Annotated in this window: 56 protein-coding genes and 2 pseudogenes; 46 read left to right on the forward strand and 12 right to left on the reverse strand. The window is 31.3% G+C overall.

The window, feature by feature from the left end:
• The 10 genes and pseudogenes from IDG63_RS10470 to IDG63_RS10500 all read left to right on the forward strand — a co-directional run.
• On the forward strand, positions 1-197 hold a 197-nt coding region (locus tag IDG63_RS10470), incomplete at its 5' end, for a hypothetical protein (RefSeq protein WP_147698042.1).
• A gap of 84 nt (positions 198-281) precedes the next feature.
• Positions 282-476: pseudogene (locus IDG63_RS14730) on the forward strand (minor capsid protein); the annotation flags it as partial.
• Between the two features lie 195 nt (positions 477-671).
• A complete protein-coding gene (locus tag IDG63_RS14735) occupies positions 672-1,106 on the forward strand; it encodes a hypothetical protein (RefSeq protein WP_000910096.1) in 435 nt (144 codons plus the stop codon).
• Between the two features lie 5 nt (positions 1,107-1,111).
• Positions 1,112-1,234, forward strand: a complete 123-nt coding sequence (locus IDG63_RS14915; RefSeq protein WP_000273438.1) for a hypothetical protein — start codon at positions 1,112-1,114, stop codon at positions 1,232-1,234.
• 64 nt (positions 1,235-1,298) lie between these two features.
• Positions 1,299-1,427, forward strand: coding sequence for a hypothetical protein (locus tag IDG63_RS10480; RefSeq protein ID WP_031835011.1), 129 nt, complete (start codon positions 1,299-1,301; stop codon positions 1,425-1,427).
• The gene (locus IDG63_RS10485) at positions 1,394-1,606 is read left to right on the forward strand and encodes a hypothetical protein (RefSeq protein ID WP_001566611.1); all 213 of its coding nucleotides are present in this window, start codon (positions 1,394-1,396) and stop codon (positions 1,604-1,606) included. Before IDG63_RS10480 ends, IDG63_RS10485 begins: the two co-directional genes overlap by 34 nt.
• A gap of 119 nt (positions 1,607-1,725) precedes the next feature.
• Positions 1,726-1,995, forward strand: coding sequence for a hypothetical protein (locus tag IDG63_RS10490; RefSeq protein WP_001641468.1), 270 nt, complete (start codon positions 1,726-1,728; stop codon positions 1,993-1,995).
• Between the two features lie 12 nt (positions 1,996-2,007).
• Complete coding sequence (locus IDG63_RS14920; protein ID WP_000027399.1) at positions 2,008-2,130, forward strand: hypothetical protein; 123 nt, start codon at positions 2,008-2,010, stop codon at positions 2,128-2,130.
• A 70-nt stretch (positions 2,131-2,200) separates the two neighbouring features.
• Positions 2,201-2,848, forward strand: a pseudogene (locus tag IDG63_RS10495) (minor capsid protein); the annotation flags it as partial.
• A 10-nt stretch (positions 2,849-2,858) separates the two neighbouring features.
• The gene (locus tag IDG63_RS10500) at positions 2,859-3,053 is read left to right on the forward strand and encodes a hypothetical protein (protein WP_001217295.1); all 195 of its coding nucleotides are present in this window, start codon (positions 2,859-2,861) and stop codon (positions 3,051-3,053) included.
• Between the two features lie 560 nt (positions 3,054-3,613).
• On the opposite strand, the gene IDG63_RS10505 is transcribed toward IDG63_RS10500, so the two are convergent.
• Complete coding sequence (locus tag IDG63_RS10505; RefSeq protein ID WP_000622698.1) at positions 3,614-4,639, reverse strand: threonine aldolase family protein; 1,026 nt, start codon at positions 4,637-4,639, stop codon at positions 3,614-3,616.
• A 269-nt stretch (positions 4,640-4,908) separates the two neighbouring features.
• Here IDG63_RS10505 and IDG63_RS10510 point away from each other — a divergent pair, with 269 nt between their 5' ends.
• From IDG63_RS10510 to IDG63_RS10535, 6 genes are all read left to right on the forward strand, one after another.
• Positions 4,909-5,106: a hypothetical protein gene (locus tag IDG63_RS10510; protein ID WP_000435068.1), complete on the forward strand. Its 198-nt coding sequence runs from the start codon at positions 4,909-4,911 to the stop codon at positions 5,104-5,106.
• 56 nt (positions 5,107-5,162) lie between these two features.
• Positions 5,163-6,644: a cardiolipin synthase gene (gene cls, locus IDG63_RS10515; RefSeq protein WP_001270821.1), complete on the forward strand. Its 1,482-nt coding sequence runs from the start codon at positions 5,163-5,165 to the stop codon at positions 6,642-6,644.
• A 174-nt stretch (positions 6,645-6,818) separates the two neighbouring features.
• Positions 6,819-7,727: an ABC transporter ATP-binding protein gene (locus IDG63_RS10520; RefSeq protein ID WP_000593436.1), complete on the forward strand. Its 909-nt coding sequence runs from the start codon at positions 6,819-6,821 to the stop codon at positions 7,725-7,727.
• A complete protein-coding gene (locus IDG63_RS10525) occupies positions 7,696-8,427 on the forward strand; it encodes an ABC transporter permease (protein ID WP_000603969.1) in 732 nt (243 codons plus the stop codon). Before IDG63_RS10520 ends, IDG63_RS10525 begins: the two co-directional genes overlap by 32 nt.
• 3 nt (positions 8,428-8,430) lie before the next feature.
• Positions 8,431-9,522, forward strand: a complete 1,092-nt coding sequence (locus IDG63_RS10530) for a sensor histidine kinase (RefSeq protein ID WP_086095894.1) — start codon at positions 8,431-8,433, stop codon at positions 9,520-9,522.
• Positions 9,519-10,121, forward strand: a complete 603-nt coding sequence (locus IDG63_RS10535) for a response regulator (RefSeq protein ID WP_000202390.1) — start codon at positions 9,519-9,521, stop codon at positions 10,119-10,121. The genes IDG63_RS10530 and IDG63_RS10535 overlap by 4 nt, the downstream gene beginning before the upstream one ends.
• A 112-nt stretch (positions 10,122-10,233) precedes the next feature.
• On the opposite strand, the gene IDG63_RS10540 is transcribed toward IDG63_RS10535, so the two are convergent.
• Positions 10,234-10,422 carry a hypothetical protein gene (locus tag IDG63_RS10540; RefSeq protein ID WP_001027143.1) on the reverse strand — a complete coding sequence of 63 codons (189 nt, stop codon included), beginning with the start codon at positions 10,420-10,422 and terminating at the stop codon, positions 10,234-10,236.
• A 138-nt stretch (positions 10,423-10,560) separates the two neighbouring features.
• On the opposite strand from IDG63_RS10540, the gene nucI reads away from it, so the two are divergent.
• Positions 10,561-11,094: a thermonuclease NucI gene (gene nucI / locus IDG63_RS10545; protein WP_000841351.1), complete on the forward strand. Its 534-nt coding sequence runs from the start codon at positions 10,561-10,563 to the stop codon at positions 11,092-11,094.
• A gap of 142 nt (positions 11,095-11,236) precedes the next feature.
• Here the strand turns inward: nucI and IDG63_RS10550 are convergent, their stop codons facing one another.
• The gene (locus IDG63_RS10550) at positions 11,237-12,091 is read right to left on the reverse strand and encodes a hypothetical protein (RefSeq protein WP_000011823.1); all 855 of its coding nucleotides are present in this window, start codon (positions 12,089-12,091) and stop codon (positions 11,237-11,239) included.
• Positions 12,092-12,421: 330 nt separating this feature from the next.
• Here IDG63_RS10550 and IDG63_RS10555 point away from each other — a divergent pair, with 330 nt between their 5' ends.
• The gene (locus IDG63_RS10555; protein ID WP_001803470.1) at positions 12,422-12,997 is read left to right on the forward strand and encodes a hypothetical protein; all 576 of its coding nucleotides are present in this window, start codon (positions 12,422-12,424) and stop codon (positions 12,995-12,997) included.
• Between the two features lie 53 nt (positions 12,998-13,050).
• On the opposite strand, the gene IDG63_RS10560 is transcribed toward IDG63_RS10555, so the two are convergent.
• Entirely contained in the window at positions 13,051-14,433 is a 1,383-nt protein-coding gene (locus IDG63_RS10560) for an aspartate kinase (protein ID WP_000868645.1), read from the reverse strand.
• A 190-nt stretch (positions 14,434-14,623) separates the two neighbouring features.
• On the opposite strand from IDG63_RS10560, the gene IDG63_RS10565 reads away from it, so the two are divergent.
• The 4 genes from IDG63_RS10565 to IDG63_RS10580 are packed head-to-tail and all read left to right on the forward strand — an operon-like array spanning position 14,624 to position 18,748.
• Positions 14,624-15,904 (forward strand): homoserine dehydrogenase, encoded by a 1,281-nt coding sequence (locus IDG63_RS10565; RefSeq protein WP_000735864.1) that lies wholly within the window; start codon positions 14,624-14,626, stop codon positions 15,902-15,904.
• 5 nt (positions 15,905-15,909) lie between these two features.
• Entirely contained in the window at positions 15,910-16,971 is a 1,062-nt protein-coding gene (thrC, locus tag IDG63_RS10570) for a threonine synthase (RefSeq protein ID WP_001255460.1), read from the forward strand.
• A 1-nt stretch (position 16,972) separates the two neighbouring features.
• Positions 16,973-17,887: a homoserine kinase gene (thrB, locus tag IDG63_RS10575; RefSeq protein ID WP_000073181.1), complete on the forward strand. Its 915-nt coding sequence runs from the start codon at positions 16,973-16,975 to the stop codon at positions 17,885-17,887.
• 57 nt (positions 17,888-17,944) lie between these two features.
• Positions 17,945-18,748 carry a Cof-type HAD-IIB family hydrolase gene (locus IDG63_RS10580; RefSeq protein WP_000186310.1) on the forward strand — a complete coding sequence of 268 codons (804 nt, stop codon included), beginning with the start codon at positions 17,945-17,947 and terminating at the stop codon, positions 18,746-18,748.
• A 292-nt stretch (positions 18,749-19,040) separates the two neighbouring features.
• On the opposite strand, the gene IDG63_RS10585 is transcribed toward IDG63_RS10580, so the two are convergent.
• From IDG63_RS10585 to IDG63_RS10595, 3 genes are all read right to left on the reverse strand, one after another.
• Positions 19,041-19,355, reverse strand: coding sequence for a hypothetical protein (locus tag IDG63_RS10585; protein ID WP_000580201.1), 315 nt, complete (start codon positions 19,353-19,355; stop codon positions 19,041-19,043).
• Positions 19,330-19,434 carry a hypothetical protein gene (locus tag IDG63_RS10590; RefSeq protein ID WP_001791424.1) on the reverse strand — a complete coding sequence of 35 codons (105 nt, stop codon included), beginning with the start codon at positions 19,432-19,434 and terminating at the stop codon, positions 19,330-19,332. The genes IDG63_RS10585 and IDG63_RS10590 overlap by 26 nt, the downstream gene beginning before the upstream one ends.
• 138 nt (positions 19,435-19,572) lie before the next feature.
• Positions 19,573-21,027 (reverse strand): amino acid permease, encoded by a 1,455-nt coding sequence (locus IDG63_RS10595; RefSeq protein ID WP_000389958.1) that lies wholly within the window; start codon positions 21,025-21,027, stop codon positions 19,573-19,575.
• Positions 21,028-21,230: 203 nt separating this feature from the next.
• On the opposite strand from IDG63_RS10595, the gene IDG63_RS10600 reads away from it, so the two are divergent.
• The 5 genes from IDG63_RS10600 (at position 21,231) to IDG63_RS10620 (ending at position 25,883) form a co-directional block, all read left to right on the forward strand.
• Positions 21,231-22,748: a catalase gene (locus IDG63_RS10600; protein WP_000082539.1), complete on the forward strand. Its 1,518-nt coding sequence runs from the start codon at positions 21,231-21,233 to the stop codon at positions 22,746-22,748.
• Positions 22,749-22,838: 90 nt separating this feature from the next.
• Entirely contained in the window at positions 22,839-22,988 is a 150-nt protein-coding gene (gene rpmG / locus IDG63_RS10605; RefSeq protein WP_001265708.1) for a 50S ribosomal protein L33, read from the forward strand.
• Positions 22,989-23,441: 453 nt separating this feature from the next.
• On the forward strand, positions 23,442-23,711 hold the full coding sequence (rpsN, locus tag IDG63_RS10610) for a 30S ribosomal protein S14 (protein ID WP_001085655.1): 270 nt from the start codon (positions 23,442-23,444) through the stop codon (positions 23,709-23,711).
• Between the two features lie 156 nt (positions 23,712-23,867).
• The gene (gene guaC, locus IDG63_RS10615; protein ID WP_000688122.1) at positions 23,868-24,845 is read left to right on the forward strand and encodes a GMP reductase; all 978 of its coding nucleotides are present in this window, start codon (positions 23,868-23,870) and stop codon (positions 24,843-24,845) included.
• 21 nt (positions 24,846-24,866) lie between these two features.
• Positions 24,867-25,883: a CAP domain-containing protein gene (locus IDG63_RS10620; RefSeq protein ID WP_168989892.1), complete on the forward strand. Its 1,017-nt coding sequence runs from the start codon at positions 24,867-24,869 to the stop codon at positions 25,881-25,883.
• 379 nt (positions 25,884-26,262) lie between these two features.
• Here the strand turns inward: IDG63_RS10620 and lexA are convergent, their stop codons facing one another.
• The gene (gene lexA, locus IDG63_RS10625; RefSeq protein WP_001208760.1) at positions 26,263-26,886 is read right to left on the reverse strand and encodes a transcriptional repressor LexA; all 624 of its coding nucleotides are present in this window, start codon (positions 26,884-26,886) and stop codon (positions 26,263-26,265) included.
• A gap of 142 nt (positions 26,887-27,028) precedes the next feature.
• Between lexA and sosA the strand changes: the two genes are divergently transcribed.
• From sosA to sbcC, 8 genes are all read left to right on the forward strand, one after another.
• Positions 27,029-27,262, forward strand: a complete 234-nt coding sequence (gene sosA, locus IDG63_RS10630) for a DNA damage-induced cell division inhibitor SosA (protein ID WP_000499647.1) — start codon at positions 27,029-27,031, stop codon at positions 27,260-27,262.
• Between the two features lie 135 nt (positions 27,263-27,397).
• On the forward strand, positions 27,398-27,637 hold the full coding sequence (locus tag IDG63_RS10635) for a DUF896 domain-containing protein (RefSeq protein ID WP_000071351.1): 240 nt from the start codon (positions 27,398-27,400) through the stop codon (positions 27,635-27,637).
• A gap of 120 nt (positions 27,638-27,757) precedes the next feature.
• The gene (gene tkt, locus IDG63_RS10640; protein WP_000481443.1) at positions 27,758-29,746 is read left to right on the forward strand and encodes a transketolase; all 1,989 of its coding nucleotides are present in this window, start codon (positions 27,758-27,760) and stop codon (positions 29,744-29,746) included.
• Between the two features lie 277 nt (positions 29,747-30,023).
• Positions 30,024-30,266: a YneF family protein gene (locus IDG63_RS10645; protein WP_000246909.1), complete on the forward strand. Its 243-nt coding sequence runs from the start codon at positions 30,024-30,026 to the stop codon at positions 30,264-30,266.
• Positions 30,253-30,351: a hypothetical protein gene (locus tag IDG63_RS10650; RefSeq protein ID WP_001789897.1), complete on the forward strand. Its 99-nt coding sequence runs from the start codon at positions 30,253-30,255 to the stop codon at positions 30,349-30,351. Before IDG63_RS10645 ends, IDG63_RS10650 begins: the two co-directional genes overlap by 14 nt.
• Before the next feature lie 93 nt (positions 30,352-30,444).
• Positions 30,445-30,912, forward strand: a complete 468-nt coding sequence (locus tag IDG63_RS10655; RefSeq protein WP_000966142.1) for a CcdC family protein — start codon at positions 30,445-30,447, stop codon at positions 30,910-30,912.
• Between the two features lie 123 nt (positions 30,913-31,035).
• Positions 31,036-32,157: an exonuclease subunit SbcD gene (gene sbcD, locus IDG63_RS10660; RefSeq protein ID WP_206176435.1), complete on the forward strand. Its 1,122-nt coding sequence runs from the start codon at positions 31,036-31,038 to the stop codon at positions 32,155-32,157.
• A 3-nt stretch (positions 32,158-32,160) separates the two neighbouring features.
• Complete coding sequence (gene sbcC, locus IDG63_RS10665; protein ID WP_000803157.1) at positions 32,161-35,190, forward strand: exonuclease subunit SbcC; 3,030 nt, start codon at positions 32,161-32,163, stop codon at positions 35,188-35,190.
• Positions 35,191-35,260: 70 nt separating this feature from the next.
• Here sbcC and mscL read toward each other — a convergent pair whose 3' ends face one another.
• Entirely contained in the window at positions 35,261-35,623 is a 363-nt protein-coding gene (mscL, locus tag IDG63_RS10670) for a large conductance mechanosensitive channel protein MscL (RefSeq protein ID WP_000910489.1), read from the reverse strand.
• A 203-nt stretch (positions 35,624-35,826) separates the two neighbouring features.
• Between mscL and IDG63_RS10675 the strand changes: the two genes are divergently transcribed.
• The 3 genes from IDG63_RS10675 (at position 35,827) to menI (ending at position 41,718) form a co-directional block, all read left to right on the forward strand.
• Positions 35,827-37,473, forward strand: coding sequence for a BCCT family transporter (locus tag IDG63_RS10675; protein ID WP_001088978.1), 1,647 nt, complete (start codon positions 35,827-35,829; stop codon positions 37,471-37,473).
• 892 nt (positions 37,474-38,365) lie between these two features.
• Positions 38,366-41,071: an aconitate hydratase AcnA gene (gene acnA / locus IDG63_RS10680; RefSeq protein ID WP_000729744.1), complete on the forward strand. Its 2,706-nt coding sequence runs from the start codon at positions 38,366-38,368 to the stop codon at positions 41,069-41,071.
• A gap of 179 nt (positions 41,072-41,250) precedes the next feature.
• Positions 41,251-41,718, forward strand: coding sequence for a 1,4-dihydroxy-2-naphthoyl-CoA hydrolase MenI (menI, locus tag IDG63_RS10685; RefSeq protein ID WP_000640487.1), 468 nt, complete (start codon positions 41,251-41,253; stop codon positions 41,716-41,718).
• A gap of 206 nt (positions 41,719-41,924) precedes the next feature.
• On the opposite strand, the gene IDG63_RS10690 is transcribed toward menI, so the two are convergent.
• Positions 41,925-42,221, reverse strand: coding sequence for a HesB/YadR/YfhF family protein (locus tag IDG63_RS10690; protein WP_001165377.1), 297 nt, complete (start codon positions 42,219-42,221; stop codon positions 41,925-41,927).
• Between the two features lie 376 nt (positions 42,222-42,597).
• The gene (plsY, locus tag IDG63_RS10695) at positions 42,598-43,206 is read right to left on the reverse strand and encodes a glycerol-3-phosphate 1-O-acyltransferase PlsY (protein WP_000972779.1); all 609 of its coding nucleotides are present in this window, start codon (positions 43,204-43,206) and stop codon (positions 42,598-42,600) included.
• A gap of 205 nt (positions 43,207-43,411) precedes the next feature.
• Between plsY and parE the strand changes: the two genes are divergently transcribed.
• The 7 genes from parE (at position 43,412) to mprF (ending at position 55,212) form a co-directional block, all read left to right on the forward strand.
• A complete protein-coding gene (parE, locus tag IDG63_RS10700) occupies positions 43,412-45,403 on the forward strand; it encodes a DNA topoisomerase IV subunit B (RefSeq protein ID WP_001641474.1) in 1,992 nt (663 codons plus the stop codon).
• Positions 45,403-47,805: a DNA topoisomerase IV subunit A gene (gene parC, locus IDG63_RS10705; protein WP_001289581.1), complete on the forward strand. Its 2,403-nt coding sequence runs from the start codon at positions 45,403-45,405 to the stop codon at positions 47,803-47,805. The genes parE and parC overlap by 1 nt, the downstream gene beginning before the upstream one ends.
• Positions 47,806-48,054: 249 nt before the next feature.
• A complete protein-coding gene (gene alsT, locus IDG63_RS10710) occupies positions 48,055-49,515 on the forward strand; it encodes a glutamine transporter AlsT (protein WP_000651162.1) in 1,461 nt (486 codons plus the stop codon).
• A gap of 499 nt (positions 49,516-50,014) precedes the next feature.
• Positions 50,015-50,866: a glucose PTS transporter transcription antiterminator GlcT gene (gene glcT, locus IDG63_RS10715; protein ID WP_000505015.1), complete on the forward strand. Its 852-nt coding sequence runs from the start codon at positions 50,015-50,017 to the stop codon at positions 50,864-50,866.
• Positions 50,841-51,008, forward strand: coding sequence for a hypothetical protein (locus tag IDG63_RS10720; RefSeq protein WP_001788758.1), 168 nt, complete (start codon positions 50,841-50,843; stop codon positions 51,006-51,008). Before glcT ends, IDG63_RS10720 begins: the two co-directional genes overlap by 26 nt.
• Positions 51,001-52,209 carry a cell elongation protein CozEb gene (gene cozEb, locus IDG63_RS10725; protein ID WP_001004752.1) on the forward strand — a complete coding sequence of 403 codons (1,209 nt, stop codon included), beginning with the start codon at positions 51,001-51,003 and terminating at the stop codon, positions 52,207-52,209. The genes IDG63_RS10720 and cozEb overlap by 8 nt, the downstream gene beginning before the upstream one ends.
• A gap of 480 nt (positions 52,210-52,689) precedes the next feature.
• Positions 52,690-55,212 carry a bifunctional lysylphosphatidylglycerol flippase/synthetase MprF gene (gene mprF, locus IDG63_RS10730; protein ID WP_001071136.1) on the forward strand — a complete coding sequence of 841 codons (2,523 nt, stop codon included), beginning with the start codon at positions 52,690-52,692 and terminating at the stop codon, positions 55,210-55,212.
• A gap of 202 nt (positions 55,213-55,414) precedes the next feature.
• Here mprF and msrA read toward each other — a convergent pair whose 3' ends face one another.
• Positions 55,415-55,924 carry a peptide-methionine (S)-S-oxide reductase MsrA gene (gene msrA / locus IDG63_RS10735; RefSeq protein ID WP_001024830.1) on the reverse strand — a complete coding sequence of 170 codons (510 nt, stop codon included), beginning with the start codon at positions 55,922-55,924 and terminating at the stop codon, positions 55,415-55,417.
• Between the two features lie 136 nt (positions 55,925-56,060).
• Between msrA and IDG63_RS10740 the strand changes: the two genes are divergently transcribed.
• Positions 56,061-57,044 (forward strand): LCP family protein, encoded by a 984-nt coding sequence (locus tag IDG63_RS10740; protein ID WP_206176438.1) that lies wholly within the window; start codon positions 56,061-56,063, stop codon positions 57,042-57,044.
• Positions 57,045-57,179 lie beyond the last annotated feature (135 nt).

The following is a 57,179-nucleotide window of genomic DNA, read 5'->3' on the forward strand; positions in this document are numbered from 1 at the left end:
TACCTGAAGATGATATAAGTAACGGTAAAGGTTCAGTAACTTTTAATAAAAAAGATGCAGAGGTTATAGATTTCTCATTATCTGAAATAGAAAATGAAGAATATTTTATGTTATATCGTAATAAGTCTTTTTCTGTAGTAAGAGACTTTATCGAGAAGCAAGAATTTCCCGAAAATTATAAAATAGCATGGTATTAATGCATCCTTTCTAGACAGATAAAGAGAAAGTGGTGCTATTTTTATATGCTTTTTTAACTATTTACTGAAATAGCAGAATCATAAAAGTTAACATATTTAAAAGAACTTGGTGAAGATGGCGAATATAAATATGTTGCCAAAATAGATAGTAAAACATCTAAATTATGTCATTCACTCAACGGCAAAGTATTTAAAGTTAAAGATATGATACCAGGTGTGAATGCGCCACCTATGCATCCTTGGTGTAGAAGTACCACAGTGCCACATGTTGGCAATTGGTGAGACAAGTTCTTTAAAGAGCGTGAAGGTAAATATCAAGTAGAAGATGACACAACCAAAGATGAATTACAACAAGCTAAAGTATTAGGAAAGAAAATATATATTACTGATCAAGCAATTGATAAAGTCAGATATGTTGATATTCCAACACATACCAAAGAAGAAAATCAATTTATACAAGAACAACATAAAGCCTTGCTTAAAGATGCCAAAGAAAACAATGATAGCAATGAAGTAGCTTATTTATTAAAAGATGGTAAAGTTACAAAAGTATATGGTGATCAAGATAGTGTATCTTTTGCACCAGGGGAAAAAGCAACAGAATTGTTATTTAACAGTAAACCGAATTCAATTGTTATGTTACATAACCATCCTGGGCAGTCTAGTTTTTCTCTTACAGACTTGTATTTATTTATATTTAATAATTCTATTAAAACACTGACAATTGTTACAAATAAAGGTCAAACAAAGTACTTAACTAAGACAAAAGAATATTGCAAATCAACTTGTATTGATTGTATTAAAAAATATAATAAAAATAAGAATATAAAAAAATTCAATCATAAGGATATTGATATGATTCTAAAGAGATTATATAATAGTGGTAACATAATATATAAAGTTAGGTGATTAAAATGTATTTTGCACAGTTAGATGGTGAAATAACTAATAAACAGTCACAAGAATTATTGGATAAAGAATACAAGAAAGCAATAGAATTAGAAAATAAGAATAAAGAACAAAAATTAGAAAAATAGCATCCTTTCTACACAGATAAAGAGAAAGTGGTGCTATTTTTATACACTTTTTTAACCTTCCAATGTGAAGGTTATTTTTTATTGTCCAAAACGTGCTGATGACATTTTAAAAGCAAGTATGGAATATCAGTCGACAGACTATAAACGGAGGTATGTCTCATGGAGAAAAATGAAAGTAATATTACTGACGTAACTCAGAACGAAGAGCAACTAGACAACAGTGATGAACAATCACAACAGAATGAGAAAACATTTTCTCAAGAAGAAGTATCACAATTGATTAAAGAGCGTATAGCTAGAGAACGCAAAAAATCAGATGAACGTATTAAAGATGCGGTTCAAGAAGCTGAGAAGTTAGCTAAAATGAAGTAGCTTATTTATTAAAAGGTGCTAAAGTTACAAAAGTATATGGCGATCAAGATAGTGTATCTTTTGTGCCAGGGTAACAAGCAACCGAATTATTATTTAACAGTAAACCGAATTCAATTGTTATGTTACATAACCATCCTGGACAATCAGGATTTTCATTGAATGGTTTAAAGATGTTTATTGGAAATAAATCTATCCAAACAACGACTATTGTTACTAACTATAGTGTAGTAAAACATATAAGTAAAACTTCATTATATAATCAGTCTCAAGTTTATAAAATTATGAAAGATATAAAACAATCTATAACTATGAGAAATAATGAAGCGATAGTTGATAATATTCTAAAGCAACTTTATAATAAAACATATATAAAACGAAAGGACAAATAGGAGTAATACATTATGTCAATTCAACAATTAGATGGTTACATTTCTATAGAAGATTTTTTTAAGCATATGGATGAATTATCGAAGAAAGAAGAATTAGAAAAAGAAATTAATCAATCAAAGTCTAAATATCAATAGCATCCTTTCTACACAGATAAAGAGAAGGTGGTGCTATTTTTATACGCTTTTTTAACTATTTACTGAAAATGCAGAATCACAAAAGTTAACATATTTAAAAGAACTTGGTGAAGATGGCGAATATAAATATGTTGCCAAAATAGATAGTAAAACATCTAAATTATGTCATTCACTCAACGGAAAAATATTTAAAGTTAAAGATATGATACCAGGTGTGAATGCGCCACCTATGCATCCTTAGTGTAGAAGTACCACAGTGCCACATGTTGGCAGTTGGCGAGACAAGTTCTTTAAAGAGCGTGAAGGTAAATATCAGGTAGAAGTAAAAGAAGCTAAATTACAAGAAAAAGCTAAAAACCAGATGAAAGAAATGATTGAAAGTTGTAAAATGAAAATAGAAATAAATTGTGAAAAACAAAATGGACATATGTTAGGTCATCATCTATATAATGAAAATAAAAAAAGAGCCATTTTAAATAATAAGAAATTGCCTAGCTATACAATACTTTCTATAGATTTATTGAATGAATTGTTAAGAGAAAAAATGTCAACAGGCAATCTAATATTAAGTGATGAGCTATTTGATATGAAAGAGATTATTAATTTTAATCAAATTATTGGAAAAGTACATATCGATAATGTGTATATTGAAACCAGAAAAGGAAAAGTGCATTATTCGAAGACAGGTGCTCATATAGTACCTTATATTGATAAGTAGGTGAAAAGTATTGAGAATTGAAGATGCATATCGTAAAGATGTTATTATCACGCTTTTGAATAATGAAGAATACGAAGGGTTTGTAACTGACTATGAAAATGAATTTGAGAGTGAAACAGGAAATCTTGTTGTAGATATACAGACTGATTTTGCTGTTTATTCGTTTGATGAAACTGAGATAAAAAGTATTAGATTATTAAAATAATTTCTAAATAGCATCCTTTCTACACAGATAAAGATAAAGTGATGCCATTTTTTGCGCTTTTATAACAACTAAGGATACAAGACACATACCTTCAACAAAATCTTCATCTAAACCTATCGATTTCCTAAGTTCAATTTTAAACACAAAGTTTATTTGTAAAGATGCACACCTATAAAAATCTTAATCATCGAAATGTCACAAACATCTCCATATTAAAAACTTAAATAGTGCATTCCATTTAAACTAAACATCGATATTCCTACCAAAATAGATTTAGTAATTCAAATGATATTACATCACTTTCATAAAATAACTACAACCATCATAATACTTTTCAAATCTCGTCAAATTAAAGTAAATACAGCACAAATTAACATTTTTAAATATATAAAATAAAACAAGATACTCAATAATCTGTAGTATCTTGTTTTGGAATGATGTAATTTTATAACATCAACGGCTTCAAATGAGTAGTTTCATATATAAATCAATAAACACAACTACTCAACTGAACTGGCTTAATTAATAAATGATTTGCCAGACGAAATATAACAGCATTATTAGATTAATTCTAATAGTTTATTTAAATTTTCTTCGGTTGTCGCCCAGCTGGTTGCGAATCTAACAACACGATGTTGATCATCGTATTTTTCCCAAACAGCAAATTTAACTTTTTGTTCTAACTCTGCTATTTTCTCGTTACTTAAAATAAAAAATTGTTGATTGGTTGGAGAATCAAAGTAAAGACGATAGCCTTTATTTATAAACCCGTCTTTCATCTTATTTGCCATTTCGATAGCATGTCTGCTTATATTAAAATATAAATTATCCGTAAATAATTCTAAAAATTGTATGCCTGTTAACCGTCCTTTTGCTAAAAGTGCACCGTGATGTTTGATTCGAGTGGTAAATTGTTTCGGTTCATTATTCTTCGTAAAAACAATTGCTTCTCCGCATAATGCACCTATCTTCGTACCACCTATATAAAATACATCACAATATTTAGCGATGTCTTTAATAGTCATATCTGATTGATCACTCATCAATCCATACCCTAATCGTGCACCATCCATAAATAATGGAAGCTGATATTGCTTACATACTTTGCATAACTCTTCCAATTCTGATTTAGAGTATAATGTGCCATATTCTGTAGGATGAGAAATATATACCATTCCTGGGAATACCATATGGTCCTTTTTAAAATCACTTTTAAATGTCTCCATGTAAGTTTCAACATCTGAAGCACTAACTTTTCCTTCCTTAGAGGGTATAGTAATTACTTTATGTCCACTATATTCAATTGCACCGCCCTCATGCACAGCAACATGACCAGTGTCTGCTGAAATAACCCCTTCGTAACTTTCTAACATTGAATTAATAACAACCTGATTGGTTTGCGTTCCACCTACTAAAAAACGGATAGTAGCATTTGGACAATCAATTGTATCTTTAATCTTTTCAATTGCCTGAGCTGTGAATTGATCAAAGCCATATCCCGAAGCTTGTACAAGATTTGTATCTACTAATCGTTTTAATACTTTTTCATGAGCACCTTCTAAATAATCATTTTCAAATGAGATCACTACATTTCCCCCTAAAACTAATATCAGCATTTTAATAAGATAAACTAATTTCAAAACTAGTTCGATATTTAAAATGTATTGTGAATTGTTAAAGTTTGTATCGCATTATCGCGAAGTTGAATAAATATATTATACATCAAACAATACATTAAGAAAATTAATTAATTTTTAATCATAGCGACTTTTCATGCTGGAACACATATATTAATGATTGAATTTTACTGTTAAAAGTTCTATGATTTAGGAAATAGAGAAAAGAGGGGATTTAAATGGAACAAATTAAACTTAAAACTTTTACAGCTGAGACTTTAGAGTTATTAGAAAAAAACATTAATGCTTTTTTAAGTTCTGAAGAAGCTACAAATTTAAAATTAGTAAATATTACTATTAAAGAAATAGAAGAAAGAACATTCCCAAATAATGAAGAAGAATTCAATGCAATTTTAACTTTATCTGTGAATAAATAATATGATGTGAAAGGTGCAAAATGTTTTTTGTGCCTTTCTTTATAGGAGAAAAGACTATGCGATATACATTTTCAAATGATTTAGGAACACTTTTTACCATTATTTTAGCCATTGGATTCATCATTAATTTAGTATTGGCTTTTATTATTATCTTTTTAGAAAGAAATAGACGTACAGCGAGTTCAACTTGGGCATGGCTATTTGTACTTTTTGTCTTACCATTGATTGGTTTTATTCTTTACTTGTTTTTTGGTAGAACCGTTTCGGCACGTAAATTGAATAAAAACAATGGTAACGTGTTAACGGATTTCGATGGACTTTTAAAACAACAAATAGAAAGCTTTGATAAAGGTAATTATGGTACTGATAACAAACAAGTTCAAAAACATCATGATTTAGTACGTATGCTTTTGATGGATCAAGATGGTTTTTTAACTGAAAATAATAAAGTTGATCATTTCATTGATGGAAATGATTTATATGATCAAGTTTTACAAGATATTAAAAATGCTAAAGAATACATCCATTTAGAGTATTATACATTCGCTCTAGATGGCTTGGGCCAAAGAATTTTAAAAGCGTTAGAAGAGAAATTGAAACAAGGTCTAGAAGTGAAAATTTTATATGATGACGTTGGTTCAAAGAAAGTTAAGATGGCTAATTTTGATCATTTTAAATCGTTAGGTGGAGAAGTTGAAGCATTTTTTGCTTCTAAATTACCGTTATTGAATTTCAGAATGAATAACAGAAATCATAGAAAAATCATCGTAATCGATGGTCAACTAGGTTATGTCGGAGGATTTAACATTGGTGATGAATATCTAGGATTAGGTAAACTAGGGTATTGGAGAGATACGCATTTACGTATACAAGGGGATGCGGTTGATGCACTGCAGTTGCGATTTATTTTAGACTGGAATTCGCAAGCGCACCGTCCACAGTTTGAATATGATGTTAAGTATTTCCCTAAAAAGAACGGACCATTGGGCAATTCACCAATTCAAATAGCTGCAAGTGGTCCGGCTAGTGACTGGCATCAAATTGAATATGGTTATACAAAAATGATTATGAGCGCTAAGAAGTCGGTATATTTGCAATCGCCTTATTTCATTCCGGATAACTCATATATAAATGCCATTAAAATTGCAGCTAAATCAGGGGTAGATGTTCATCTAATGATTCCATGTAAGCCAGATCATCCTTTAGTTTATTGGGCGACATATTCAAATGCTTCAGATTTACTATCTAGTGGCGTAAAAATTTACACGTATGAAAATGGATTTATACATTCTAAAATGTGTTTAATAGATGATGAAATGGTTTCAGTCGGAACTGCTAATATGGACTTTAGAAGTTTTGAATTGAATTTCGAAGTCAATGCTTTTGTATATGATGAAAAGCTTGCTAAAGATTTAAGGGTGGCTTATGAACATGATATTACAAAATCAAAACAACTAACCAAAGAATCATATGCCAATAGACCGCTGTCTGTTAAGTTTAAAGAATCGTTAGCTAAATTAGTTTCGCCAATTTTATAATTTATTTGTAAGGAGTCTCGATTATAGAGGCTCTTTTTATTTTGCCCAAAATTAAAATAACGATAAATATATTATGTGAACCTAATAATGACATTTGTCATTTCAAATCTATGACAAAGTGTTCTATTTTAAATCTAATAAATTTACTAATATTAAATTAAGGAAAAAATAGAGGTGATTAAATTGATTCAAATATCTAATATCAACAAGTCATTTAATAAAAGATGTGTTCTAAAAAATATTTCGTTCGATATTGAACAAGGTAAATGTATCGCTTTAATTGGAAAAAATGGTGCTGGAAAGTCAACGTTAATTGATATATTAATTGGTAATGTTAATGCTAATTCTGGTGAGATATTTGATAAAGACAAGTTATTACAAAGTGAAAATCGCAGTATAATGTTCCAAAAAACGATGTTTCCAGATCAATTAAAAGTTATTGAGATTATCAACTTATATCAATCATTTTACGAAAATCCATTACCATTGGAAGAAATAATAGAACTGACGAAATTTGATTCTAGTCAACTGAACCAATTTGTAAATAAACTTTCTGGTGGTCAACAACGATTACTCGATTTTGTATTATCTTTAATCGGACAACCACAATTGATCTTATTAGATGAACCAACATCGACTATGGATATAGAAATTAGAGAATATTTTTGGTCAATTATTGAAAATTTAAAAGAAGATAATCGAACGATACTCTATACATCGCACTATATTGAAGAAGTCGAACGTATGTCAGACAAAATTATTCTCATTGAAAATGGAGAAATAATACTTAATGATTCAACGTCACATATTAGAACCAATCAGCAATCTCAGATTACGTTATCCGATGAATATATAAGAAAGTTAAAACTAGATAAAGATGATTTAGTTATTCAAAAAAATCATAATGGCACTATCAAAATTATTACTTCAAATGTAAATGATACGATTTTATATCTTCAACAACTTCATATTAATTTGGATGATATTGAAATACAAAAAGTCTCAATTGTTGATTCATACTTCAACAATAAAAAGCAAAGGGGATCTAATTATGATACTAAGTTACTTGAAAATCGAATTTAAAGTTATAATGCGTAAAAAAACAACATTAATATTATCTATTTTATTTCCTGTTATATTCTATATATTATTTACTTCGATATTGGAATTGCCGGAAGATGTTAAACCTAAATTTTATAAAGAGTATATGTATAGTATGACGGTTTATAGTTTGTTAAGTTTTAGTTTACTAACTTTTCCATTAGATATTATTAATGAAAAACAAAATGAATGGCGCCAAAGATTAATGGTAACACCATTTACTTTTACTAGTTATTATATTTCAAAAGTAGTGAAAACTATGCTGCAATTTGCAATAGCGATATTAGTTATTTTTATGGTTGGACATTTTTATAAAGGTGTTGCAATGAGTGCAGTTCAATGGTTAGAGTCAGGAATATTTTTATGGTTAGGTGCGTCTCTATTAATAACTTTTGGCATATTATTTTCTTTGTTAAATGATATTCAAAAAACAAGTGCTTTAGCTAATATCGTAACAATTGGTTTAGCAGTATTAGGTGGATTGTGGTTTCCGATAAACACATTTCCAAATTGGCTTCAACATGTTGCTCATGTTTTACCGAGCTATCATTTGCGTAAACTAGGTGTAGATATTGCTTCAAATCATCATATCAATTTAATATCATTTGCTATAATACTCTTGTATGCTTTAGGGAGTATATTAGCAGTATATTGTATTAGTCATTTTAAAAGGGCGGAATAAAATATGAAATTTTTAAAAGATACTTCAATTGCTGAAATATCGTCTATACTTTATCTGATTTTTCCTATTGCCGGTATATTTTTTAATGAAGTATATGGTCCCAAATGGTTGTATATTATATCAGTCATTGTCTTTTCGTTGTCGTATCTTATATTAGTTATAGTAAATAATAGACTTAATACATTAATGTTTTACATTTTGTTGATTATTCATTATTTTATTATTTGTTATTTTGTTTTCAGTGTACATCCAATGCTAAGTTTGTTTTTCTTTTATAGTGCTTTTGCCGTTCCATTTACTTTTAAAAATAATGTTAAAAAAACGGCAACTAATCTTTTCATACTAACAATGATTATATGTACAATAATAACGTACTTATTGTATAACAACTATTTTGTTGCAATGATGGTTTATTATGTCGTTATATCGTTAATAATGCTAGATAATTTTAAAAAAATGAAAAACCGTGAATATCAAAAAGAAATAGCAGAAAAAAATAGACATATTAATACATTAATTGCTGAACAAGAGCGAAATAGAATTGGTCAAGACTTACATGATACGTTAGGGCATGTGTTTGCAAGTTTATCATTAAAATCAGAATTAGCTTATAAACTAATAGATGCTGATGTAGAAAAAGTAAAAGCTGAATTATTAGCAATTAATAAATTATCTCGTGAATCATTGAACAAAGTTCGAGAAATTATTGATGATGTAAAATTACCATCATTTATTGAAGAGATTGATAGTATACGTAAAGTTTTAAAAGATGCTGATATTGATTTTACATTTGAAAATAAAGAATTAGCGCAAGTATTAAGTCCTACTAAACAATCTATGTTAGTTATGATTACGCGTGAAGCGATAAATAATGTTATTAAACATGCAAATGCTTCAAAAGTTCATGGTAAATTAAAAACTGTAAACAATCATAAATTACTGCTTATGATTGAAGATGATGGCAAAGGTATCGATAGTGATTGTGAGGTGAAAAGTATTTCACAGCGTGTACAACATTTAAATGGAACTTTAGCAGTCGACTCAACAAATGGAACTAAAATAATCATTGAAATCTCAACAGGAGGAATAGCATGACATCTTTAATTATTGCAGAAGATCAAAATATGTTACGACAGGCAATGGTTCAATTAATTAAACTACATGGTGATTTTGAAATTTTAGCAGATACTGATAATGGTCTCGATGCAATGAAACTTATTGAAGAATATAATCCTAACGTTGTTATTTTAGATATAGAAATGCCAGGCATGACTGGACTTGAAGTTTTAGCGGAAATTAGAAAAAAGCATTTGAATATTAAAGTGATTATTGTAACAACTTTTAAAAGACCGGGATACTTTGAAAAAGCAGTTGTGAATGATGTGGATGCATATGTTTTAAAAGAACGTTCTATAGAAGAATTGGTGGAAACCATTAATAAAGTAAATAACGGAGAGAAAGAATATAGCGCCACATTGATGACTTCATTTTTTGTAGATAAAAACCCATTAACGCCCAAAGAACAAATTGTATTAAGGGAAATTGGCAATGGTTTAAGTAGTAAAGAAATAAGTGAAAAATTATTTTTGACAGATGGAACAGTTAGAAATTATACATCTGTTATAATTGATAAATTATTTGCAGATAATCGTTTTGATGCTTGGAAAAAGGCAAATGAAAAAGGCTGGATCTAAATACAAACAAAAAAGTATTGAGTGTTTTGATTTAAGAGACTTGGAAAGTGAGTCAATAATCAAAATCTTACTCAATACTTTTATTTTGGTACTCGCAATTTAGATTTGTTAACTAATTTTTTCGCTTATTATAAAACGAAACAATCAAGTAAACGATAAAGCCTACAAAGATACCCAATAAAATAGATAGTACTGCCGTCACTATTAATGGTAATTTGAAAAATATTTGTAGGAAAATACCAATGATAATTGCGATAATTACTGCAATTAATGTGACTGTATTTTCATTTGAAATGTTCATTTATTTTCACTCCTTAACAATAACATTATATCATGCTATAGCTTTCCAAAATATTGAAATATGTAGATATGGCTATTGACGATATTTCTTAACTTTTATATGATTAATCGGAATGAAAAAAGAGAAGTAGGTGGCAATATGAAGTCAAATAAATCGCTTGCTATGATTGTGGTAGCCATCATTATTGTAGGTGTATTAGCATTTCAATTTATGAATCATACGGGTCCTTTCAAAAAGGGGACGAATCATGAAACTGTACAAGATTTAAATGGTAAAGATAAAGTACATGTTCAAAGAGTTGTGGATGGTGATACATTTATTGCAAATCAAAATGGTAAAGAAATTAAAGTTAGGCTTATAGGGGTTGATACGCCAGAAACGGTGAAACCGAATACGCCTGTACAACCATTTGGCAAAGAAGCATCAAATTATAGTAAGAAGACATTAACAAATCAAGATGTTTATTTAGAATATGATAAAGAAAAACAAGATCGCTATGGTAGAACATTGGCGTATGTATGGATAAGTAAAGATCGTATGTACAATAAGGAATTAGTGGAAAAGGGACTTGCTAGAGAGAAGTATTTTTCACCAAATGGCAAATATAGAAATGTATTTATAGAAGCACAAAATAAAGCTAAACAACAGAAATTAAATATTTGGAGTAAATAATTAAATAGGTGATTATATATATTAAAGTAAAATATACTTGAAGCATCGATTTATTATTACCATAAATTTATATATAGAAATAATTTAAAGGCATAATAACCATAGTGCGTATCGAGCGTAATGGATTATTATGCCTTTGATTTTACTTGAATATAGCTGTGATTTGATCAACCTGTTCTTTATTTAAAGGGTGTTTAGATAGCTCTATGGCTTCGCTAATAATACGTCGTAACGAAGATTTTGTTGAAACTGTATCAACATATTTATCTCTTTCTTCAGAACCTTGAATGATATTAACTGTACCATCACTAAAGTAAATAACACCGGTACTTTGGACTTTAAAGTTAAAGTTTTGTTCAATATGATCCTTTAATGCTTTCGCATTATTTGCTGCTAATTGATACGGATCATAATCATAAAAATCATAAATAACACGATTTGGTTGAACTGTTTCTGTAAAAGTATAGATAGACTTTCTTGATGAATTAAACTGATCATGATATTGCTGGCTAATGTAATGACCGACAACTTTTTCAATATTACTATTGCTTATTTCTGTATCATGCTCATCAGGTACATCAAAGTGATAAAATGTTTTTTCACCCCAGCTTTTTACATCAACGTTTATTAAACCGATATCTGAAACAATGATAAAATCAAATGAACGTGCATACTCGAAAAACGGATGTTTAGTAGCTAAATTGCTTGTAACGATAATATCGTAATATTTTAATTTACCATTTTCGAGATAGCTATCTAAAATCTTGCGTAATTCTCTTTTAGCATTTTTGTATGCATGGTGGCCAACATCATTATTAGAACTCAGCATTTGACTTCTTAATTCAGCATTTTCTGCACTTAATGCTTTGTTCTTTTTAATAAGTTGCTTTCTTGCATAAACTTCGGTATCTATTTTACTATTACTATACCTTTGATTTAAAACTAATATACCAATTAATGCTACAATGATAATGATAAGTACAACATAAAAAGACATTTTTTCACCAATCCTTTTTGACTTCTTTAACTTTGTATACAATAATAATTAATAAAGATTAATTGTTATTCAATTTCCCACATTTTTATTAGTTGATTTTAGTTCATCATTGTTATAATCAAATTATAAACTGACAGATATTGATGTTCAATGAATATGACGTGAAAGATTCGTGAATTCAAGTTTATGTCGAATTTATGTTATAACGGTCATTTAAATGACAGAATTAGGTCACTCATAGTATTTTGAAGATTGAATTCATTAATTTTAAAATGTATAATGATATTTGTGAAAGCGCTTGCTTAGGAGGTGTATTTGAGAGTGAATGAAATGAATGCTAAAGAACAATTAGTGGACAATTTAATGAAAACATCATCGCAATTATTTAAATTTCACGGTGAAGTTGCCATGCAGCTTTTCTTAAATGATGAATTAAAATTACCTTCTATTGTTGAAATATGCGTGGAACGTAAGCGTTTAAGTGATATTGTGAAAGTTATTCCGCAATCATATGCGTTACTATACATAGATAAGCAAGATCAAGCAATAGCTAAAGAAGATTTATCACTTTCAAAAATTGCAAAAGTTTATGTGCAATATGATGATACAACAATAATGAGTATTTTCGTTTATGATGTAGTAAACGATGAATGGATTTTTAGATTGGATCCGAATATACGTATACCTAAGAGTAACATATACTTCCATAGTTTAAATTGGGATGTGGATTATATTAAACCGGAGATTGTTCTAATGTATGATCTAATGCAACACCATCAGTATCATCATTATTCCAATTATAAACGAGTCATAGATGCATTAAGCTACTATCAATTTTTTATTTTAAAATTTGTAGTAGGTGAGCAACGTATTAAGGATGCAATCCAGAGAACAATAAATAATTAAGAAAAAGCAATTCATAACGCAGTTGAATACATGTGTTACGAATTGCTTTTATATTAGTTTTTATCACACAAGTTTTTTAATGCAACCCCGTGATAGCAAAACTCATATGTAGATAATACAGCTTTTTCAGCATCATCTACATGAATTCCAAACATCATCGAGATTTCCGAAGCACCTTGGTTAATCATTTTTAAGTTAATTTTTGATTCAGCTAAGGCATGTGTAATTTTATTTGCAGTACCGATGACTTTATTCATACCTTCGCCGACAATCATTAATATTGCTAAATCATGCTCAATACTTAGCTCATCAACATCACATTTTTGACGAATTTCATTTAATACTTTTGTTTCTTTATTTTGAATTTGTTTTGAGCGCATAACGATACTGATAGTATCAATACCTGAAGGCATATGATCAAATGAAATATTATTATCCTCTAAGACACCTAATATCTTTCTAGTAAAGCCGACTTGTCTATTCATTAAATACTTTTTGATATTAATAACGGTAAAATCTTTATCACAACTTATACCGCTAATCACATTTTTCGCATTTATTTCTCTATCATGCACTATAAATGTACCTTTATCTTGAGGGCGGTTCGTATTTTTAATCACCACAGGGATGCGATCTTTATAAAGTGGTTGTAAGGCTTCATCATGGAAAACACTAAAACCAGCATAAGATAATTCACGCATTTCTCGATAAGTGATTTCTTCGATTAATTCAGGATCTTTGATGATATTTGGATTAGCTTTATAAATACCAGACACATCGGTGAAATTTTCATAAATTGTAGCTCTAACACCACTTGATATGATGGCGCCAGTTATATCTGATCCGCCACGTGGAAATGTAACTATATATCCTTCATGAGATACGCCGAAAAATCCTGGGATAATTAGTTTCTCATCATAATCTCTTAATTTTTTAATTTCAGAGTAAGCACTATCTAATATTTGTGCTTCTTGTGGGACGTCAGTAACAAAAATACCCGCTTCCTTCGGTGATATATATTTTGTTGGTATACCTTGACTATTATTATATAAAGCTATCAATTGCGCATTAAAATCTTCACCACAAGAAAGTAATGCATCTAATAGTCTCTTTGGTTCATTTTTTAATTGATTAATATAATGTTCCAAAGTCACATCTATCGTCCGTAAAATACTTTCATCCATTTGCAATTCTTTTACAATATCATCATAACGCTGAATAATTTCTCTTTTTTTATCATGATAATCAAGATGATTAATGACCTTTTCATATAATCTGATTAACAAATCAGTTGTTTTAATATCATTATCATGTCTTTTACCTGGAGCAGAAACGATAACAATCTTTCGCTCTGGATCAGAATTAACAATATTTAAAACCTTTTTAATTTGAGTAGCATTGGAGACGGAGCTACCACCGAATTTGGAAACTTTCATAGTGCATGCCAACCTTTCTAAAAAATCAGAAAATTGTATTCAGTTTTGTAAGTAAGAATGATATTATGTATTTATATTTTGAATATTACGAACTTTACAAAAATAAAGAATAATTCTATACTATACTATCATCTAGTGTTTTTCAATAATACATTTGTTTTTCTCAAAAGCACAAACGGAGGTACATAAAATGAAAAAATTAAATATAGCATTATTAGGATTAGGTACTGTCGGATCTGGTGTTGTTAAAATCATCGAAGAGAACCGACAGCAAATTCAAGATACATTAAATAAAGATATTGTCATAAAGCATATTCTTGTTCGAGATAAATCTAAAAAGAGACCGCTAAATATTAGCCAATATCATTTAACTGAAGATGTTAATGAAATTTTAAATGATGATTCATTAGATATTATCGTTGAAGTCATGGGAGGAATTGAACCAACTGTAGATTGGTTAAGAACAGCACTTAAAAATAAAAAACATGTTATTACCGCAAATAAAGATTTATTAGCAGTACATCTTAAACTTTTAGAAGATTTAGCAGAAGAAAATGGTGTAGCTTTAAAGTTTGAAGCGAGTGTAGCAGGTGGTATTCCGATCGTAAATGCCATAAATAATGGTTTGAATGCGAATAATATTTCAAAATTTATGGGAATTTTAAATGGTACCTCTAATTTTATTTTATCTAAAATGACTAAAGAGCAAACGACATTTGAGGAAGCACTTGATGAAGCGAAAAGACTTGGTTTTGCTGAAGCGGATCCAACTGATGATGTAGAAGGGGTAGATGCAGCGCGTAAAGTTGTCATTACATCATATTTATCATTTAACCAAGTCATTAAATTAAACGACGTTAAACGAAGAGGAATTAGTGGCGTAACTTTAACTGATATTAATGTAGCCGATCAACTGGGGTATAAAATTAAATTGATTGGTAAGGGAATATATGAAAATGGCAAAGTTAATGCATCGGTAGAACCAACGTTAATTGATAAAAAGCATCAATTAGCAGCTGTAGAGGATGAATATAACGCGATTTATGTCATTGGTGATGCCGTTGGTGACACGATGTTTTATGGAAAAGGAGCAGGCAGTTTAGCAACAGGTAGTGCCGTTGTCAGTGATTTATTGAATGTAGCATTATTCTTTGAATCAGATTTACACACATTGCCACCACATTTTGAATTAAAGACAGATAAAACACGGGAAATGATGGATTCAGATGCAGAAATTAATATTAAAGAAAAATCCAATTTCTTTGTAGTAGTGAATCATGTCAAAGGTTCAATTGAAAATTTTGAAAATGAGTTAAAGGCAATATTACCATTTCACCGATCATTAAGAGTTGCAAATTACGATAATCAATCATATGCCGCTGTTATAGTTGGATTGGAATCATCACCGGAAGAATTAATCACTAAGCATGGATACGAAGTTGACAAAGTATACCCAGTAGAAGGAGTTTAATTATAATGAGAAGATGGCAAGGATTAGTAGAAGAGTTTAAAGCACATTTACCAGTAAATGAAAATACACCAAAATTAACATTGAACGAGGGAAATACACCACTCATTCATTGTGAAAATATGTCTAAAATACTAGGTATAGATTTATATGTGAAGTATGAAGGTGCCAATCCGACAGGTTCATTTAAAGATCGCGGTATGGTAATGGCTGTGACAAAAGCAAAAGAGCAAGGTAAGAAAATTGTAATATGCGCTTCGACTGGAAATACATCAGCGTCTGCAGCAGCATATGCAGCGAGAGCAGGTTTAAAAGCTATCGTCGTAATACCAGAAGGTAAAATTGCATTAGGTAAATTGTCGCAAGCAGTAATGTATGGTGCAGAAATCGTTTCTATTGAAGGAAACTTTGATGAAGCTTTAGAAATTGTAAAAGAAATTGCAAAAAGTGGCGAAATAGAGCTTGTAAACTCTGTCAATCCATTTAGAATCGAAGGGCAAAAGACAGGCTCATTTGAAATTGTACAACAATTAGACGGTGAAGCACCTGATATTTTAGCGATTCCTGTAGGTAATGCAGGTAATATTACTGCATATTGGAAAGGCTTTAAAGAATATCATGAAGCTAAAGGTTCACAATTGCCGAAAATGTTTGGCTTCCAAGCTGAAGGCGCATCACCAATTGTTCAAAATAAAGTCATTAAAAATCCTGAAACGATTGCAACTGCTATTCGAATTGGTAATCCTGCTAGTTGGGATAAGGCGACTAATGCTCTTAAAGAATCAAATGGATTAATAGATAGTGTTACTGATGATGAAATTCTAGAAGCATATCAGTTAATGACAACTAAAGAAGGTGTCTTTAGTGAACCAGCAAGTAATGCTTCTATTGCAGGTTTAATTAAATTGCATAGACAAGGTAAATTACCTCAAGGTAAAAAAGTAGTTGCTATTTTAACTGGTAATGGATTAAAAGATCCTGATACTGCTATTTCACTACTAGATAATCCGATAAAGCCATTGCCAAATGATAAAGATAGCATTATCGATTATATTAAAGGAGCTTTATAACATGTCGAATGTTTTGGAGTTAACAATTCCTGCATCAACAGCCAACCTTGGAGTTGGCTTTGATTCTATAGGTATGGCTTTAGATAAATTTTTGCATCTGTCTGTAAAGGAAACATCAGGGACAAAATGGGAATATATTTTCCATGATGATGCATCGAAGCAATTGCCGACTGACGAAACAAACTTTATTTATCATGTAGCACAACAAGTTGCTTCTAAATATAGTGTTGACTTGCCTAATTTATGTATCGAAATGAGAAGTGATATTCCATTGGCAAGAGGGTTAGGTTCGTCAGCTTCTGCTTTAGTAGGAGCTATATATATCGCAAATTATTTTGGTGATATCCAACTGTCTAAACATGAGGTATTACAATTAGCGACTGAAATCGAAGGACATCCTGATAATGTTGCGCCGACCATTTATGGTGGTTTAATCGCTGGATATTATAATGATGTCTCGAAAGAAACGTCAGTTGCACATATCGACATACCAGACGTGGATGTGATTGTAACGATACCAACTTATGAACTAAAAACAGAAGCATCAAGACGTGCTTTACCACAAAAATTAACACATAGTGAAGCGGTTAAAAGTAGTGCAATTAGTAATACAATGATTTGTGCATTAGCACAGCACAATTATGAATTAGCAGGTAAACTCATGCAACAAGATGGCTTTCATGAACCGTATCGTCAGCATTTAATTGCTGAATTTGATGAAGTGAAAACAATTGCTGGTCAACATAATGCCTATGCAACTGTAATTAGTGGTGCTGGACCAACTATTTTAATATTTAGTCGCAAAGAAAATAGTGGCGAATTAGTTCGCTCTTTAAATAGAAATGTAGTTACATGTCATTCTGAATTAGTAGATATTAATGTTAGTGGTGTTAAAGAACGAATTGTATACCAATAGACGCTTTATATTGTAAAATAGTATTAAATGCAGAATAGAGAGGAGATTTAATGCGATATGACAAATTATAAAGTTGTCGTTTTAGATATGGATGACACATTGCTAAATTCAGATAATGTGATATCAGAAGAAACTGCAAATTATTTAACAGCAATTCAAGATGAAGGTTATTATGTTGTTTTAGCATCTGGTAGACCTACTGAAGGTATGATTCCAACTGCTAGAGATTTAAAATTACCTGAACATCATAGCTATATTATTAGTTATAACGGTAGTAAAACGATTAACATGACTAATGAAGAAGTAGAAGTAAGTAAATCGATTGGTAAGCAAGATTTCGATGAAATTGTAGATTATTGTCGAGACAGAGGCTTTTTCGTTCTTACATATCATGATGGTCAAATTATTTACGACAGCGAACATGAGTATATGAATATTGAAGCAGAATTAACAGGTTTACCGATGAAACGTGTTGATGATATCAAAGCGTATATTCAAGGCGATGTACCCAAGGTCATGGGTGTAGATTATGTAGCGAATATTACAGAAGCTAGAATTGATTTGAATGGTGTGTTCAATGATAATGTAGATGCTACGACAAGTAAGCCATTCTTCTTAGAATTTATGGCCAAAGATGTTTCAAAAGGTAATGCAATTAAAGCGTTATGTCACAAATTGGGGTATTCGGTGGATCAAGTCATTGCTTTTGGTGATAGTATGAATGATAAATCAATGTTTGAAGTCGCAGGTCTAGCTATTGCTATGGGGAATGCATCAGATGAACTTAAGCAATATGCAGATGAAGTTACGTTGAATCATAATGAAAATGGTATTCCACATGCGCTCAAAAAATTGTTATAAATTTTAAAATAAGCCTTAACACATGATATTTGAATAAGATATCTTGTGGTTGAGGCTTTTTATTTATGTGAAAATGACTTCAGTTATACTATGGAGGATTTGAAATACATATTTTAGATTAGTAATGATATCAAACGAATAGAGTAAATGTATATTTTTGAATAAATCAAGTATTAACTAGTCACGGAAGGTAGATAAATAAATTTGAATCATTCTGAATAATAACGAATGTATTAAAAAATGCAGTGACAATCTAACATTAATTGTTAAAATCACTGCAAGCATCTTGATTTTATTTAGCCGTTTGTGTCCAGTCATGCTTCCCTCTGAAGCGTTTTACATGAGCATATATTTGGTCAGCAGTATAATCTAAATTTGTATAAACTGTAATACTGAACGCTGATTGGTTTTCAGCAAATGATTCTTCGGAAAATAATTCCTTTAAGTGCGTAAATAAATCATTCATTTGTTTATGGTTTAAACCGGGATATTCCCTTAAAGTTCTCTTTAATAATTGTCCGTTCTTTTCTTCTAATGCTTGAACTACAATAACAAATCTTTCATCTTGCTTTAGTACATCATCAAATAAATTTGTTTGTCCAATCATTGAATTTCACCCCTGAAAAGTTATTGTTATCTATATTATACACGATATGCAAAATATCTAAAATAAAGAATGGTAACATGGTAATAATAAAATATAAACAGAATACTAGTTAATACACTTTATACTAGAAAAAGATATTAAAGTATATCTGCTTTACACCATTAAAAAGCGGCAAATGCTATAGATAATCTAAAGCATCTGCCGTATGAGAATTTATTTATTTTTGATTGTCATAATCGTGTGTTTTTAAATTAATTGTTTCTAGCTTTACAAATTTTGTTTTGTGAATGATTTTATGAATAAAGTAAATCAACGCTAGAATGATTAAAGGTAAAAAGTTTTTAAAAGCATTTAACCATTGATCTTTTAAAATATATTCAACTGAGCCACCAAATAGCAAGAATAATAGTGTAGTGATGACAATGATTGGTCCTAATGGATAAAAAGGTGCTTTATATGGTAGGACCTTATTAGGGTCTTGACCTTGTTTTTTAATAGCTTGTCGCAATCGTATTTGTGACCAAATGCTTGATCCCCAAACAACTATAATCATTGAACCAATAATTTCAAGTAAATTAAAAACGGCATTTGAATTAAAGTTTGCATAAATAATAACAATAACAACGACTGCATAAGTAGTTAATAATGCTCTTAAAGGTAACTTAGTTGTCTTGTTTAATTTACTTAAAAATTGGGGTGCTTTTTTGTCTGAACTTAAGGAATACAACATTCTGCCTGTTGTATAAACACCTGAATTTGCAGCGGATAATAATGAAGTTAAAATAACCGCGTTGATTACTGATGCTGCAAAGGCTATGCCTACTCTATCGAATACAATTGTAAATGGGCTTTGACTTATTGAACTACTTGCTCTTAATAATGATGGATCTGTGTACGGAATAATTGCACCAATTACTGCAATTGATAAGACATAGAATAAAAGAATACGCCAAAATACTTGTTTAATTGCCTTAGGCATAGACTTTTTAGGGTCATCTGATTCACCAGCAGTTACTGCTACTACTTCTGTACCACCAACCGAAAATCCGGCGACTAATAATACGCCTAAGAAACCAGAGATACCACCAACAAACGGTGCTTGGCCTTTTGTATAGTTTTCAAATCCATATGTATGACCACCTAAGATACCGAAAATCATTAAAAAGCCAAAAATAACGAATACGATAATTGTTAACACTTTAATCAATGATAACCAAAACTCAGTTTCTCCAAATGATTTTACAGAAAAAATGTTTAATAATAGTAAAATTGTAATAAAGATTAAGCTCCAAGTAATGGGGTGGAAAAATTTAAATGTGTCCCAGAAATAAAGCACATTTGACGCTACTATGACATCAACACTTGTAACTAATGACCACAATGCCCAATACAACCATCCCATGGTAAAGCCAAGAGATGAGTCAATAAAGCGTGTTGAATAAGAGCTGAATGAACCTGATACTGGATAAAATGTTGCCAACTCTCCAATTGATGACATTAAGAAATATAGCATGACACCAATAACAAGATAAGCGAGTATAGCGCCTCCAGGACCAGCTTGAGAAATGATATTACCAGTAGCTACAAATAGACCAGTCCCAATTGCACCACCTATAGCAATCATGGAAATGTGTCTTGAGTTAAGACTACGGTTCATTTTATTATCTTCCATATTTAGTCTCCCATCTATTTAAATATACCCATTATTGTAAGCTTTTTAAGTGTACTATTCAATAACTATTTAGTACTGTAAAGCGAAAAAATTAAAATTTTCTGATTTTTTAATCATCTTGAGCATGTTTAATTGTAATTTTGATGGGGTTAAATTATAATATGTATTAAATTATAATTATTATAAATTGTGGAGGGATGACTATGTCACAACAAGACAAAAAGTTAACTGGTGTTTTTGGGCATCCAGTATCAGACCGAGAAAATAGTATGACAGCAGGGCCTAGGGGACCTCTTTTAATGCAAGATATTTACTTTTTAGAGCAAATGTCTCAATTTGATAGAGAAGTAATACCAGAACGTCGAATGCATGCCAAAGGTTCTGGTGCATTTGGGACATTTACTGTAACTAAAGATATAACAAAATATACGAATGCTAAAATATTCTCTGAAATAGGTAAGCAAACCGAAATGTTTGCCCGTTTCTCTACTGTAGCAGGAGAACGTGGTGCTGCTGATGCGGAGCGTGACATTCGAGGATTTGCGTTAAAGTTCTACACTGAAGAAGGGAACTGGGATTTAGTAGGGAATAACACACCAGTATTCTTCTTTAGAGATCCAAAGTTATTTGTTAGTTTAAATCGTGCGGTGAAACGAGATCCTAGAACAAATATGAGAGATGCACAAAATAACTGGGATTTCTGGACGGGTCTTCCAGAAGCATTGCACCAAGTAACGATCTTAATGTCAGATAGAGGGATTCCTAAAGATTTACGTCATATGCATGGGTTCGGTTCTCACACATACTCTATGTATAATGATTCTGGTGAACGTGTTTGGGTTAAATTCCATTTTAGAACGCAACAAGGTATTGAAAACTTAACTGATGAAGAAGCTGCTGAAATTATAGCTACAGATCGTGATTCATCTCAACGCGATTTATTCGAAGCCATTGAAAAAGGTGATTATCCAAAATGGACAATGTATATTCAAGTAATGACTGAGGAACAAGCTAAAAACCATAAAGATAATCCATTTGATTTAACAAAAGTATGGTATCACGATGAGTATCCTCTAATTGAAGTTGGAGAGTTTGAATTAAATAGAAATCCAGATAATTACTTTATGGATGTTGAACAAGCTGCGTTTGCACCAACTAATATTATTCCAGGATTAGATTTTTCTCCAGACAAAATGCTGCAAGGGCGTTTATTCTCATATGGCGATGCGCAAAGATATCGATTAGGAGTTAATCATTGGCAGATTCCTGTAAACCAACCTAAAGGTGTTGGTATTGAAAATATTTGTCCTTTTAGTAGAGATGGTCAAATGCGCGTAGTTGACAATAATCAAGGTGGAGGAACACATTATTATCCAAATAACCATGGTAAATTTGATTCTCAACCTGAATATAAAAAGCCACCATTCCCAACTGATGGATATGGCTATGAATATAATCAACGTCAAGATGATGATAATTATTTTGAACAACCAGGTAAATTGTTTAGATTACAATCAGAGGACGCTAAAGAAAGAATTTTTACAAATACAGCAAATGCAATGGAAGGCGTAACGGATGATGTTAAACGACGTCATATTCGTCATTGTTACAAAGCTGACCCAGAATATGGTAAAGGTGTTGCAAAAGCATTAGGTATTGATATAAATTCTATTGATCTTGAAACTGAAAATGATGAAACATACGAAAACTTTGAAAAATAAATTTGATATGTAGTTTCTATATTGCGTAGTTGAGCAGTTTATGATATCATAATAAATCGTAAAGATTCCTAACAAGAGAGGGTGTTTAACGTGCGCGTAAACGTAACATTAGCATGCACAGAATGTGGCGATCGTAACTATATCACTACTAAAAATAAACGTAATAATCCTGAGCGTATTGAAATGAAAAAATATTGCCCAAGATTAAACAAATATACGTTACATCGTGAAACTAAGTAATTCTTATCATTCAAATACGACGATTTGAAAATAAAGCGGGCTTACCTATTATATTGGGGAGCTCGCTTTTTTATGAAATTTTTGTGAAGAGTGATTAATGGATTGAGTTTCATCGGTAGAACAATATATGATTGTATTAGTTGTTACTTTATTAAAATTTGAGAATATTTATAGAAGGAAATAGATTACTGATTTTATAAAGTCACTTTGTTAGCGAATGCTTGAAAGAGTATTTAATATAGTAGAATTTAAAATTTCAAAGCGGAATTTAATAAGTACGAAGTAATTCTGGGTATGTTTTATAAATGTTCGATAATACACTTTAATCTTAAATATGATGGTTTAGAAAATGATTTAACAAAGAAATGAAACTTTACTGTTGAATTATGTGAGGATTGTGTTATTATATAAATCGTAATAATTACGATTTGATAAAAAGTGAGGTAACTATATATGGCTAAGAAATCTAAAATAGCAAAAGAGAGAAAAAGAGAAGAGTTAGTAAATAAATATTACGAATTACGTAAAGAGTTAAAAGCAAAAGGTGATTACGAAGCGTTAAGAAAATTACCAAGAGATTCATCACCTACACGTTTAACTAGAAGATGTAAAGTAACTGGAAGACCTAGAGGTGTATTACGTAAATTTGAAATGTCTCGTATTGCGTTTAGAGAACATGCGCACAAAGGACAAATTCCAGGTGTTAAAAAATCAAGTTGGTAAAATCAAATTTCGTACTTTAGCCCATTTACAATATCAATAAAACAATGTACAGTATATACGAATGCTATAAACTGAATGTTTTCTCATATTAATAAGGAAACATTCGGTTTTTAATTTGCATTTAAAAATAATTAGTTTTTAAAGGGGCTATTTAAAGTGAAAATATTTGATTACGAAGATATTCAATTAATACCTAATAAATGCATAGTTGAAAGTAGGTCTGAATGTGATACAACTATCCAATTTGGTCCGAAAAAATTCAAGCTACCTGTAGTTCCTGCAAATATGCAAACAGTTATGAATGAGAAATTAGCGAAATGGTTTGCTGAAAATGATTACTTTTATATCATGCATCGTTTTGATGAAGAAGCAAGAATACCTTTTATAAAACATATGCAAAATTCAGGCTTATTTGCATCTATTTCAGTTGGTGTAAAGAAAGCGGAATTTGATTTTATTGAAAAGTTAGCTCAAGAAAAATTAATCCCCGAATATATTACAATAGATATTGCGCATGGTCACTCAGATTCAGTGATAAACATGATTAAACATATAAAAAACCATATACCTGATAGTTTTGTTATTGCTGGTAATGTTGGCACGCCAGAAGGTGTTAGAGAATTAGAAAATGCTGGTGCTGATGCTACCAAAGTCGGTATAGGTCCTGGTAGAGTTTGTATTACAAAGATTAAAACAGGTTTTGGTACTGGTGGTTGGCAGTTAGCGGCATTAAACATATGTAGTAAAGCAGCTCGTAAACCTTTGATTGCCGATGGTGGTATAAGAACGCATGGCGACATTGCTAAATCAATTAGATTTGGTGCATCAATGGTCATGATTGGTTCATTATTTGCCGCACACGAAGAATCACCTGGTGAAACTGTAGAACTTGATGGTAAACAGTATAAAGAATATTTTGGTAGTGCATCTGAATTTCAAAAAGGCGAACATAAAAATGTAGAAGGTAAAAAAATGTTTGTAGAACATAAGGGTTCATTAATGGATACCTTAAAAGAAATGCAACAAGATTTACAAAGCTCAATTTCATATGCCGGTGGAAAAGACTTGAAATCATTACGTACTGTAGATTATGTTATTGTTAGAAACTCTATTTTCAACGGTGATAGAGATTAATATTTATAGTAGGTGATGTAAATTAAAAAATTCATAGTAACTGTTGTTGCGTTTTTATCAATTACTATCATTGCGCCAATAACAGAATTTAAACCATTCATTCATTTACAAAATGAAGTAAGACAATATATTGACATTCACATCAATAAAGAAACAATTTCTGCGGAAAATAAATTGGATACACCGAAGAAACAACAATTTGCCTTTAATAATATACAAATGAACATGTCGAAATCAGATGTTGAGAAAACATTAAATAAACCAAAAAGAGTGACATTTAATGAATATGGTACGAAGTGGTATACGTATTATGATGACGATTACAATAATTTTATAATGATAAGTTACATGAAAGATAAAGTTAATGCGTTATATACAAATCAAAATATAATCACTTCAAAATCAAAAATTAAATACAATACACCTAAATCGGTTGTAAGGCAAAGATTAGGCGAACCAGAAACAGAGATTGTTAAAGGTAGAGTGCGTTACGAACAAAATAATAAAGAATATGATGTTTTCCATAAAAATCACATTTATACGACGGTATTTTATGATAAGCATCGACGTAATAATGTAACAGCTGTTTTACAAGTAAGTGATGCTATGGAAAATAGATTAAAAGAACAATATGGAGCACCTTCGAAATCGCTTGCAGATAGTTTTGAACTACAAAATTTTGATTTAGTTAATGCTGAAAGAAAACAACATCAATTATTTACATTGAAGTATTCTAAACAGAATTCTGAAACTGCACGTAAGCATAGTAAAGATATGGCCAACAATCATTATTTTGATCATACAAATTTAAAAGGTCAATCACCATTTGATCGATTGAAAAAAGATGGTATTACATTTAACTCAGCCGGAGAGAATTTAGCATATGGTCAAGTTAGTAGTATCTATGCACATCAAGGATTAATGAATTCTATTGGTCACAGAAAAAATATTTTAAATGATACGTTTAAAATATTAGGTGTTGGTGTTGATTTTAATGATGAAAAACAACCTTTTTGGACAGAAAATTATACTGGTTAATGTTTTTGGCATGAGATTAAAGGGTAATGTTTGTCTGTAAGGAAGTAGATAAACATGATGACAACAGATAAACCAAAAGATGCGGATATACTTGAACGCGTCAAAGATATACTTAATAAAAAAGAAAGAAAAAAATAATAATGGCTCGCTCCTGTAAATTATTACGGGGGCGAGTTTTAATTTGTGTAACATTTTGCAGAAATCTGTAATTCAAAATTTATATTAAAGAATGAGATTATCTAACAATTCGCAATTTCTGTTTGAACTGAATTTAGATTAGAATAAATAAAACCTCTTGAAAACGTAACTTTTTCAAGAGGTCCAAAATTTATAAAAATGAGGGCTTAACAATTACGATAATATATAACGGTTTAAAATATTACATTTCGCGGTACAAACCAATTACTTTCCCAATTACAGCAACATTGTCTAGGTAAATTGGCTCCATTGTACTATTTTCAGGTTGTAATCGATAACGATTTTTTTCTTTATAGAAGCGTTTGACAGTTGCTTCATCTTCCTCAGTCATAGCAACAATAATGTCTCCATTTTCTGCTATGGTTTGACTGCGAACAATTACTTTGTCTCCGTCTAATATACCAGCCTCAATCATACTGTCGCCTACGACGTTTAATATGAATATGTCGCTATTGTGTGTCGATGTTAAGTGTTCAGGTAATGGAAAATATTCTTCAATATTTTCTACTGCGGTAATAGGAACACCTGCTGTGACTTTACCAATAACTGGCACATGAATCGTTTCTTCCATATTAATATTATCATTTGTTTGATCACTTACAATTTCTATAGCACGTGGTTTCGTTGGATCTCTTCTTATATAGCCTTTTTCTTCAAGACGTGAAAGGTGACCATGAACAGTTGAACTGGATGCTAAGCCAACTGCTTCACCAATTTCGCGAACACTAGGCGGATAACCTTTCGTTTGAACAACTTGTTTAATATAGTTATATATTTCGCTTTGTCGTTTTGTTAATTCTCTCATATATAGGCACTCCCTAAATTAATTTAAATACAGTATATCATTAATTTGAAACCAAAACAAACATTTGTTCGTTAAAATATTGACACAGAACATAAGTTCTGATAAATTACTAATACAAACAAATGTTCTAGGAGTGAAAATGATGTTTTACAATAAATATAAAAACGTATCAACATATATCATCATATTTTTAGTTTCAAGTGCAGCCTTTGCAATATTCTTGTTAAGTGCGAACATTAGTGCTCACTCGGAACAAGTGTACGAAATGACTGACCATCAAATTAAGAACAATACGATAAATAAAGCATACGAACATAAAGACCCTACAAACAATAGCGAACAAAGAGATGGGAAAGTGTTCGCTTTAATAAATTGATACATTGTCACAACGTTATTTTGCCTATTTTTGCGAAATAGCGTTTTTTATTACTTTTTTGCTGATCTTAAATTTGTTATATTTTGTTAAAGTATTATAATGATTGAATAAACAAATTGAAGGTAGGTTTTTTAATTGAGTAATTCTGATTTGAATATCGAAAGAATTAACGAGTTAGCTAAAAAGAAAAAAGAAGTAGGATTAACTCAAGAAGAAGCAAAGGAGCAAACAGCCTTAAGAAAAGCTTATCTTGAGAGTTTTAGAAAAGGGTTTAAACAACAAATTGAAAATACTAAAGTAATTGATCCAGAAGGTAATGATGTAACACCTGAAAAAATTAAAGAGATACAACAAAAAAGAGATAATAAAAATTAAATCACAAATCTGTAAAGAATTTTCTGACATTATAACTTGAAATAAGTATTTTACTTATCTTTTTATTTTAAAATAAGTTATAATGTATTTGATAAAATTGAAGAAGGGAAGATACACAAGATGTTTAATGAAAAAGATCAATTAGCTGTTGATACGCTACGTGCACTAAGTATCGACACAATCGAAAAAGCGAATTCTGGTCATCCAGGATTACCTATGGGAGCTGCCCCAATGGCTTACACTTTGTGGACACGTCATCTGAATTTTAATCCACAATCTAAAGATTACTTCAATAGAGACCGTTTCGTATTATCTGCAGGGCATGGTTCAGCATTATTGTATAGCTTGTTACATGTTTCTGGTAGTTTAGAATTAGAAGAATTAAAGCAATTTAGACAATGGGGTTCTAAAACACCAGGTCATCCTGAATACAGACATACAGATGGTGTAGAAGTTACTACCGGACCACTTGGACAAGGTTTTGCTATGTCAGTAGGATTAGCTTTAGCAGAAGATCACCTAGCAGGGAAATTTAATAAAGAAGGATATAATGTTGTAGATCATTACACATATGTATTAGCTTCTGACGGTGATTTAATGGAAGGTATATCGCATGAAGCAGCTTCATTTGCTGGACATAATAAATTAAGTAAATTAGTTGTTTTATACGATTCAAATGATATTTCATTAGATGGCGAATTAAACAAAGCTTTTTCTGAAAACACAAAAGCTCGTTTTGAAGCATATGGTTGGAATTACTTACTAGTTAAAGATGGTAATGATTTAGAAGAAATTGATAAAGCGATTACTACAGCTAAATCTCAAGAAGGACCAACGATTATTGAAGTTAAAACAACAATCGGATTTGGTTCACCGAATAAAGCAGGAACTAATGGTGTTCATGGGGCACCTTTAGGTGAAGTTGAAAGAAAATTAACATTCGAAAATTACGGTTTAGATCCTGAAAAACGTTTTAATGTTTCAGAAGAGGTATACGAAATTTTCCAAAATACTATGTTAAAACGTGCTAATGAAGATGAATCTCAATGGAATTCATTATTAGAAAAATATGCAGAAACATATCCTGAATTAGCAGAAGAATTTAAATTAGCGATTAGTGGTAAATTGCCTAAAAATTATAAGGATGAATTACCACGTTTTGAACTGGGTCATAATGGTGCATCTCGTGCTGATTCTGGTACTGTTATTCAAGCAATCAGTAAAACTGTCCCTTCATTCTTTGGTGGATCAGCAGACCTTGCTGGTTCAAACAAATCCAATGTAAATGATGCAACAGATTATAGTTCTGAAACACCTGAAGGTAAAAATGTGTGGTTTGGTGTACGTGAATTTGCTATGGGTGCTGCTGTAAATGGTATGGCTGCACATGGAGGTTTACATCCATATGGTGCAACATTCTTCGTATTTAGTGATTATTTAAAACCAGCGTTACGTTTATCATCAATTATGGGATTAAATGCAACGTTCATCTTCACACATGATTCAATTGCAGTAGGTGAAGATGGTCCTACTCATGAACCAATTGAACAATTAGCTGGATTAAGAGCTATTCCAAATATGAATGTTATCCGTCCTGCTGATGGTAATGAAACAAGAGTAGCATGGGAAGTTGCCTTAGAATCTGAATCTACACCTACTTCATTAGTATTGACACGTCAAAACTTACCGGTTTTAGATGTACCAGAAGATGTAGTTGAAGAAGGCGTTCGAAAAGGTGCCTATACAGTTTATGGCTCTGAAGAGACACCAGAATTCCTATTATTAGCTTCAGGTTCAGAAGTTAGTCTTGCAGTTGAAGCTGCTAAAGATCTTGAAAAACAAGGTAAATCAGTGCGTGTTGTTTCAATGCCTAACTGGAATGCATTTGAACAACAATCTGAAGAATATAAAGAATCAGTTATTCCATCAAGCGTAACAAAACGTGTTGCGATTGAAATGGCTTCACCGCTTGGATGGCATAAATATGTAGGTACTGCAGGTAAAGTTATTGCTATTGACGGCTTTGGCGCAAGTGCACCTGGCGATTTAGTAGTTGAAAAATATGGATTTACTAAAGAAAATATCTTAAACCAAGTTATGAGCTTATAAGAATAATTTATAAAGCGAGTATGTTTAGAAGTCTAGGATGCATAATCTTAGGCTTCTTTTAAAGTGTTGAAATTTAGAGTATAGCACTTAAACTACATCATAAGTGATAAGTTATGAAAGTATACTATTTCAGATTAATCTTTAAAAGCTCTGTTATAACAGCATGATTTTTGATATTATTTTTAGTATCGATATTAAAATACTTGAATAAACTAGTTCTTGAAATAATGTGATGAATTTAGTAAAATTCAGTAGGATAAAGAAAGCGGGTGAAACAATGGCAACTTGGTTAGCAATTATTTTTATAGTAGCTGCATTAATTTTAGGTTTAATTGGAGGTTTCCTTTTAGCTAGAAAATATATGATGGACTACTTGAAGAAAAACCCACCAATCAACGAAGAAATGCTTCGTATGATGATGATGCAAATGGGTCAAAAACCTTCTCAGAAGAAAATTAATCAAATGATGACGATGATGAATAAAAATATGGATCAAAATATGAAGAGTGCGAAAAAGTAAATTCGCAATTGATAGAGGCTATTTTCCAGATATGGAAATGGCCTCTTTTTATAATCAAATTAATAAGAATAAATATGTTTATTAAAATTAAAGTTAACAAAATGACGAATAGACTGAGAAATGCTATAATTCATTTTGTATGATTTACAGAGAGTTTATTTAACGAGAAGGTGTCTGCGTGCTCTATTTAATATTTTCAATCATTGTAGCTTTATTTATGGGAACTATAGTTATAGTTATTCGTATGAAAGCTCAAAATTATCCGGTAAATGAGAAAAAAATAGTTTTGCCACCGTTTTTTATGGCGACCGGTGCATTGATGTACGTCGTTCCATATTTTAGGCTAACAGGATCGGAAATGCTAGAAGCCTTTATAATTGGTTTGCTTTTTTCTACAGTTCTAATTTGGACTTCTCGATTTGAAGTCAAAGGTACAGAAATTTATATGAAACGATCTAAAGCATTTCCAGTTATTTTGATTTCATTACTTATCATTCGTACTGTGATGAAAATATTCATTAGTAATGAAATAGATCCTGGAGAATTAGGCGGCATGTTCTTTTTATTAGCATTCTGTATGATTGTTCCTTGGAGAGCAGCAATGCTATATAAATACAAAAAACTAAAGAAAACATTAATCAATTAATTACTTTTAAAACCACTTGTGATCGACTTCTAAATCAGTCAATGAGTGGTTTTAATTTTACTTGAAAAGGTGAAATGATTATATTAAAATAAAAGCGAACGAATGTTCTATATGGAGGCAGTAATGAAAATTATACATACAGCAGACTGGCACTTAGGGAAAATATTAAATGGCAAACAGCTTTTAGAAGATCAAGCGTATATTTTAGATATGTTCGTAGAAAAAATGAAAGAAGAAGAACCTGATATCATTGTGATAGCTGGAGATTTATATGACACAACATATCCAAGTAAAGATGCAATCATGTTATTAGAACAAGCGATTGGAAAGTTAAATTTAGAACTGCGTATACCAATAATTATGATTAGTGGAAATCACGATGGTAAAGAGAGGTTAAACTATGGGGCGAGTTGGTTTGAACATAATCAGTTATTTATAAGAACAGATTTTACATCGATTAATTCACCAATAGAGATAAATGGGGTTAATTTTTATACACTCCCTTATGCTACTGTGAGCGAAATGAAACACTACTTTGAAGATGACACCATTGAAACACATCAACAGGGAATTACGCGCTGTATTGAAACAATAGCACCGGAAATTGATGAAGATGCCGTCAATATTTTAATTAGTCATCTGACTGTTCAAGGTGGAAAGACATCTGATTCTGAAAGACCATTAACTATTGGAACGGTTGAATCAGTTCAGAAAGGTGTTTTTGATATATTTGATTATGTCATGCTAGGTCACTTGCATCATCCATTTAGTATAGAAGACGACAAAATTAAATATAGTGGCTCCTTATTGCAGTATTCATTTTCGGAAGCGGGTCAAGCTAAAGGGTATAGACGTGTAACAATTAATGATGGCATTATTAACGATGTATTTATTCCTCTTAAGCCACTTAGACAATTGGAAATTATCTCAGGCGAATATAATGATGTTATTAATGAAAAAGTTCATGTGAAAAATAAAGATAATTATTTACATTTTAAACTTAAAGATATGTCTCATATTACTGATCCAATGATGAGTTTAAAACAAATTTATCCTAATACTTTAGCGCTGACGAATGAAACTTTTAATTACAATGAAGAAAATAATGCTATAGAAATAAGTGAAAAAGATGACATGTCAATTATCGAAATGTTTTATAAACATATAACTGATAAAGAATTATCGGATATCCAATCTAAAAAGATAAAAAATATTTTAGAAAACGAATTGAGAAAGGAGGATTAATGAATGAAACCATTACATTTAAAGTTGAATAATTTCGGCCCCTTTTTAAAAGAAGAAATTGATTTTTCTAAAATTGATAATAATGAATTGTTTTTAATAAGTGGTAAGACTGGATCGGGTAAAACAATGATTTTTGATGCAATGACTTATGCCTTGTTTGGTAAAGCATCAACTGAACAAAGAGAAGAAAATGATTTGAGAAGTCATTTCGCTGATGGTAAACAGCCGATGTCAGTAACATTTGAATTTCAATTAAATCATCGAATTTATAAAGTGCATAGACAAGGCCCTTATATCAAAGAAGGTAATACAACAAAAACGAACGCTAAATTTGATGTATTTGAGATGGTGGATGGCAAGTATGAAATTAGAGAAAGTAAAGTAATTTCAGGTACCCAATTCATTATTGAATTATTAGGAGTAAATGCAGATCAATTCCGACAATTGTTTATTTTGCCTCAAGGTGAATTCAAACGCTTTTTAATATCAAACAGTCGTGAAAAGCAAGGGATATTAAGAACACTGTTTGACAGTGAAAAATTTGAAGCTATACGAGAAATATTAAAAGAAGAAGTAAAAAAAGAAAAAGCTCAAATCGAGAATAGATATCAACAAATTGACCTTTTATGGCAAGAAATTGAATCATTTGATGATGACAATATAAAAGGCTTATTAGAGGTTGCCACTCAACAGATAGACAAATTGATTGAAAATATACCACTTTTACAAGCTAGGTCGAAAGAAATACTAGCATCTGTAAATGAAAGTAAAGAAACTGCTATTAAAGAATTTGAAATAATAGAAAAGAAAACATTAGAAAATAATATATTAAAAGATAATATTAATCAACTCAACAAAAATAAAATTGATTTCGTTCAATTGAAAGAACAACAACCTGAAATAGAGGGAATTGAAGCTAAGTTAAAGTTGCTACAAGATATTACAAACCTATTGAATTATATTGAAAATAGAGAAAAAATTGAAACTAAAATTGCTAATAGCAAAAAAGATATTTCTAAAACCAATAATAAAATATTGAATCTTGATTGTGATAAGCGAAACATAGACAAAGAGAAAAAAATGTTAGAAGAAAATGGAGATTTAATTGAAAGTAAAATCTCTTTTATTGATAAAACTAGAGTATTATTTAACGATATTAATAAGTATCAACAAAGTTATCTCAATATTGAACGCTTGAGAACTGAGGGTGAACAATTAGGTGATGAATTAAATGATCTAATTAAAGGTTTAGAAACGGTCGAAGATTCAATAGGTAATAACGAAAGTGATTACGAGAAAATTATCGAACTAAATAATACGATAACGAACATAAATAATGAAATTAATATAATTAAAGAAAATGAAAAAGCTAAAGCTGAATTAGATAAACTATTAGGTAGTAAGCAAGAGTTAGAGAATCAAATTAATGAAGAAACATCTATATTGAAGAATCTCGAAATAAAATTAGATCGCTACGATAAAACAAAATTGGACTTAAATGATAAAGAAAGCTTTATAAGTGAAATTAAATCTGCTGTAAATATTGGAGATCAATGTCCGATATGTGGTAATGAAATTCAGGATTTAGGGCATCATATTGATTTTGACAGTATTGCTAAACGTCAAAATGAAATTAAAGAAATTGAAGCAAATATCCACGCTATAAAATCGAATATTGCTGTGCATAATTCTGAAATTAAATTTGTTAATGAAAAAATATCGAATATTAATATTAAAACGCAAAGTGATTTTTCACTTGAAGTATTGAATAAGCGTCTGCTAGAAAATGAAAATGCATTGAATAATCAAAGAGATCTTAATAAATTTATAGAACAAATGAAAGAAGAAAAAGATAATCTAACGTTGCAAATTCATAATAAACAATTGCGTCTAAATAAAAATGAATCTGAGTTGAAATTATGTCGAGATCTCATCACTGAATTTGAAACACTCTCGAAATATAATAATATCACTAATTTTGAGGTGGATTATAAGAAGTATGTTCAAGATGTGAATCAGCATCAAGAACTCTCAAAGGAGATTGAAGATAAGTTAATGCAATTGTCTCAAAGAAAGTTAATTGAGCAAAATAATCTAAATCATTATGAAAATCAACTAGAAACTTACAATAATGACTTAGAATTGAATGAACAGTCTATTGAAATGGAAATGTCGAGGCTGAATTTAACTGATGACAATGATATAGATGAAATAATAGCCTGGAGGGGCGAGCAAGAGGAATTAGAGCAGAAAAGGGATACTTATAAAAAACGTTATCATGAATTTGAAATGGAAATAGCTAGGTTAGAATCATTAACTAAGGATAAAGAGTTATTGGACTCTGATAAATTAAAAGATGAATATGAGCTAAAAAAAGGAAAGATGAATACACTGATAGATGAATACTCTGCTGTTCATTATCAATGTCAAAATAATATTAATAAAACACAATCTATAGTTTCGCATATTAATTACTTAAATCAAGAATTAAAGGATCAACAAGAAATATTTCAATTGGCTGAAATTGTCAGTGGTAAGAATAACAAAAATCTTACATTGGAAAACTTTGTCTTAATTTACTATTTAGATCAAATTATTGCTCAAGCAAATCTGAGATTAGCAACAATGTCAGATAATCGATACCAACTAATTAGGCGAGAAGCGGTTTCTCATGGTCTTAGTGGCCTAGAAATTGATGTATTTGATTTGCATTCAAATAAGTCTAGACATATTAGCTCGTTATCAGGTGGAGAAACTTTCCAATCGTCGCTTGCATTAGCTTTAGGGTTAAGCGAAATTGTACAGCAGCAATCAGGAGGTATTTCACTAGAATCAATATTTATTGATGAAGGATTCGGTACATTAGATCAAGAAACGCTTGAAACAGCGTTAGACACTTTATTAAATCTTAAATCAACTGGTAGAATGGTTGGGATTATTTCACATGTGAGCGAATTGAAAAATAGAATACCTTTAGTTTTAGAAGTGAAATCAGATCAATATCAGAGTTCAACAAGATTCAAAAGAAATTAAAACATAAAAAATAGAGATGGTACTTTGGAATGTATAGAACAACCTTAGCCCATCTCTTTTTATTTAAAAATTATTTTTTCTCACGTAATAAATCTCTGATTTCAGTTAATAACACAACATTTTCTTCCACAACTGCTTCTTCTTCGGCTTCTTCTTTCTTCATTAATGTATTTGCAATCTTAACAAAGATGAATAAAGCAAACGCGATGATAATAAAGTCGATAACAGATTGGATAAATAAACCGTATTTAATACCCCAGAATGACCATTCTTTAGCAAAATCAACTGATCCGAAAATTTTACCAATTAATGGCATAATGATATTTTCTACTAATGAAGATATAATCTTGTTGAAAGCTGCACCCATCACAACAGCAATTGCTAAATCTAAGACGTTACCTTTTAAGGCGAACTCTTTGAATTCTTTTAACATTACACTCAACCTCTCTTTTTTAAATGTAACCTCAATTATACAACAAATAAAAAAATTAGAAAATAGATTATTCAAGAAAATTTGATTATCGCAAAGACCTTTGTTATCCTATAAAGGTGCGTGAGTTATTGAATAAAATGTTTAGATAATATTTTTATTCTACTACATAAAATTAAATATAGAATTGAAGGGAGTAATTAATTATGAATTCTTCTTCACCAGAGAATCCAAATGGAAAGAAGTATTCACCAGTCTTCATCTATAGTGCAATTGTTGTTGCTATAGTCGTATTACTTGGTGCATTTTTACCTGAACAATTCAACTATGTTACCAATAATATTAAAATGTGGATTACAGAAAAGTTAGGTTGGTATTATCTTATTCTTACTACGATTATCGTGTTCTTCTGTATATTCCTTATTTTTAGTCCTATTGGAAAACTTAAACTAGGTAAACCAAATGACAAACCTGAGTTTAATACAATTTCATGGTTTGCTATGTTGTTTAGTGCTGGTATGGGGATAGGTTTGGTGTTTTATGGTGCAGCTGAACCGATGGCGCACTTTGCTACGCCACCTACAGCAGATCCCAAAACTACTGAAGCTTATACTGAAGCTCTACGTTCAACATTTTTCCATTGGGGATTCCATGCTTGGGCTGTTTATGGTGTTGTTGCGTTAGCGTTGGCATATTCGCAATTCCGTAAAGGTGAACCAGGTTTATTATCTAGAACTTTACGTCCTCTTTTAGGTGATAAAGTAGAAGGTCCTATTGGGATTTTTATTGACGTTTTATCTGTATTTGCGACAATCGTTGGGGTAGCTGTTTCGTTAGGTATGGGTGCTCTACAAATTAATGGTGGTTTACATTACTTGTTCAATGTTCCAAACAATACGTTTGTACAAGCGATTATCATCATTGTTGTTACTATCTTATTTATAGCAAGTGCATGGTCTGGATTAAGTAAAGGTATTCAATACTTAAGTAACTTGAACATTGGTTTAGGTACTATTTTAATGGTAGCTGCTTTAATTGTTGGACCAACTGTTCTTATTTTAAATATGTTAACTAGCTCTACGGGTAGTTTACTAAACACATTCTTGTTTAATAGTTTTGATACAGCAGCTTTAAATCCTCAAAAACGTGAATGGATGTCTTCATGGACACTTTATTACTGGGGTTGGTGGTTAAGTTGGAGCCCATTCGTTGGAGTGTTTATTGCACGAGTTTCAAAAGGACGTTCAATTAGAGAGTTCATTTCTGGTGTCTTGCTAGTTCCAGCAATTGTTAGTTTTGTTTGGTTTAGTGTCTTTGGTGTATTAGGCATCGAGACAGGTAAGAAACACAAAGAAATTTTTGATATGACTCCTGAAACACAGCTATTTGGAGTGTTTAATCATGTGCCATTTGGCATTGTTTTATCGTTGATTGCATTATTATTAATTGCATCATTCTTTATTACATCTGCTGACTCAGCAACATTTGTATTAGGAATGCAAACAACATTTGGTTCATTAAATCCATCTAGTATGGTAAAAGTTGTTTGGGGAATTTCACAGGCCTTAATAGCATTTGTACTTTTATTAGCTGGTGGCGGTAATGGCGCTGAAGCTTTAAATGCGATTCAAAGTGCTGCAATTATAAGTGCATTCCCATTCTCCTTTGTCGTCATACTCATGATGGTAAGTTTCTACAAGGATGCGAACCAAGAACGTAAATTCCTAGGTTTAACATTGACTCCGAATAAACATCGCTTACAAGAATATATCAAGAGTCAACAAGAAGATTATGAATCTGACATTCTTGAAAAGCGTCAGTCACGTAGAAATATAGAGAAAAAAGATAACTAATAAAGTTTAGTTAAGTATTTTAATAACAAGTAGTATGTCATTCTAGTAGCTAGAACAGATATACTACTTGTTTGTTTTTGTGGAAAATTGAGAATATTCAAAAGGATAAGAACGAGAATTTCGTTATTAAACTACGAATTCTCGATTTTTTTATATTTTAAGATAGGTTTATTTCTCGCAACTTAATAGAAAGGGGTTTGACAAAGCTAAAGTGAAGTTTGACGGTATAAACGCAAATTAACTATACTTTTATAAAAAATTAACTCAGGCTGGGACATAAATCAATATTCTATACTCTACGAAGTTATATTGGCAGTAGTTGACTGAACGAAAATGCGCTTGTAACAAGCTTTTTTCAATTCTAGTCAGGGGCCCCAACACAGAGAATTTCGAAAAGAAATTCTACAGGCAATGCGAGTTGGGGTGAGGGCCCCAACACAGAAGCTGACGAAAAGTCAGCTTACAATAATGTGCAAGTTGGGGATGGGCCCCAACAAAGAGAAATTGGATTCCCAATTTCTACAGACAATGCAAGTTGGGGTGGGACGACGAAATAAATTTTGCGAAAATATCATTTCTGTCCCACTCCCATCAAAAGAATGACATTGAAAAGAAATATTAAAGTTTGGCGCCACAATTTTCTTTCTGCTCAATGAAATAATACGTTTGAAAATTGAATTGAATCATTCACGAAATTGATAATTATTCTCAATTAATAAAAAATACTTATTACACCTTACCTGTATGATAAGTTTTGCTTATATACTCTGATTAAAAAGTCAAAACCTAAATTAAGCGTTTTCTAAGCATGATGAGTTGTTTATCAATAAATATAATAATACAATTTAATCAAGGCATATAAATATAAAAATGTATCAAGGGGGATCATTAAATGGCTGCAAATTTTAAAGAGCAATCAAAAAAACATTTTGACTTGAATGGCCAAAGTTATACTTACTATGATTTAAAAGCTGTAGAAGAGCAAGGTATTACTAAAGTTTCCAATTTACCTTATTCAATTCGTGTTTTGTTAGAATCTTTACTTCGTCAAGAAGATGATTTTGTAATTACAGACGATCATATTAAAGCTTTAAGTCAGTTTGGAAAAGATGGAAATGAAGGCGAGGTACCATTTAAACCTTCTCGTGTTATTTTACAAGATTTCACAGGTGTACCAGCCGTAGTTGATTTAGCTTCTTTACGTAAAGCAATGGATGACGTTGGGGGAGATATTACTAAAATTAATCCAGAAGTACCGGTGGATTTAGTTATTGACCACTCAGTTCAAGTGGATAGCTATGCAAATCCAGAAGCTCTTGAACGTAATATGAAATTAGAATTTGAACGTAACTATGAACGTTATCAGTTTTTAAATTGGGCAACGAAAGCATTTGATAATTACAATGCAGTTCCTCCTGCAACTGGAATAGTTCACCAAGTTAACTTAGAATATTTAGCAAGTGTTGTACATGTTCGTGATGTAGATGGTGAAAAAACTGCATTTCCAGATACATTAGTTGGTACTGATTCACATACAACAATGATAAATGGTATTGGCGTACTAGGATGGGGTGTTGGTGGTATTGAAGCTGAAGCTGGAATGCTTGGACAACCTTCTTATTTCCCAATTCCAGAGGTTATTGGTGTACGACTAGTAAATTCATTACCACAAGGCGCAACAGCAACTGATTTAGCGTTAAGAGTAACTCAAGAGCTACGTAAAAAAGGTGTTGTTGGTAAATTTGTGGAGTTCTTTGGTCCAGGTGTACAACATTTACCACTAGCAGACCGTGCTACAATTGCAAACATGGCACCAGAGTATGGAGCAACTTGCGGATTCTTCCCAGTTGATGATGAATCTCTTAAATATATGAAGTTAACTGGTAGATCAGACGAACATATCGCGCTAGTAAAAGAATATTTGAAACAAAACCATATGTTCTTTGATGTTGAGAAAGAAGATCCTAATTATACAGATGTTATCGAATTGGATTTATCAACAGTTGAAGCATCGCTTTCAGGACCAAAACGTCCTCAAGATTTAATTTTCTTAAGTGATATGAAATCATCATTTGAAAATTCTGTAACAGCTCCAGCAGGCAACCAAGGACACGGTTTAGATAAAAGTGAATTTGATAAGAAAGCTGAAATTAACTTTAAAGATGGATCAAAAGCTACAATGAAAACAGGTGATATTGCAATAGCAGCAATTACATCATGTACAAATACATCTAACCCTTATGTAATGTTAGGTGCAGGTTTAGTTGCTAAAAAAGCAGTTGAAAAAGGCTTGAAAGTTCCTGAATACGTTAAAACTTCTCTAGCACCTGGATCAAAAGTTGTTACCGGATATTTAAGAGATGCTGGCTTACAACCTTATTTAGATGATTTAGGCTTCAACTTGGTTGGTTATGGATGTACAACTTGTATCGGTAATTCAGGTCCTTTATTACCAGAAATTGAAAAAGCGATTGCTGATGAGGACCTATTAGTGACATCTGTATTATCTGGTAACCGTAACTTTGAAGGTCGTATCCATCCTCTTGTTAAAGCCAATTACCTAGCTTCACCACAGTTAGTTGTTGCTTATGCATTAGCTGGAACGGTTGATATTGATTTACAAAATGAACCTATTGGTAAAGGTAATGACGGTGAAGATGTATATTTGAAAGATATTTGGCCATCAATTAAAGAAGTTTCAGATACCGTTGATAGTGTTGTAACACCTGAATTATTTATTGAAGAATATAATAACGTATACAATAACAACGAATTATGGAATGAGATTGATGTAACTGATCAACCTCTATATGACTTTGATCCTAATTCAACATACATTCAAAATCCATCATTCTTCCAAGGATTATCTAAAGAACCGGGTACGATTGTTCCATTAAATGGTTTACGTGTTATGGGTAAATTCGGTGATTCTGTGACAACTGACCACATCTCTCCAGCAGGTGCAATTGGTAAAGATACGCCAGCTGGTAAATATTTACAAGATCATCAAGTGCCTATTCGTGAATTTAATTCATATGGTTCAAGACGTGGTAATCACGAAGTAATGGTTCGAGGTACGTTTGCTAATATACGTATTAAAAACCAATTAGCGCCAGGTACTGAAGGTGGTTTTACAACTTATTGGCCAACAAATGAAGTAATGCCTATCTTTGATGCTGCAATGAAATATAAAGAAGATGGTACAGGTTTAGTTGTATTAGCTGGTAACGATTATGGTATGGGTTCATCTCGTGACTGGGCAGCAAAAGGTACAAACTTATTAGGTGTTAAAACAGTTATTGCACAAAGTTATGAACGTATCCATCGTTCAAATTTAGTTATGATGGGTGTATTACCATTAGAGTTTAAAAAAGGTGAATCAGCTGATTCTCTTGGTCTAGATGGTACAGAAGAAATTTCTGTTAATATTGATGAAAATGTTCAACCACATGACTACGTCAAAGTTACTGCTAAGAAGCAAGATGGTGATTTGGTAGAATTTGACGCTATGGTTCGTTTTGACTCACTTGTTGAAATGGATTACTATCGTCACGGTGGAATTTTACAAATGGTTTTAAGAAATAAATTAGCGCAATAAAAAATAGATATCACAGTAAAATTTTAATCGGTATTTGAGGCACTTTGATAGTGCTCAAAAATACTTCTATAAACTTTATGATATAATAGGTCGGTTCAAAACCTTTGTGTTCTTGGCCGGCCTCTTCTTGTATTTTATGTTAGAATGAGATATAAAGTTAAACTGAAAGAAGGCTTAAAATGATATATAGTATTACAGAAATAGAAGCGCGTTATGCTGAAACTGATAAGATGGGTGTAATTTATCACGGGAATTATGCAACTTGGTTTGAAGTTGCGCGGTTGGATTATATATCGAAGTTAGGTTTTAGTTATGCTGATATGGAAAAACAAGGAATCATTTCACCTGTGACTGACCTCAATGTCAATTATAAAAAGTCTATTTTTTATCCAGAAAAAGTTAAAGTTAAAACTTGGGTTGAAAAATATTCGAGATTACGTTCAGTGTATAAATATGAGATTTTTAATGAAAAAGGTGAACTTGCAACTACAGGTTCCACAGAATTGATTTGCATTAAAGAAGATACTTTTAAGCCTATACGGTTGGATCGTTATTTCCCAGATTGGCATGAAGCCTATAGTAAAGTGCAAACGCTCAATAATGAAGGGAAAACAGTAGAGATAATGGATGGTATTGATTCTTTATAAGTTACTGTAAATGTTTGGAGAGGCAATATTAACAATTAATCTATAAAAAATAGCCAATACGTTAACATTAATGTAATTAGCGTGAAGATAAGCTAATATATAGCAAAAACGAACTTGTTCATACAACATCAGATGTGCTAAACCAAAGTACAACTTCCGAGGTTCAGTACACATCAGAATGTGTAAACAAGTTCGTTTTATTTTAGTTATTTTGTGGAATAAGAAATTTCATCTTCGTGATCAACTACATTTACAATAATGTGGTCATCTTCAAAGTACCACAAATCTTTTTCCGCTACGACAACATTTAAATCGTCATATTGTTGTTCATAGCCAATATCAACATCTTCCTTTGGTTCAACTGTAAAAGCAGGACTAAATCCTTGCTTGAGTTGGAATTCGCCACCATATCTTACAAAAAACACGAGCACTTTATTATTTTCAGGCAACTCTAGTTCATTTTTAAACCAAGTTACTGCTGCATCAGTAAGTTCTATTTGCATAACAATGACCTCCTATATTTATTACAGAATGGGAGTGGGCCAACTTGTATTATTTGTGGAATTTCTTATCGAAATTCTCTGTGTTGGAGCCCACCCCAACCTGCTCATTATTGTAAGCTGAATTTCCATAAGCTTCTATGTTGGGACCCCCGACCAGAATTGAAAAAACCTAGTTATAAGCGCATTTCGTTCGGTTAACTAAAGCTAATATAACATTGTGGAGCCTATGACATTGATTTATGTCTCGGTCTCAAATGTTCTTGTAAAAAAACTAAGTATAGTTGAATTTTAAGTTAAAAAAATTGTTTTTGCAAAAATAAAATAATCCATCAACTGCAAAAAAAATATGCAATGATGGACTAATGTCAAAAAATTGTTACATCCATTTTATTTTAGGTTCTTCGCCTCTAAAAATCCTTGCGATATTAGAGCGATGTCTAATTATCAATATGATTGAAACTAAGAAACTAACGACTAATAAAATATAGTCTTGAATGATAAGCGAGCCAATCACACAGCAAATTGCTGCAACGATACTTGCTAAAGAAACATATTTAAAAATCTTCAATACAATAAAGAAGATAATTGCAAGTATTAGTAAAAGTATCGGATTGACTCCCAAGACGACACCTGCACTAGTTGCAACAGCTTTGCCACCTTGGAATTTTAAATAAACAGGATAAACGTGTCCAAGTATAGCGAATAAGCCAACAATTAAACCATTTGTAAAAAAAGTACTAATAGGGCCATCTGCGTGAACTGGTAACCATAAAGGGAAGAAAACAGTTATGAACCCTTTGAAAATATCTAGAAATGTTACCAAGAATCCTGCAGGACGACCTAATACTCTAAAGCTATTAGTAGCGCCAGTATTACCACTACCAAATTGTCTAATATCTTTTTTGAAAAATAATTTTCCAATTACGAATCCACTTGGGAAAGCGCCGATAAGATAACTTAGTAGTAACATGACGATTATCATCATAAATATTACACATCCTTTAATATCTTAGGACTATTTTATCATATTCGTTTAAATTACGGCTAAAAATTTTAAAAACGGGGATTAATATATGGAATTAAGCTATGAAAGTTAATTGATACTTGCATTTTACGCTGATTTATATAAGAATAACTATTGTATAGTTTTAAAAACGAACGTACGTTTGTAGGAGGCGAAATCATTGGCAATGAATAAACAAAATAATTATTCAGATGATTCAATACAGGTTTTAGAGGGGTTAGAAGCAGTTCGTAAAAGACCTGGTATGTATATTGGATCAACTGATAAACGGGGATTACATCATCTAGTATATGAAATTGTCGATAACTCCGTCGATGAAGTATTGAATGGTTACGGTAACGAAATAGATGTAACAATTAATAAAGATGGTAGTATTTCTATAGAAGATAATGGACGTGGTATGCCAACAGGTATACATAAATCAGGTAAACCGACAGTCGAAGTTATCTTTACTGTTTTACATGCAGGAGGTAAATTTGGACAAGGCGGCTATAAAACTTCAGGTGGTCTTCACGGTGTTGGTGCTTCAGTTGTAAATGCATTGAGTGAATGGCTTGAAGTTGAAATCCATCGAGATGGTAATATATATCATCAAAGTTTTAAAAACGGTGGTTCGCCATCTTCTGGTTTAGTGAAAAAAGGTAAAACTAAGAAAACAGGTACCAAAGTAACATTTAAACCTGATGACACAATTTTTAAAGCATCTACATCATTTAATTTTGATGTTTTAAGCGAACGACTACAAGAGTCTGCGTTCTTATTGAAAAATTTAAAAATAACGCTTAATGATTTACGCAGTGGTAAAGAGCGTCAAGAGCATTACCATTATGAAGAAGGAATCAAAGAGTTTGTTAGTTATGTCAATGAAGGAAAAGAAGTTTTGCATGACGTGGCTACATTTTCAGGTGAAGCAAATGGTATAGAGGTAGACGTAGCTTTCCAATATAATGATCAATATTCAGAAAGTATTTTAAGTTTTGTAAATAATGTACGTACTAAAGATGGTGGTACACATGAAGTTGGTTTTAAAACAGCAATGACACGTGTATTTAATGATTATGCACGTCGTATTAATGAACTTAAAACAAAAGATAAAAACTTAGATGGTAATGATATTCGTGAAGGTTTAACAGCTGTTGTGTCTGTACGTATTCCAGAAGAATTATTACAATTTGAAGGACAAACGAAATCTAAATTGGGCACTTCTGAAGCTAGAAGTGCTGTTGATTCAGTTGTTGCAGACAAATTGCCATTCTATTTAGAAGAAAAAGGACAATTGTCTAAATCACTTGTGAAAAAAGCGATTAAAGCACAACAAGCAAGGGAAGCTGCACGTAAAGCTCGTGAAGATGCTCGTTCAGGTAAGAAAAACAAGCGTAAAGACACTTTGCTATCTGGTAAATTAACACCTGCACAAAGTAAAAACACTGAAAAAAATGAATTGTATTTAGTCGAAGGTGATTCTGCGGGAGGTTCAGCAAAACTTGGACGAGACCGCAAATTCCAAGCGATATTACCATTACGTGGTAAGGTAATTAATACAGAGAAAGCACGTCTAGAAGATATTTTTAAAAATGAAGAAATTAATACAATTATCTACACAATCGGGGCAGGCGTTGGTACTGACTTTAAAATTGAAGATAGTAATTATAATCGTGTAATTATTATGACTGATGCTGATACTGATGGTGCGCATATTCAAGTGCTATTGTTAACATTCTTCTTCAAATATATGAAACCGCTTGTTCAAGCAGGTCGTGTATTTATTGCTTTACCTCCACTTTATAAATTGGAAAAAGGTAAAGGCAAAACAAAGCGAGTTGAATACGCTTGGACAGACGAAGAGCTTAATAAATTACAAAAAGAACTTGGTAAAGGCTTCACGTTACAACGTTACAAAGGTTTGGGTGAGATGAACCCTGAACAATTATGGGAAACGACGATGAACCCAGAAACACGAACTTTAATTCGTGTACAAGTTGAAGATGAAGTGCGTTCATCTAAACGTGTAACAACATTAATGGGTGACAAAGTACAACCTAGACGTGAATGGATTGAAAAGCATGTTGAGTTTGGTATGCAAGAGGACCAAAGTATTTTAGATAATTCTGAAGTACAAGTGCTTGAAAATGATCAATTTGATGAGGAGGAAATCTAGTGAGTGAAATAATTCAAGATTTATCACTTGAAGATGTTTTAGGTGATCGCTTTGGAAGATATAGTAAATATATTATTCAAGAGCGTGCATTGCCAGATGTTCGTGATGGTTTAAAACCAGTACAACGTCGTATTTTATATGCAATGTATTCAAGTGGTAATACACACGATAAAAATTTCCGTAAAAGTGCGAAAACAGTCGGTGATGTTATTGGTCAATATCATCCACATGGAGACTCCTCAGTGTACGAAGCAATGGTCCGTTTAAGTCAAGACTGGAAGTTACGACATGTCTTAATAGAAATGCATGGTAATAATGGTAGTATCGATAATGATCCGCCAGCGGCAATGCGTTACACTGAAGCTAAGTTAAGCTTACTAGCTGAAGAGTTATTACGTGATATTAATAAAGAGACAGTTTCTTTCATTCCAAACTATGATGATACGACACTCGAACCAATGGTATTGCCATCAAGATTTCCTAACTTACTAGTGAATGGTTCTACAGGTATATCTGCAGGTTACGCGACAGATATACCACCACATAATTTAGCTGAAGTGATTCAAGCAACACTTAAATATATTGATAATCCGGATATTACAGTCAATCAATTAATGAAATATATTAAAGGTCCTGATTTTCCAACTGGTGGTATTATTCAAGGTGTTGATGGTATTAAAAAAGCTTATGAATCAGGTAAAGGTAGAATTATAGTTCGTTCTAAAGTTGAAGAAGAAACTTTACGCAATGGACGTAAACAGTTAATTATTACTGAAATTCCATATGAAGTGAACAAAAGTAGCTTAGTAAAACGTATCGATGAATTACGTGCTGACAAAAAAGTCGATGGTATCGTTGAAGTACGTGATGAAACTGATAGAACTGGTTTACGAATAGCAATTGAATTGAAAAAAGATGTGAACAGTGAATCAATCAAAAATTATCTTTATAAAAACTCTGATTTACAGATTTCATATAATTTCAACATGGTCGCTATTAGTGATGGTCGTCCAAAATTGATGGGTATTCGTCAAATTATAGATAGTTATTTGAATCACCAAATTGAGGTTGTTGCAAATAGAACGAAGTTTGAATTAGATAATGCAGAAAAACGTATGCATATCGTTGAAGGTTTGATTAAAGCGTTGTCAATTTTAGATAAAGTAATCGAATTGATTCGTAGCTCTAAAAACAAGCGTGACGCTAAAGAAAACCTTATCGAAGTATTCGAGTTCACAGAAGAACAGGCTGAAGCAATTGTAATGTTACAGTTATATCGTTTAACAAATACTGACATAGTTGCGCTTGAAGGTGAACATAAAGAACTTGAAGCATTAATCAAACAATTACGTCATATTCTTGATAACCATGATGCATTATTGAATGTCATAAAAGAAGAATTGAATGAAATTAAAAAGAAATTCAAATCTGAACGACTGTCTTTAATTGAAGCAGAAATTGAAGAAATTAAAATTGACAAAGAAGTTATGGTGCCTAGTGAAGAAGTTATTTTAAGTATGACACGTCATGGATATATTAAACGTACTTCTATTCGTAGCTTTAATGCTAGCGGTGTTGAAGATATTGGTTTAAAAGATGGTGACAGTTTACTTAAACATCAAGAAGTAAATACGCAAGATACCGTACTAGTATTTACAAATAAAGGTCGTTATCTATTTATACCGGTTCATAAATTAGCAGATATTCGTTGGAAAGAATTGGGGCAACATGTATCACAAATAGTTCCTATCGAAGAAGATGAAGTGGTTATTAATGTCTTTAATGAAAAGGACTTTAATACAGATGCATTTTATGTTTTTGCGACTCAAAATGGCATGATTAAGAAAAGTACAGTGCCTCTATTTAAAACAACGCGTTTTAATAAACCTTTAATTGCTACTAAAGTTAAAGAAAATGATGATTTGATTAGTGTTATGCGCTTTGAAAAAGATCAATTAATTACCGTCATTACTAATAAAGGTATGTCATTAACGTATAATACAAGTGAACTATCAGATACCGGATTAAGGGCAGCTGGTGTTAAATCAATAAATCTTAAAGCTGAAGATTTCGTTGTTATGACAGAAGGTGTTTCTGAAAATGATACTATATTGATGGCCACACAACGCGGCTCGTTAAAACGTATTAGTTTTAAAATCTTACAAGTTGCTAAAAGAGCACAACGTGGAATAACTTTATTAAAAGAATTAAAGAAAAATCCACATCGTATAGTAGCTGCACATGTAGTGACAGGTGAACATAGTCAATATACATTATATTCAAAATCAAATGAAGAACATGGTTTAATTAATGATATTCATAAATCTGAACAATATACAAATGGCTCATTCATTGTAGATACAGATGATTTTGGTGAAGTAATAGACATGTATATTAGCTAAAAACTATATGCAATCACGAAATTAAATGATAAAATACAGTAATGTTAAATTTTGACTAAATTCAAGGGATTTATATTAAATGCTGACCAAGTACTTATCGTTAAATTAGCGATAGACTTTGACCAAACTAATATAAATCTCTTGTATTGTATAAGAAATGATGATGTATCTCTATATTTACTGAAGTTTCAATTCGGTCTAATTTTATAGAAGGTGCATGATTCATGTAGAGGATGCGAGGGGTTTATTTTGAAAGATTTCGATAGTTTAATTCCTGGATGGTTTAAAGAATTTGTCCATGTTGGTACCGATTTAATATGGTCTCAATATTTAATTGGTCTATTATTGACAGCTGGATTCTTCTTTACAATTAGTTCTAAATTCGTTCAATTACGAATGTTACCTGAAATGTTTAGAGCTTTAGTAGAACGTCCAGAAACTTTAGAAGATGGTAAGAAGGGTATTTCGCCATTCCAAGCATTTGCGATTAGTGCTGGTTCGAGAGTTGGTACTGGTAATATTGCTGGTGTTGCGACTGCGATTGTTTTAGGCGGTCCAGGTGCAGTGTTTTGGATGTGGGTTATTGCATTTATAGGTGCAGCGAGTGCATTTATAGAAGCGACTTTGGCTCAGGTTTATAAAGTACATGATAAAGATGGTGGATTCCGTGGTGGTCCAGCTTACTATATTACTAAAGGTTTAAATCAAAAATGGCTAGGTATCGTATTTGCGATTTTAATTACAATTACATTTGCATTTGTATTTAACACAGTGCAATCTAATACAATTGCGGAGTCGTTAAATACGCAATATAATATTAGTCCAGTAATCACAGGTATTATTTTAGCAATCGTAACAGCTATTATTATATTTGGTGGTGTACGTAGTATTGCTACGTTATCTTCGTTAATTGTACCGATTATGGCTATCATTTACATTGGTATGGTTTTAGTAATATTGCTATTTAATTTAGATCAAATTGTTCCTATGATAGGTACGATTATTAAAAGTGCATTTGGTATCGAACAAGTAACTGGTGGCGCTGTAGGTGCTGCGGTTCTTCAAGGTATCAAACGTGGTTTATTCTCTAACGAAGCTGGTATGGGTTCTGCGCCGAATGCAGCGGCAACTGCTGCCGTACCACACCCTGTTAAGCAAGGTTTAATCCAATCATTAGGTGTGTTCTTTGATACAATGTTGGTTTGTACAGCAACTGCAATCATGATTTTACTATATTCAGGATTGAAATTTGGTGATAACGCACCTCAAGGTGTTGCAGTTACTCAATCAGCACTTAATGAGCATTTAGGTTCTGCTGGAGGTATTTTCTTAACAATAGCAGTTACACTGTTTGCATTTTCATCTGTTGTAGGTAATTACTATTACGGTCAATCTAATATTGAATTTTTATCAACAAATCGTGTGATATTATTTATCTTTAGATGTCTTGTTGTAGTACTTGTCTTTGTCGGTGCAGTTGTAAAAACAGAAACAGTATGGAATACGGCAGACTTATTTATGGGCTTAATGACAATTGTAAACATTATTTCCATTATAGGACTGTCCAATGTAGCTTTTGCATTGATGAAAGATTATCAAAAGCAGAAAAAAGAAGGCAAGAACCCTGTCTTTAAACCTGAAAACTTAGAAATTAACTTATTTGGAATTAGTGCTTGGGGCGCTAACAAATATAAGAACTCTGATAAATAAATATTTTTAATGTAACGATTCATTATATAAAAATCAAATAAACCCTGAGGTTTTCAAATTAAAGCGAAAATCTCAGGGTTTTAAATTTGTACTCAATAATCATCTGTATCATTACACTAGTTAATCTAAGATTTGATTATATATTAATATAGTAAGGTTGAGATTTATTTCCTCCATTGGTGTGCAAAGACTATACCATTTATAAGACATATTGTTGGATAGATGAATATAAATTTATTTTAGTTTTGCACAATTTAATAGTGCGTTTTAGTTTGTATTGAGTATTAATTCAGATAATATATAAATAAATAGAATTATTTGTAAATATGGGAGTCAGATTTTTTTATTATAGTTATTCCACTTTGAGAGACATCGAAATTAAATTAAGATATATCATATAGGATAGGCGTGTAATAGAACACAAGTATTTAAATTATTATACTTTCAAGTTAGACATTTCCGATATATAATCTTAATAATAGAAAAATAGGTGATGATAATGGGAGAATATATTGTTACTAAAACATTGAACAACAATGTCGTAGTATGTACTAATAATGATCAAGAAGTTATTTTAATCGGTAAAGGTATTGGTTTTAACAAAAAAGAGGGAATGGCGTTAAACGACCAAACTATTACAATAGAGAAAATTTATAAATTAGAAAGTGAGCAACAAAAAGCACATTATAAAAGTTTAGTTGAAATCGCTGATGATAATGTATTACAAGTAATTATTGATTCGTTGAATTTTATTTCTAATACTGCGATGAATGTTGATTCAAAACAACTTGTAGTTTCATTAACGGATCATATTATATTTGCTTATAAACGCTTAAAACAAAATCAAGTTATTAGCAATCCATTTGTTATGGAAACTATGCAGTTATATAGTGATGCATATCATATTGCTAAACAGGTGATTGATCAGTTAAATGCAGCATTAGATGTACATTTTCCTGAAGATGAGATAGGATTTATTGCATTACATATTGCATCTAATACAGAAGATTTATCTATGCATGAGATGACCTTGATCAATAATGTTATTAAAAAAGGTATAGATATCATTGAATCAGACCTTGTGACAACTGTTGATAAGGAATCATTACAATACCAACGTTTTATAAGGCACGTACAATTTTTAATTCGCCGATTAAGAAGAAAAGAATATATACATGCACAAGATGATTTTGTGTCTATGATTAAAAATCACTATCCGATTTGCTATAACACAGCATATAAAATTTTAACTATGATACAAAAACAATTTGATGTTAATATCAGTGAGTCTGAAATTATATATTTAACATTACACATTCATCATTTTGAAGAAAGGATTAATCAATCCTAAATTAAGTGTATTACACGGGCGTTTCGTTACTGTAAAGGGTATTTGTATGGTATCATTGATGTTAGTAATTTTACATAAGTGGACTGTTTTTATACAACATCTTATGAATATTTTAAGTGGTGGTGAATCTATAATTGAATGAAAATGAAAAGAATATAAGAAAGAATTTTTTAAAATTTACCGAATCACGGTATATGAAGTTTGTTGGTGGGAATGATTTAGTCTTCTCATTAATAGCGCTAGTATTGTTGGGTATTGTTATTTTTATTTTCGAAAAAGTATCATATGTTTTTGATCCTTTTATCATCGTTTTTAAGACGATAGCAGCACCTATCATCGTCTCTTTAATTCTATTCTATCTATTTAACCCAATCGTAAATATGATGGAACGTTATAGAATACCAAGAGTTGCAGGTATTTCTATTATTTATCTAGCTGTAGTAGGTGTTATTACGTTAATTGTTAATTTATTGATACCTATTATTGGTTCGCAAGTAGATAGTTTAGTTAAAAATTCACCGCAATATCTAGAAAAATTAATTAATTCTATTGATAAAATAGCAAATAATACGTTTTTCTCTTCGTATTATAGTCAAATTAATGATTGGTTAAATTCTTTACCTAAGAAAATACCATCTATGTTAAGTGAATTTACAGATGGCTTTGGGTCTAAAATTGCAACGTTTGCAGAAACGATTGCTAATATTGGCGTTGTGATTGTCACAACACCATTTGTACTATTCTTTATGCTTAAAGATGGACATCACTTCAAAGAATTTTCAACGAATATTATGCCACCGAAATTCCGAAAAGATTTTCATGATCTACTTGAAAAAATGAGTGTTCAAGTTGGTTCATACATTCAAGGACAAATTATCGTTTCATTCTGTATCGGTATACTGTTGTTTATCGGTTATTCGGTTATCGGGTTGAAATATAGCTTAGTATTAGCTAGTATTGCGGCAGTTACAAGTGTTGTACCATATTTAGGGCCTACTATAGCGATTTCTCCAGCTATTGTAATAGCTGCTATAACATCGCCGTGGATGCTCTTAAAATTAGCAGTAGTATGGACTTTAGTACAATTTGTTGAAGGGCACTTCATTTCACCAAATATCATGGGTAAAACACTTAAGATTCATCCACTTACAATCATTTTCATTTTACTGTGTGCAGGCAAATTGCTTGGTATTGTAGGCGTTATTTTAGGTATTCCGGGATATGCTATTTTAAAAGTATTAGTTACTCATTTATTCCAATTATTTAAACGTCGATACAATCGTTTCTATGGTAATGATGTAGGTGAATATGATATTAAAGAAAGTAATAAAATAGTTGAATAAGTAATAAAAAATACCAATGACTATATGTTTGTTGGTATTTTTTATGGTGCTTATAATGTTGGGCAGTTACATTTATGATTATCAGCACATGTTTAGCTTATAAATTTTTACGAAAGTTTAGCCGTTTATAAAGCACATGCATAATGAAACGAGTATTTGCCACTTGATTAGTACTTCATTATTATGTCGAAAATAAAAATAAGTGGTATTTTTAATATATTAAGAAGCACTCATAATCGGCTGTTAATTAATAATATTTTTCATAAGTATTGATTCATCATTTTCTTTATGTTAAATATGAATCAGTATAGATAACCATATTGTTCTGTTTGAGATAGAAATATTTTCTATTTACTTCTTAATACAGATATCAATATGACAAAAGTGTTATATAAATCAAAGGTAAATGATATGCTATTTTTATGGTTTATATGATATATTTTGATTTATAACAGAAATAATTAGAATTGATGTGAAAAAATGAATCAGGAAGTTAAAAACAAAATATTTTCAATCTTAAAAATTACGTTTGCTACAGCTTTATTTATTTTTGTAGCAATCACATTGTATCGGGAGTTATCTGGTATTAACTTTAAAGATACGTTGGTTGAATTTAGTAAGATTAACCGTATGTCCTTAGTGTTACTATTTATTGGTGGTGGGGCATCGCTTGTTATTCTATCAATGTATGATGTGATTTTATCTAGAGCTTTAAAAATGGATATATCCTTAGGCAAAGTTTTAAGAGTAAGTTATATCATCAATGCATTGAATGCGATTGTAGGTTTCGGTGGCTTTATTGGTGCAGGCGTTAGAGCAATGGTTTATAAAAACTATACGCATGATAAAAAGAAATTAGTTCACTTTATATCCTTAATACTTATTTCAATGTTGACAGGTTTAAGCTTATTATCATTGCTAATTGTATTCCATGTTTTCGATGCATCTTTAATCTTAGATAAGATTACATGGGTAAGATGGGTATTATATGTAGTGTCATTTTTCTTACCATTATTCATTATTTATTCAATGGTTAGACCACCCGATAAAAACAATCGTTTTGTAGGATTGTACTGCACTTTAGTGTCGTGTGTTGAATGGTTAGCAGCTGCAGTTGTATTATATTTCTGTGGTGTAATTGTTGACGCTCATGTATCATTCATGTCCTTTATTGCAATATTTATCATTGCTGCATTATCAGGTTTAGTCAGCTTTATTCCTGGTGGTTTCGGCGCTTTCGATTTAGTTGTATTACTAGGATTTAAAACTTTAGGTGTCCCTGAGGAAAAAGTATTATTAATGCTACTTCTATATCGTTTTGCGTACTATTTTGTACCGGTAATTATTGCATTAATTTTATCATCATTTGAATTTGGTACATCAGCTAAGAAGTACATTGAGGGATCTAAATACTTTATTCCTGCTAAAGATGTTACGTCATTTTTAATGTCTTATCAAAAGGATATTATTGCTAAAATTCCATCATTATCATTAGCAATTTTAGTATTCTTTACAAGTATGATCTTTTTTGTAAATAACTTAACGATTGTTTACGATGCTTTATATGATGGAAATCACTTAACGTATTATATTCTATTGGCAATTCATACTAGTGCTTGTTTATTACTTTTACTGAATGTAGTTGGTATTTATAAGCAAAGTAGACGTGCCATTATCTTTGCTATGATTTCAATTTTATTAATCACAGTGGCGACATTCTTCACTTACGCTTCATATATTTTAATAACATGGTTAGCTATTATTTTTGTTCTGCTTATTGTAGCTTTCCGTAGAGCACGTAGGTTGAAACGCCCAGTAAGAATGAGAAATATAGTTGCAATGCTTTTATTCAGTTTATTTATTTTATATGTTAACCATATATTTATTGCTGGAACGTTATATGCATTAGATATTTATACGATTGAAATGCATACATCTGTATTGCGCTATTACTTCTGGCTTACGATTTTAATCATCGCTATCATCATAGGTATGATTGCATGGTTGTTTGATTATCAATTTAGCAAAGTACGTATTTCTTCTAAAATTGAAGATTGCGAGGAGATTATTAATCAGTACGGCGGTAATTATTTGAGTCACTTGATATATAGTGGTGACAAGCAGTTTTTCACTAATGAAAATAAAACAGCATTTTTAATGTATCGTTATAAAGCAAGTTCATTAGTGGTTCTTGGAGATCCGTTAGGTGATGAAAATGCCTTTGATGAATTGTTAGAAGCATTCTATAATTACGCTGAGTATTTAGGCTATGATGTTATATTCTATCAAGTTACAGATCAACACATGCCTTTATATCATAATTTCGGTAACCAATTTTTCAAATTAGGTGAAGAAGCAATTATTGATTTAACGCAATTTTCAACTTCAGGTAAAAAACGCCGTGGATTTAGAGCGACTTTAAATAAATTCGATGAACTTAATATTTCGTTCGAAATTATTGAACCACCGTTTTCAACTGAATTTATAAATGAACTTCAACATGTAAGTGATTTATGGCTAGATAATCGTCAGGAAATGCATTTCTCTGTTGGTCAATTTAATGAAGAATACTTATCTAAAGCGCCAATTGGTGTAATGCGAAATGAAGAAAATGAAGTAATTGCATTTTGTAGTTTAATGCCAACATACTTTAATGATGCCATTTCAGTCGATTTAATTAGATGGTTGCCAGAGTTAGATTTACCATTAATGGATGGTCTATACTTGCATATGTTACTTTGGAGTAAAGAACAAGGTTATACAAAATTTAATATGGGTATGGCAACGTTATCGAACGTTGGTCAATTGCATTATTCATATTTAAGAGAACGACTTGCAGGCCGTGTCTTTGAACATTTCAACGGTCTATATCGTTTCCAAGGATTACGTCGTTATAAATCTAAATATAATCCGAATTGGGAACCACGCTTTTTAGTTTATCGTAAAGATAATTCGCTTTGGGAATCACTTTCTAAAGTAATGCGTGTAATACGTCACAAATAATTAAAATCCAAGTGCTAAGAGGTATACAGTTATGCCTGATGCGCTTGGATTTTTTGGTTTCTATAAAGAATGATTTATAAAAAACGGTACAGATAAGAATATTTAAGTTTCCTATCTGTACCGTATTTTAATATTGAAATGAGCTAAAGTTAAGTCGCCTAACTTTTATTATCAGTCCAATCAGTTTCATCAAGTATAAATGTTATTGCTTATTTTTGTATTCTTGGCGTATTTTTTGTTCTTCTGCATAGCGCTCTGGATTTTTCTTATAAAAATCTTGGTGATAGTCTTCGGCTTTGTAAAATTGTGACGCTGGTAATATTTTTGTTGCAATTGCCTTATCAGCATTAATCGTATTTTTAAGCTGCTCGATATAAGTCTCAGCGAGTTCTTTTTGATGATCATTAGTGTAGAAAATAGCTGTTTGATATTGAGGACCACGGTCTTGATATTGACCACCTGTATCTAATGGGTCAATGACTGAGAAAAATATTTCTAATAACTTATTGTATGAGAATAATGCAACATCATATTGAATTTCAACAGTTTCTAAATGACCACTCGTACCTGATTTTACTTGTTCGTAAGTAGGATTTTCAATATGTCCGCCCATATATCCAGAAGTTACTTTTTCTATGCCGTCAAAGGTGTCAAATGGTTTCGTCATACACCAAAAGCAACCTCCGGCAAAATAAGCTGTATTAATATTCATTTTTGACATCCTTTCATTAGACCTTAGTACGATTTATTAAGAAATCACTTGCTTTTTGAATTGTTTTTATATAACGTTAATATGTGATTATTATAGTACACAAAAATCTATTTTTGAAGATATAAGGTAGGTAAATATGGATAAAGAAACTAATGACAACGAATATAGACGTCAAAGTGAACATCGCACTTCGGCGCCTAAGCGAAAAAAGAAGAAGAAAATTAGGAAATTACCTATCATTCTTCTGATTGTTGTAATTTTACTTATCGCATTAGTTGTATATATTGTACATAGTTACAATAGCGGTGTAGAATATGCCAAGAAACATGCGAAAGATGTTAAAGTACATCAATTTAATGGACCAGTAAAAAATGATGGTAAAATTTCTATTCTTGTACTCGGTGCAGATAAAGCACAAGGTGGACAATCAAGAACAGATTCTATCATGGTTGTTCAATATGACTTTATCAATAAAAAGATGAAAATGATGTCTGTCATGCGTGATATTTATGCAGATATTCCAGGATATGGAAAACACAAAATTAATTCAGCATACGTTTTAGGTGGTCCAGAGCTACTTAGAAAAACACTTGATAAAAATTTAGGAATTAATCCTGAATATTATGCAGTAGTTGATTTTACTGGATTTGAGAAAATGATTGATGAATTAATGCCTGAAGGTGTACCAATTAATGTCGAAAAAGATATGTCGAAAAATATTGGTGTATCTTTGAAAAAGGGTAACCATAGGTTGAATGGTAAAGAATTACTTGGTTATGCAAGATTCCGTCACGACCCTGAAGGTGACTTCGGACGCGTGCGACGTCAGCAACAAGTGATGCAAACATTGAAAAAAGAAATGGTTAATTTTAGAACAGTTGTTAAATTACCAAAAGTTGCAGGTATTTTAAGAGGCTATGTGAATACAAACATTCCTGATTCAGGGATTTTCCAAACAGGTTTGAGTTTTGGTATCCGAGGTGAAAAAGATGTTAAGTCATTGACTGTGCCAATCAAGAACTCATACGAAGATGTCAATACAAATACTGATGGTAGTGCATTACAGATTAATAAAAACACAAATAAACAAGCTATTAAAGACTTTTTAGATGAAGATTAAAAATAAACAAGAGGCTGGGACATAAATCCCTAAAAAAACAGCAGTAAGATAATTTTCAATTAGAAAATATCTTACTGCTGTTCTCTATTTATACAATACTTCGTATTGAATGGCTTCGCTTTCCTAGGGTGCCGT

This window comes from Staphylococcus sp. EG-SA-14, assembly GCF_017151935.1.
GTDB lineage: Bacteria > Bacillota > Bacilli > Staphylococcales > Staphylococcaceae > Staphylococcus > Staphylococcus aureus.

What these genes read in the sequence shown, in the direction of transcription:
- IDG63_RS10485 (WP_001566611.1), top strand. Translation starts at nt 1,394, where the DNA reads ATGGAGAAAAATGAAAGTAATATTACTGACGTAACTCAGAACGAAGAG.
- IDG63_RS14920 (WP_000027399.1), top strand. Translation starts at nt 2,008, where the DNA reads ATGTCAATTCAACAATTAGATGGTTACATTTCTATAGAAGATTTTTTT.
- IDG63_RS10530 (WP_086095894.1), top strand. Translation starts at nt 8,431, where the DNA reads ATGAAATTTTTAAAAGATACTTCAATTGCTGAAATATCGTCTATACTT.
- sbcD (WP_206176435.1), top strand. Translation starts at nt 31,036, where the DNA reads ATGAAAATTATACATACAGCAGACTGGCACTTAGGGAAAATATTAAAT.
- sosA (WP_000499647.1), top strand. Translation starts at nt 27,029, where the DNA reads ATGTTTTACAATAAATATAAAAACGTATCAACATATATCATCATATTT.
- plsY (WP_000972779.1), bottom strand. Translation starts at nt 43,206, where the DNA reads ATGATGATAATCGTCATGTTACTACTAAGTTATCTTATCGGCGCTTTC.
- thrB (WP_000073181.1), top strand. Translation starts at nt 16,973, where the DNA reads ATGTCGAATGTTTTGGAGTTAACAATTCCTGCATCAACAGCCAACCTT.
- cls (WP_001270821.1), top strand. Translation starts at nt 5,163, where the DNA reads ATGCGATATACATTTTCAAATGATTTAGGAACACTTTTTACCATTATT.
- IDG63_RS10525 (WP_000603969.1), top strand. Translation starts at nt 7,696, where the DNA reads ATGATACTAAGTTACTTGAAAATCGAATTTAAAGTTATAATGCGTAAA.
- msrA (WP_001024830.1), bottom strand. Translation starts at nt 55,924, where the DNA reads ATGAATATTAATACAGCTTATTTTGCCGGAGGTTGCTTTTGGTGTATG.
- lexA (WP_001208760.1), bottom strand. Translation starts at nt 26,886, where the DNA reads ATGAGAGAATTAACAAAACGACAAAGCGAAATATATAACTATATTAAA.
- IDG63_RS10565 (WP_000735864.1), top strand. Translation starts at nt 14,624, where the DNA reads ATGAAAAAATTAAATATAGCATTATTAGGATTAGGTACTGTCGGATCT.
- IDG63_RS10490 (WP_001641468.1), top strand. Translation starts at nt 1,726, where the DNA reads ATGTTACATAACCATCCTGGACAATCAGGATTTTCATTGAATGGTTTA.
- IDG63_RS10535 (WP_000202390.1), top strand. Translation starts at nt 9,519, where the DNA reads ATGACATCTTTAATTATTGCAGAAGATCAAAATATGTTACGACAGGCA.
- IDG63_RS10510 (WP_000435068.1), top strand. Translation starts at nt 4,909, where the DNA reads ATGGAACAAATTAAACTTAAAACTTTTACAGCTGAGACTTTAGAGTTA.
- IDG63_RS10550 (WP_000011823.1), bottom strand. Translation starts at nt 12,091, where the DNA reads ATGTCTTTTTATGTTGTACTTATCATTATCATTGTAGCATTAATTGGT.
- sbcC (WP_000803157.1), top strand. Translation starts at nt 32,161, where the DNA reads ATGAAACCATTACATTTAAAGTTGAATAATTTCGGCCCCTTTTTAAAA.
- IDG63_RS10585 (WP_000580201.1), bottom strand. Translation starts at nt 19,355, where the DNA reads ATGATTGGACAAACAAATTTATTTGATGATGTACTAAAGCAAGATGAA.
- thrC (WP_001255460.1), top strand. Translation starts at nt 15,910, where the DNA reads ATGAGAAGATGGCAAGGATTAGTAGAAGAGTTTAAAGCACATTTACCA.
- IDG63_RS10740 (WP_206176438.1), top strand. Translation starts at nt 56,061, where the DNA reads ATGGATAAAGAAACTAATGACAACGAATATAGACGTCAAAGTGAACAT.
- mscL (WP_000910489.1), bottom strand. Translation starts at nt 35,623, where the DNA reads ATGTTAAAAGAATTCAAAGAGTTCGCCTTAAAAGGTAACGTCTTAGAT.
- IDG63_RS14915 (WP_000273438.1), top strand. Translation starts at nt 1,112, where the DNA reads ATGTATTTTGCACAGTTAGATGGTGAAATAACTAATAAACAGTCACAA.
- menI (WP_000640487.1), top strand. Translation starts at nt 41,251, where the DNA reads ATGATATATAGTATTACAGAAATAGAAGCGCGTTATGCTGAAACTGAT.
- mprF (WP_001071136.1), top strand. Translation starts at nt 52,690, where the DNA reads ATGAATCAGGAAGTTAAAAACAAAATATTTTCAATCTTAAAAATTACG.
- IDG63_RS10540 (WP_001027143.1), bottom strand. Translation starts at nt 10,422, where the DNA reads ATGAACATTTCAAATGAAAATACAGTCACATTAATTGCAGTAATTATC.
- IDG63_RS10690 (WP_001165377.1), bottom strand. Translation starts at nt 42,221, where the DNA reads ATGCAAATAGAACTTACTGATGCAGCAGTAACTTGGTTTAAAAATGAA.
- acnA (WP_000729744.1), top strand. Translation starts at nt 38,366, where the DNA reads ATGGCTGCAAATTTTAAAGAGCAATCAAAAAAACATTTTGACTTGAAT.
- IDG63_RS10600 (WP_000082539.1), top strand. Translation starts at nt 21,231, where the DNA reads ATGTCACAACAAGACAAAAAGTTAACTGGTGTTTTTGGGCATCCAGTA.
- IDG63_RS10675 (WP_001088978.1), top strand. Translation starts at nt 35,827, where the DNA reads ATGAATTCTTCTTCACCAGAGAATCCAAATGGAAAGAAGTATTCACCA.
- parE (WP_001641474.1), top strand. Translation starts at nt 43,412, where the DNA reads ATGAATAAACAAAATAATTATTCAGATGATTCAATACAGGTTTTAGAG.
- IDG63_RS10555 (WP_001803470.1), top strand. Translation starts at nt 12,422, where the DNA reads ATGAATGCTAAAGAACAATTAGTGGACAATTTAATGAAAACATCATCG.
- nucI (WP_000841351.1), top strand. Translation starts at nt 10,561, where the DNA reads ATGAAGTCAAATAAATCGCTTGCTATGATTGTGGTAGCCATCATTATT.
- IDG63_RS10645 (WP_000246909.1), top strand. Translation starts at nt 30,024, where the DNA reads ATGGCAACTTGGTTAGCAATTATTTTTATAGTAGCTGCATTAATTTTA.
- IDG63_RS10560 (WP_000868645.1), bottom strand. Translation starts at nt 14,433, where the DNA reads ATGAAAGTTTCCAAATTCGGTGGTAGCTCCGTCTCCAATGCTACTCAA.
- IDG63_RS10590 (WP_001791424.1), bottom strand. Translation starts at nt 19,434, where the DNA reads ATGTTACCATTCTTTATTTTAGATATTTTGCATATCGTGTATAATATA.
- IDG63_RS10595 (WP_000389958.1), bottom strand. Translation starts at nt 21,027, where the DNA reads ATGGAAGATAATAAAATGAACCGTAGTCTTAACTCAAGACACATTTCC.
- tkt (WP_000481443.1), top strand. Translation starts at nt 27,758, where the DNA reads ATGTTTAATGAAAAAGATCAATTAGCTGTTGATACGCTACGTGCACTA.
- IDG63_RS10580 (WP_000186310.1), top strand. Translation starts at nt 17,945, where the DNA reads ATGACAAATTATAAAGTTGTCGTTTTAGATATGGATGACACATTGCTA.
- rpsN (WP_001085655.1), top strand. Translation starts at nt 23,442, where the DNA reads ATGGCTAAGAAATCTAAAATAGCAAAAGAGAGAAAAAGAGAAGAGTTA.
- glcT (WP_000505015.1), top strand. Translation starts at nt 50,015, where the DNA reads ATGGGAGAATATATTGTTACTAAAACATTGAACAACAATGTCGTAGTA.